This window comes from Xanthomonas sp. 1678 (genome assembly GCF_031455575.1).
In the GTDB taxonomy this organism is placed as follows: domain Bacteria; phylum Pseudomonadota; class Gammaproteobacteria; order Xanthomonadales; family Xanthomonadaceae; genus Xanthomonas_A.
In genome coordinates this window covers 1-57,455 of sequence record NZ_JAVDSZ010000018.1, presented here as the reverse complement: position 1 = coordinate 57,455, position 57,455 = coordinate 1, and the positions used below count along the sequence as shown (strand labels likewise).

The following is a 57,455-nucleotide window of genomic DNA, read 5'->3' as shown; positions in this document are numbered from 1 at the left end:
TCGGTGGCAATCGTCCCTGCCGGCGTATAAACAAAGCTGCTCGCATCGGCGCCGCCTGCGTGCGTGCTGGATATGGCGCGCCCTTTGTCATCGTATGCAAATGTGCTGAACCGCTGACCATCCTCTGCGGTGATACCGGTCAGGTGTCGCGGAAAGCGAGCATCTTCATAATGGTATGTGCGTTGTCCCCCATCTGGATACGTTACGGTGCTGAGTCGCCCGTTATCGTATGTATAGGAGGCTAGTAGAGAGCCTTGGGAACTCACCCCAGTAATCTGCGCGTCGCTCGATGTATCTGCATAAGCGAATTCGATAGCGCGTCCTTGAGCGGAAACGATTGACTGCAGCCTTCCATGCTGGTCATAGCTGTAGAAGAGCCGGCTTGCATCCTCGTTGTCACGCGAAACAAGGCGACCCGCTCCATCAAATGTGTAGACACCATCTTGGCGATACAGCTTCCAGTTGCTTCCGTCGGCCGTTATGCGCTCGCCACTTCCGTTAGCTGCCAGATATTCACCACTGATCGGCATAAAAAGAGTTACATAACCACTTCCTTCGATGACTCCGAAATACGGGGAAGCTATGGAAAGATGGATCTGGTGAGAGTCCGACCAGCCCAATCCCCAGCGTCCCGATGTCGCTACGACACCGGAATGGTAATGCCGCTCCAGCTCGATCCAGCCGAGGTCGATGTCTTTTTCTGTCTCATATTTGTCGCCGGTCTTTACATCGCACGGGTTTCCGAAAAGTCCTGACGGGCTTTTGGTGCCGCGAGTACATTCCATTTGAGTGGTGACTACAGTCGCAGTAAATTCCTCATTTATGCAAGCGTTCTGGTCAACTTCCCAGGTCATATACGGATTCGGGCAAATCGAAATCCTCATGATCTGAGCTTCACTAGATTCTACGGTGCAACTTCCATCCAAATCATTAAACTGCGGATAAGTGTAGTAGTACTCTGCGACTTCCATGCCTTCAAAGTCTGGGGAATACGGGCCCCATTCGCTCGTACGCAAGAATGTTGCCGATGCGCATGGCGGGCTACCTCCTTGATTGAGTGCTCCAATAGATTCGCTAATTAGTTCCTCTTCCGTGTCGGCACTTTGCCCGTTGATTCCGAAATACTGGAGTGTTCTCTCCTTTTTTCCCATCCAATAAACTATTGAAATTTTGCCGTCTGCAGAGAGCGAAGTCGATTTAATCTCGGTTACATACTGGTAGGCATCGGGCGCATTTGCAGGTCCCGGAATGGCTCGGATCGCTGCTTCGGCCTGCTGCTGGGTCTCGTAAGTTCCAACTAATGTGCCATCGCTTTTGTCCACGCGAAAGGTTTGATTGGCTTCCTGCCCAATCGCCAACAAAGGTAGCCAAGCAAAAAGCATGAAAGTAGCAACCGCTATTCGTGGCCACCTCGATTTCAACATATGGAAGAGACCAAACGCCGAGCAATTTTTGTTCTTGTACGCCATGACTCTTCCTTGGTCAGTTGATTTCGATTGGCTACTAGTTACGATCGATATCTTTAACAGATGTCCGTAAAGCACTTCCAGGCCACAAGAACAAGATGCCGCTTGACGACCCTCGGCTCTCTTAGATGACTCCACAGCGTTTCGCGCATACCCGCGACAGAGTGTGTACCGACTCGATATCCGTTTCTATGACAGCCCTTGCAGCTACCCCGCCCAGAATCCATTTGGTCCAACACTCGAAACACAAGCTACAAGACATCAGCGGGCGATGAAATTGCCCGTGCCATGTTTTGTGATGCATCTCTCCTCGCACATCCAGGACTGGCAGGGCATGTCCGGGCGGTACGCGAGTTGGCCCGGCGCACCGTGTGCTACAGCGCCGAACGGCATCTTGATAGTCAGGATGAAGACTTGGCCGGCTCCCACCCTCCGGCCATCCCCCCATCGCCACCACATCCGACAATCGCGACACACTTCGCCAGCTAAGCTTGTCAATCGCACGCCACCGCAGTCCAGCACCCATGCCCGAACTCCCCGAAGTAGAAACCACCCGGCGCGGCCTGGAACCGCATCTGCTGGGGCGTCGCATCCATGGCGTGATCCTGCGGCGGCCTGACCTGCGCTGGCCGATTCCACCGGAAGTGGCGCAGCAGTTACCCGGGCAGCGCATCGACGGCATCCGCCGTCGTGCCAAGTACCTGTTGATGGACACCGCGGCCGGCAGTGCGCTGCTGCACCTGGGCATGTCCGGCAGCCTGCGGGTGCTGCCTGGGGATACACCGCCGCGGGCGCACGACCATGTCGACATCAGCCTGGAAGACGGGCGCGTGCTGCGCTTCAACGATCCGCGCCGGTTCGGCTGTTTGCTGTGGCAGGCGCCGGGCCAGACCCACCCGCTGCTCGAGGAGCTGGGGCCGGAGCCGCTGTCGCCGGAATTCGACGGGGATTACCTGTTTCGGCGTAGCCGTGGCCGGAGTGCGCCGGTAAAGACGTTCTTGATGGACCAACGCATCGTGGTCGGGGTCGGGAACATCTATGCCGCCGAAAGCCTGTTCCAGGCAGGAATCAGTCCGCTGCGCGAGGCCGGGGAGGTCTCGCGGGCGCGCTATGCGCGCCTGGCCGAGGCGGCCAAGGCGATCCTCGACTACGCCATCGAGCGCGGCGGCACGACCCTGCGCGATTTCATCAGCCCGGATGGTGCGCCTGGTTACTTCGAGCAGGAACTGGCGGTCTACGGCCGCGAGGGCGAGGCCTGCAAGCGTTGCGGGCGACCGCTGCGCCACGCCAGCATCGGCCAGCGCGCCAGCGTCTGGTGCGGGAGCTGCCAGCGCTGACGGACGGCGGCCGCTGGCCGCCGGCGCGCGCTATAGTCCGCGCGACTCCCGGCCGGAGGAGAGACCGCCGTGGTAGAGACCGCACCCGAGATCACCGTGTGGCTGGATGCCGCGCGCGGCGGCGACCGCGAGGCGCTCGACCGCGTGCTCAGCACGCTCTACCAGGAACTGCACAGCATGGCCCGGCGCCAGCTGGCCGGGCAGCAGGGCCAGACCTTGGATGCGACCTCGCTGGTCCACGAGTCCTATCTGAAGCTGCTCGGCTCGCACGGCATGGCCCGTTTCGATGGCCGCGGGCATTTCTTCGCCTACGCCGCCTCGGCGATGCGCAGCGTGGTGGTCGACTACGCGCGCAACCGCTTGACCCGCAAGCGCGGCGGCGACCTCAAGCGCGTCGCCGAGATTCCCGAGGACAGCGGCGGGGTGCGCCTGGACGAGGACCTGCTGGCGCTGGACGTGGCGCTGGACCGGCTGCAGGCGCTCGACGAGCGCCTGGCCAAGGTGGTGGAGCTGCGCTATTTCGCCGGCCTGTCGGAACAGGAGATCGCCGATCTGATGCAGCGCTCCGAACGCAGCATCCGCCGCGACTGGCAGAAGGCGCGCATCTTCCTGCTGGCGGCGATGCAGGATCACTAGCAACCAACCGGAGCACCGCATGGACGCGCTGCAGTGGCAACGCCTGTCGCCGTTGCTCGACGAACTACTGGAGCTGACCCCGGAGGCGCGCGCGGCGCGGCTGGTGCAGCTGCACGCGCACGATCCGGCCACCGCCGACGAGCTGGTGCGGATGCTGGCGCTGGACGCGGCCGGCTCGGATCTGCTCAGCGAGCCACTGCTGGCCACCGCCATGGACTCCCTGCGCGCCGGTAGTCGGATCGGGCCATACGCGCTGGAGCGCCTGCTTGGCGAGGGCGGCATGGGCCAGGTCTGGCTGGCACAGCGCGCCGACGGGCTGTACCAGCGCCAGGTGGCGCTGAAGCTGCTGCGCCCCGGCTATGCCGACGCCGCGCTGCGCCAGCGCTTCACCCGCGAACGCGAGATCCTGGCGCGGCTGGAGCATCCGCACCTGGCACGGCTGCTCGACGCCGGCATCGCCGACGACGGACGCCCGTACCTGGCGCTGGCCTACGTCGAAGGCGAGCCGCTCACCGACTATTGCCAGCGCCTGCACCTGTCGGTGGGCGCGCGGCTGCGGCTGTTCCTGCAGGTATGCGAGGTGGTCAGCCACGCGCACGCCAACCTGATCGTGCATCGCGACCTGAAGCCGTCGAACATCCTGGTCAACGCCGCCGGCGAAGTGCGGTTGCTCGACTTCGGCATCGCCAAGCTGCTCGACACCGAGGCCGAGACCGCGGCCGACCCGCACCCGCGTACCGAGATACGCGCCTTCACCCTGCACTACGCGGCGCCGGAGCAGGTGCGCGGCGAGCCGATCACCACGCTGACCGACGTGTATTCGCTGGGCGTGGTGCTGTACGAACTGCTCACCGACCAGAAGCCCTACCGCCTGTGCCGCAGCAGCGATGCCGAATGGGAGCGCGCGATCCTGGCGGTGGAGGCGCCGCGGCCGTCGGCGGCGGTGGTGCGCGCCGCGCAGCAGGGGCAACGCGATCCGGTCGAGGCGCGGCGCCTGGCCTGGCGGCTGCGCGGCGACCTGGACAACATCCTGCTCAAGGCGCTGCAGAAGCCGCTGCCGCAACGCTATTCCTCGGCCGAGGCGCTGGCCCAGGACCTGCGCCGCTACCTGCAGGGCCGGCCGGTGCAGGCGCGATCGCGGGGCATGGCCTACCGCCTTCAGAAATACCTGCAGCGGCACTGCTGGAGCGTGGTGTTCGGCAGCGTGACCGCCGCCGCGTTGCTCGGCGCCGTGGGCGTGGCGCTGTGGCAAGTGCGCGAGGCGCACCGCGAGACGGTGCGCGCGCAGGCCATGCAGGATTTCGTGATCGGCCTGTTCGACCGCGCCGGCAACGCGCAGCGCGGCGACGGCTTCGACCTGCGCGGCCTGCTCGCCAGCGGCGAACAGCGCGGCGAGCGCGAACTGCTGCGGCAGCCGCTGGCGCGCGCCGAACTGCAGGGCGTGATCGCGCGCCTGCGCATCGGCCTGGGCGACTACCGCGAAGCGCTGGTGCTGTTGCAGCGGCAGCGCGCGCTGCTGGCCACCCAGGACGACGTGCCGCTGGCCCTGCGCCTGGAAGCGGCGGCCCAGCATGGGCGCGCGCTGCGTCTGTTGAGCCGCTCGCAGGAATGCGTGGCGGCGCTGCAGCCATTGGCGGCGCAGGCGCAGCAGGCGCAGGTGCAGCTGCCGTTGCAGGCTGCAGGGTTCTTCTCGCAACTGGGGCGTTGCCGGCGCGTGCTCGGCGAACGCGCGCCGGCACGCGTCTGGTTCGAGCGCGCGCTGGCGCTGCACCGCGACGTGCTCAAGGATCCGGCCGGCATCGTCGAGAGCATGACCGACATCGCCTCGATGGACAGCGATATCGGCCACACCGATGCCGCGATCGCCGGCTATCTGCAGGCCCTGGCCCTGCTCGACCGCCAGGCCGGCCCGCGGCATCCGCTCAGCGTCAACCTGCTGCGCAGCCTGGCCGTGGCCTACCGCGACCGCGGCGACGTCGACCAGGCCGAGCAGGCGGTGAACGCGGCGCTGGTGTTGTCGCGCAGCGCGAACGGGGACCGCCATCCGGTCAGCCTGGGCCTGCGGCGGCTGCGCGCGGCGGTGATGATCGACCAGGGGCGTCTGGACGTCGCCGAGCGCGAATTGCACGCGGCGCACGCGCTGACCGTGGAACGGCTGGGGCCTACGCACCGCGACACCGGCATGAGCTGGAATTCGCTGGCGATGCTGGAACTGGAGCGCGGCCAGGATGCGCAGGCGATCGCCGGCATGGCCCGCTCGGTCGCGATCCTGCGCGCGCCCGACAGCCAGGCATTGCTGCCGTACATGCTGCTCAACCAGGGCCTGGCGCTGTCGACTGCGGGCCGCTACCGCGATGCGCTGGCGCCGCTCTACGAAGCGCGTGCACGCTGGATCGCGCAGCTGGGCCAAAACAACCCGGCGGTCGGCGACAGCGAGCGGTTGATCGCCGAGGCGCGCGCCGCGCTCGGCGAACCGCGGCAGGCCGACGCGCTGCTGGCGCAGGCGCTGCGCCGTACCGAGAGCGGCTACGGCCCAAGCCATCCGCGGACCCGCGCGGTGCGCGTGGCCTGGGCGCGCAACCTGGGCCGGCTCGGCCGCGACGCGCAGGCGTTGCAGGAACTGGAGGCACAGGCGCGGCTGGGCGGTGAGGGCATCGAGAGCCGCAAGCTGCGCTGGCGCGCCCGCGCCTATGCCGCCGAGCTCCATTGCCATCATCGCAACGATGCAGGCACCGGGCGCGCCGCACTGCAGGCGCTGCAGCGCGAACTGGCGCAGGCGCAGCCGCAGGGCGGCACGCTGGCGTACGAGGTGGAGGGGCTGCGTGCGGCCTGCGGCGGTCCGCCCGCATTGACCGCCGCGCGCTGAGGCCGGCGGGGAAGCAGTGAAAAGCCAGCGCTTTTGAGTCGGATGCTGCTGCGCTGGTGGCGACTTCGGAAATCTCCGGTCAGCCGTCGTCGATGGCTGTCCCGGTCACGCCCGTCGCGACTGAAGTCGCTCGCACACCTGTCACCGGCGCCGTACAGCCGCCACAATCGCGGTTCCTTCCTCGAGAGCGGGACCGCCATGCGAGCCGACAAGCAGAATGGATGGTGGCGGCCGTGCGCGGTCGCGCTCGCGCTGCTCGGCGCATCTGCGTCCGGCGTGGCCGCGCCACCGGCAACGCCGCCCGGCGCCAGCGCGCCGGCGCCGTGGGTCATGGACAACGGCGTGATCCGGCTCACGGTCACGCCGACCCTGGGCGGGCGCGTGCTGGGCTTCCAGCGCAGCGGTGGGCCGAACCTGATCAAGGTCGGCGAAGCGGTGCAGCGCCAGCCGCTGCCGGCCGTCAGCGCGGCGGCCAACGACATCCCCTATTTCGGCCACGACGTCTGGGTCGGCCCGCAAAGTGCCTGGTGGCAGCACCAGGACGCCAATCCGGCGCGCCGCGCCGCGCATGCGAACTGGCCGCCGGATCCGTACCTGAGCTTCGCCACCACCACCGTTACCGAGCGCTCCTCGCGCCGTCTTCGGCTGCGCGGCGTGGACAGTCCGGTCAGCGGCGTGCGCTTGCACAAGACTTTCGCGCTGTCGCCGCAGCACGCCGACAGCGTGGTGCTGCAGGTCCAGGCGCAGAACGTGCGCAAGACCGCAGTGGCCTGGGATCTGTGGTTCAACACCCGGGTGCCGTCGTCCACGCGGGTCCTGGTGCCGGTCGCCGCCGCCGCCGATATCCGCGTGCAGCCCAGCGATGGCGCCGGCTACGCGCCGCCGCAGTACGCGCTGCAGGACGGGATGATGGCGCTGGCTGCCGCGCCGCCTGGCAGCGCTGGGCAGCGCGGCAAGCTTTTGCTGCAGCCGTCGGCGGGCTGGATCGCCGCCTTCGCCGGCGGCCAGGCCTGGGTGATCCGCTTCGCCCACCAACCGCGCGAGCGTATCCATTCCGAACAGGGCCAGGTCGAGTTCTACCTGGATGCGTCGGCAGCGGATCCGGGCGGCGGCCTGCTCGAAATCGAAGTGCACGCGCCGTACCGGACCCTGGCGCCGGGCCAGAACATGCAGGCCGAGGAGCAATGGACGTTGCTGGACTACGCCGGCGGCGACGACCCGGCGCAGCAGCGCAGCTTCCTGTGCCAACACGCCGCGGCGCTGGCGTTGAACGGAGCCTGCGCGGCGCCCTAGGGCGTCTCATCAATTCCCAAGCAGCTCGCGCCGCTCTTGTGCGTCGCGAGGCAAGCACGAGTGAAAGGCGTGGAGGATGGTTCCGCCCGGCGATGACGTAGCGCCGAGGGCGCACGAGAGCGGCCGGGCGGGTTGGGCCTGTCAGGCCGGCAGCGGCGCTGCGCGGGCCCGTCAGGTGCGGCAGCGGCTGGCGACCTGACAGACCCAACGCGACCTGCTCGTGAATCGATGACACGCCCCAACTCTCGCGTTTAACGCCGCTTGTCTATGATGGAGCCCCTTTCCGCTTCGATCCGGCCCATGCAACGACGCGATTTCCTCAAGAACGCCGCCGCCGCCTTCGCCGCCATGGGCTTGCCCGCGATGCCGATGCTCGGCCAGGCCGCCCCCGCGGTCGGCCTGCGCCGCCTGGGCAAGCCGCAGCCTTTCGACTACGCCTGGCTCAAGGGCCACGCCCGGGCCATGGCCCAGGCGCCGTACCAGAGCCACAAGCGGGTGCTGCCGGGACCGTTGGAAGCGCTGAACTGGGACCAGTACCAGTCGATCCGCTACCGCCAGGACCATGCGCTGTGGGCGGTCGACAAGGGGCCGAAGTTCCAGGCCAAGTTCTTCCACCTGGGCCTGTACTTCAAGACGCCGGTGCACATGTTCGACCTGGTCGACGGGCAGGCGCAGGAACTGGCCTACGACGGCGCCGCGTTCGACTACGGCAAGAGCGGTCTGCAGGGCAAGCACCTGCCCAAGGAACTGGGTTTCGCCGGCTTCCGCCTCAACACCAAGCAGGACACCGACCGCGATTTCGCCGCGTTCCTCGGCGCCAGCTATTTCCGTGCGGTGGGCAAGGAAGGCCAGTACGGCCAGTCCGCGCGCGGACTGGCGATCGATACCGGCACCGGCGGGCCGGAGGAGTTCCCGGACTTCATCGCCTACTGGCTGGAGCAGCCCAAGGCCGGCTCGGATACCGTGGTGGTGTACGCGCTGCTGGACTCGCCGAGCGTGGCCGGCGCGTACCGCTTCGCGATCACCAACGGCGACGTGCTGCTGATGGACATCGACAGCGCGCTATACCCGCGCAAGACCATCGAGCGGCTGGGCCTGGGACCGTGCACCAGCATGTACCAGGTCGGCGAGAACGATCGCCGCATGGACTGGGACTGGCGCCCGGAGATCCACGACACCGACGGCCTGGCGATGTGGACCGGCGGCGGCGAATGGATCTGGCGGCCGCTGTGCAATCCGCCGCAGCTGCGCTTCAACATGTTCGTCGACGAGAACCCGCGCGGTTTCGGCCTGCTGCAACGCGACCGCAATTTCGACCACTACCACGACGACGGCGTGTACTACGAGAAGCGTCCGTGCCTGTGGGTGGAGCCGAAGCAGGGCTGGGGCAAGGGCTCGGTGCAGCTGGTGGAGATTCCCACCGTCGACGAGACCTTCGACAACATCGTCGCGTTCTGGAATCCGCAGGACAAACCGCAGCCCGGGCAGGAACTGCTGTTCGGCTATCGCCTGTACTGGGGTGCGCAGCCGCCGGCCGCCTCGCCGCTGGCGCATTGCGTGGCGACCCGCACCGGTCTGGGCGGCGTGGTCGGGCAGAAGCGCAACCACTTCTCCTGGCGCTTCGCGGTGGACTTCGTCGGCGGCGAGCTGGCCAAGCTCGGCAAGGATAAGGACGCCAAGGTCGAGGCGGTGCTGCAGCTGAGCCGCGGCAGCACCGAGATCGTCTCGGCACGGCCGCTGCACGAGCTCTCCGGCTACCGCGCGATGTTCGACGTGGTGCCGCCGGACGAGGGCACGCAGCAGATCGACATCCGCCTGTTCCTGCGCGCCGGCGGCAAGCCGCTGACCGAAACCTGGCTGTACCAGTGGACGCCGCCGCCGGCGGCCGAGCGCAAGCTGTATTGAGTGCGGACGGGCGCTGCCGCGGCATGCGCGGCAGCGCTTGGCGGCTGCGGTTTTGCGTCGCCTGGATCCATGCGCATTGCCCGCGATGGTGCGCTGCTTACGGGCAGCGGATCGGACGCATCTCAGGATTTGGGCCCGACGTTTTCGCGGTTTGAGCAGTGGCCGGCTTCGCTCGTCGCGGCTGAAGCCGCTCCTACAAAGGGCTCGCGGCGAACATGCCGAGTGCACTGTAGGAGGGACTTCAGTTCCGACACTTTCGCGCCGCTGCACAGTGGCCGGCTTCGCTCGTCGCGGCTGAAGCCGCTCCTACAGGAGGCGCGCGGACAACGTGCTGGGTGCACTGTGGGAGGGACTTCAGTCCCGACGCTTCAGCAACGCCGCGCACGGAGCGGCGCCGTCGGGGCGCCTCAAGGCTTGGCCGGCTCCTGCGGCTTCGGCGCGGTTTCCTGGGTGATGTCCTCGACATCGCCGATATCCACGCGGCCGGGCGTGCGTCCATCCCAGACCCGATCCTGCAGCTTCCAGTACGCCGCCGGTTCCCAGAACTCCTTGGCGTAGAACACTTCCGGATCGATGCTGCCGCCGCGCGGGCCGTTGATCTGCACGCCGGAGGCGCCGGAGTAGCCGAGCATGCTGCCGGTGCTGCGTTTGGCTTCGCGGCGCAGCACTGCTTCCTGGCGCGGCTTGGCCACAGCATCGCCATACGTGGCCAGCATCTTCTTGTCCTGCTTGATCGCGCGCTGCCGCTCTTCGGGCGTCAGCTGCTCCCAATACTCCATCTTGCGCGTCTTGAACGCGTCGTAGCCGCGCTCGGAGGCCAGCGCCATCCACAGGAACCCCATCGCGCGATCCTGCGCTCCGCCCTGGCCTTCCCAGTACATTTCGCCCAGTCGCGCCTGCGACGGCTTGTCGGCATAGCGCGCGGCGAGCTGGTAGTTCTTCTTGGCCTCGGCGAACTCGCCCTTCTTGTCGGCGCGAATCCCGGCGCGACGGTAGAACAGGTCCAGGTGCGCCTCGAGGAAGCCGTCGGTCATCACCTGCGCGGGAATGTCCTCGAACGTACGCGCATTGTCGGCGGCGGTGGCCGTGCCGGGCAGCGCCAACAGAACCGCCATGGCCAGGGCGGTGCAACCGCCGACGGCATATCCCTTGAACTGATGCATAGAACTCTTCCCATGAGTGCGATCGCCGCCGATTCTAGACGTGCGCGGCGGCGGCGATCCATAGACTGATGGCCTATGCGGCGCGTGCCCTGCATGCGTCGTCAATCGCCGTTCATGATCGGCGCAGCCGCAGCCTGCAGCCGTGCCGAAGCCGCGGATGTACGCACCAAGTCAGTGCATCGCTCACGGCGGCTGCCGCCTACGCATGCTGCCAATGCGCGCGACCGGTGGCGATCGCCGTACCGGCCAACGCCTTGTCGCTAACCCGAGCGCAGAAGGCTAAATCGGCAACGCGATCTGCAGCGGATCGATGCGGCCTTCGCCGCGCATGATCTTCTTGAATTCGGCGCGGCTCACCGAGACGTAGCGCTCGTTGCCGCCGATCTCCACCTGCGGACCGTCCTGCACGGCATGGCCGTCGGCGTCCACGCGCACGGTCATGGTCGCCTTGCTGCCGGTGTGGCAGATGGTCTTGATCTCCTGCAGCTCGTCGGCCCAGGCCAGCAGGTACTGGCTGCCCTCGAACAGCTCGCCGCGGAAATCGGTACGCAGGCCGTAGCACAGCACCGGGATGCGCAGCCGGTCGACCACCTCGCTGAGCTGCCAGACCTGCGCGCGGCTGAGGAACTGCGCCTCGTCCACCAGCACGCAATGCAGCGCGCCGTCGCGGGCGATGTCGTCCTGCAGCAGCGCCAGCAGGTCGGTGTCCGGGACGAAGGTGTTGCCATCGGCGCGCAGGCCGATGCGCGAGGCGACCACGCCGCTGCCGTCGCGGTGGTCCAGGCGCGGGGTCAGGATCGCGGTGCGCATGCCGCGCTCGCGATAGTTGTGCGCCGACTGCAGCAGCGTCGTGGTCTTGCCGGCGTTCATCGCCGAATAGTAGAAATACAGTTTCGCCATGCTGCGATTCTAGCGCGGCGGCCGGCCCCGCCGCAGGCCGGCCGCGCCGGGAAAACCCGTTCAGCGCCGGCGCGCCCGCACCGGCATCGCCGCCCGCCGGCGCCCGTTACAATGCGCGGCCCAGGGAAGTCTTCATGCACGGTCTCAATCCCCCCCAACGCGCCGCGGTGCTGCATTGCGAAGGCCCGTTGCTGGTGCTGGCCGGCGCCGGCAGCGGCAAGACCCGCGTGATCGTGGAAAAGATCGCGCACCTGATCGCCACCGGCCGCTACCCGGCCAAGCGCATCGCCGCGATCACCTTCACCAACAAGTCGGCCAAGGAAATGCGCGAGCGCGTGGCCAAGCGCATCCGCGGCGATGCCGCCGACGGCCTCACCATCTGCACCTTCCACGCGCTGGGACTGAAGTTCCTGCAGATCGAGCACGCTGCGGTCGGCCTCAAGCGCGGCTTCTCGATCTTCGACGCCGACGATGCCGCCGCGCAGATCAAGGACCTGATGCACGGCGCCAAGCCCGATGCGATCGACGATGCCAAGAACCTGATCTCGCGCGCCAAGAACGCCGGGCTGTCGCCGGAGCAGGCGATGGCCGCGGCGCGCAGCAACCGCGAGCAGGAAGCGGCCAGCCTGTACGAGCGCTACCAGGCGCGGCTGAGCACGTTCAACGCGGTGGACTTCGACGACCTGATCCGCCTGCCGGTGCAGGTGCTGGAGGAGAACGAGGACATCGTCATGGCCTGGCGCGAGCGCATCGGCTACCTGCTGGTGGACGAGAGCCAGGACACCAACGACGCGCAGTACCGGCTGCTGAAGATGCTGGCCGGCCCGCGCGGCAACTTCACCTGCGTGGGCGACGACGACCAGAGCATCTACGCCTGGCGCGGCGCCAACCCGGAAAACCTGATGCAGATGGGCCGCGACTATCCGGCGCTGCAGATCGTCAAGCTGGAGCAGAACTACCGCTGCTCCAACCGCGTGCTGCGCGCGGCCAATGCGCTGATCGCGCACAACCCGCACGAACACCTGAAGACCCTGTGGAGCGATCAGGCCGACGGCGAGCGCATCCGCGTGTGGGAATGCCGCGACAGCGAGCACGAGGCGGAGAAGGTCGCCGCCGAGATCGCCTACCTGGGTGCCGCCAAGCAAGCGCCGTGGAGCGATTTCTGCATCCTGTTCCGCGGCAATTTCCAGTCGCGGCCGCTGGAAAAGGCCTTGCAGATCGCCGGCGTGCCGTACCACATCACCGGCGGCACCGCGTTCCTGGAGCGGCAGGAAGTGAAGGACGTGCTGTCGTGGCTGCGGCTGTTGGTCAATCCCGACGACGATGCCGCGTTCCTGCGTGCGGTGCAGGCGCCCAAGCGCGAAGTCGGCGCGACCTCGCTGGCCAAGCTGGCGGAACTGGCTTCGGCCAAGCATCTGCCGATGTCGCGCGCGGCCGAGTCGATGGGCGCGCTGCAGCAGCTGCCGCCGCGCGCGGCCAACGGCCTGAGCGATTTCGTCGACGTCCTGCACGAGTTGCGCACCGCCTCGCTGACCCTGTCCTCGGCCGACGTGGTACGCCAGCTCGCCGAGCAGTCGGGTCTGATCCGCGAGCTGCGCAGCCAGTGCAAGGACGAAACCACCTTCCAGCGCCGCCGCGGCAACCTGGAAGAACTGGCCAAGTGGTTCGAGGGCGGCCCGCGCGGCGCCACCGTCGGCGACCTGGCCGCGCAGCTGGCGCTGCTGTCGCGCAACGACAAGGACGACGGCGGCAACCAGGTGCGGATGATGACCATGCACGCGTCCAAGGGCCTGGAGTTCCGCTACGTGTTCATCGTCGGCTGCGAGGACGGCGTGCTGCCGCACGAGGTCAGCCTGGAAGAGGGTAACCTGCAGGAAGAGCGGCGGCTGCTGTACGTGGGCATCACCCGCGCCAAGGAACAGCTGTGGATGAGCTACAGCAAGCTGACCCGCAAGTTCGGCGAACACATCCGGCTCAAGCCCAGCCGCTTCTTCGACGAGATCCCGGCCGAGGAGATGCAGCGCGACGGCGCCGACCCCGTGGCCGACGCCGAGCGCAAGAAGGAGCGCGCCAATGCGGGGCTGGCGGCGATCCAGGCGTTGTTTGATTGAAGGTGGGGATTGGGGAGTGGGGATTCGTAAAGGCGGTTGTGCGTGGTGCCGCGGTTGGCGGGTTCTGATGTAGCGCGGGTATATGCTGGAGTTCCCTTCTCCCTGCGGGAGAAGGTGCCCCGAAGGGGCGGATGGGGGTACGGGCAAAGCATCGTGCACTCAAACTCCGCGAGACGCTTCGCGCCGTACCCTCACCCCAACCCCTCTCCCGAGGGGAGAGGGGCTCAAAACAGGTGCTTGTACATGGCCGGCCGAGTGCACTGTAGGAGGGGCTTCAGCCCCGACGCTTTTTTCTCAGCACGACGGGGATTGCAGCTTCGCGCGTCGCGACTGAAGTCGCTCCCACAAAAAAGAAGAGGCTGCTTTCGCAGCCTCTACATGTACTGTCCGCAGCCCTGCTTACGACGACAGATGCTCGATCGCGGCGACGCTGCCCAGGCGATCGCCCAGGCGCTTGAGCAGGGCCAGGCGGTTGCCGCGGATCGCCGGGTCGTCGACGTTGACCATCACCCCGTCGAAGAACGCATCCACCTGCGGCCGCAGCCGCGCCAGGAAATTCAGCACGGTGACGTAGTCGTGCTGGCGCAGCGCTCCGTCGGTTTCCACGATCGCCGCTTCCACCGCTTCGGCCAGTGCGCTTTCGGCCGGCTCGCGCAGCAGCGTCGGGTCGATCTGCGCCGGAATCGCGCCCTCGGCCTTGCGCAGGATGTTGCGGATGCGCTTGTTGGCCGCAGCCAGCGCCTCGGCTTCCGGAAGTGTGGCGAAGATGCCGATCGCGTCGATGCGGCGGTCGAAGTCGTACAGCGATCCGTGGGTGGCGGTCGCGGCTGAAGCCGTTCCTACAGAAGCCGCGCTTCCTTCAGCCCCGACCGAGAACAAGGCGGCCACCGCGTTGAAATGCGTTGCCGGCACGCCCTTGTCGGTGTAGTAGCCGCGCAGGCGGTCGAGGATGAAGTCGAAAAGAGCATCAAGTTCGCTGCTCGAAAATTCTGAACTTCCTTCCTGAGATAGCTCGAGTTTTACGCCCTTTTTCGCGGCCACAAGGGCCGCTTGAGTTTTCTGCTCCGCCAGCGTAGCCGCAATGTCTTTGTTTACTTCGGCATAAGCGATGAAAAGCAAATGCCTTAGATCCACATCAAACCCACTCTCAATCACCGTCCGCGCCAACCCCAGCGCATTGCGCCGCAGCGCGAACGGGTCCTTGTTGCCGGTCGGCTTCAAGCCCGCGGCAAACCCACCGGCCAGCGTGTCCAGGCGCTCGGCAATGGCCAGCACCTTGCCCAGCGGCGACAGCGCGATGTCATCGCCCGCGAAGCGCGGCTGGTAGGCCTCGTCGATCGCCAGGGCGATCTCGCCCGGCTCGCCGGCGGCCTTGGCGTAGTGGCGCCCGGCGATGCCCTGCAGTTCGGGGAACTCGTTGACCATGCGCGACTGCAGGTCGTTCTTGCTCAATTCGGCGGCGCGGCGCGCCTGCGCCGCGTCCACGCCGACCAGCGGCGCGATCGCCTCGGCCAGCGCGGCCACGCGCAGCACCTTGTCGGCGATGCTGCCGAGCTTGGCCTGGTAGGTCACGCTTGCCAGGCCTGCGCCCATCGCGACCAGGCCCTGCTTGAGGTCCTCGTCGAAGAAGAACTTGGCGTCGGCGAAGCGCGGGCGGATCACCCGCTCGTAGCCCTTGGCCACTTCGGCCACGTCGCGCGAGACGATGTTGGCGATGCCGATGAAGTGCTCGGTCAGGCGTCCGCCGTCGTCGAGCACCGGGAAGAATTTCTGGTTGCTCTCCATCGTCTCGATCAGCGCTTCCTGCGGCACTGCCAGGAACGCCTGTTCGAAATGGCACAGCACCGCCGACGGCCATTCGACCAGGTTCACCACCTGCTCCAGGTTGTCGTCGGAGATGCGCGCGCTGCCGCCGGCCTGGCGCGCGGCCTGCTCGACCTCGGCGACGATGCGCGCGCGGCGCGCGTCCGGATCCACCAGCACCTGCGCGGTCTGCAGTGCGGCTACGTAGTCGCCCGGCTGGGCCAGCGTGACCGGTGCGTCGTGCAGGAAGCGGTGGCCGCGGCTGATGCGGTCGGCCTGCACGCCGAACAGCTGCACCGGCACCACCTCGCTGCCGAACAGCAGCACCAGCCAGTGCACCGGCCGCGCGAATCCGTAGTCGTGGTCGCCCCAGCGCATCGGTTTGGGGATCGGCATCGCCGCGATCGCCTCGCACAGGATCTCCGGCAGCAGCGCGGTCGTCTGCGCGCCCGGGGTCACCGCGCGGTGCACGAAACGTTCGCCCTTGGCGTCGCTGGTGCGCTCCAGCGCGGTCCAGTCGATGCCGGCCTTGGCGGCGAAGCCGGCCAGCGCCTTGGTCGGCTGGCCGTCGGCGTCCAGGGCGATGTTGAGATAGGGGCCGAGCACTTCCGAACGCTGCTCCGGCTGTTCGGCGGCCACGCCCGGCAGCAGCACCGCCAGCCGGCGCGGGGTGGACAGCGGCTTGGCGTCGCCGCGCTCGACCGCGATGCCGCGCTTCTCCAGCCCGGCGATCACCCCGTCGAACAAGGCCTGCGCCAGGCCCGGCAGCGCCTTGACCGGCAGTTCCTCGGTACCCAGTTCGATCAGCAGGGGATGTAGTGCGCTCATGTGTCGGACCTTGCTAGCGGTTCCCTTCTCCCTGCGGGAGAAGGTGCCCCGAAGGGGCGGATGAGGGTACGGGCGGAGCTCTGGGAAATTCAGGTCTGCAGGGCTTCGCCCCGGACCCTCACCCCAACCCCTCTCCCGGAGGGAGAGGGGCTTTACAGCCTCAGCGCTTCACGCCGGGGAAGCCCAGCTTCTCGCGTTGCGCGTGATAGGCCTTGGCCACCGCCTGCGCCAGCGCGCGCACGCGCAGGATGTAGCGCTGGCGTTCGGTCACCGAGATCGCGCGGCGCGCGTCGAGCAGGTTGAAGGCGTGGCTGGCCTTGGTCACCTGCTCGTAGGCCGGCAGCGGCAGGCCCAGCTCGACCAGCCGCTGCGCTTCGCGCTCGCAGGCGTCGAAGCGATGGAACAGCTCGGCCACGTCGGCATGCTCGAAGTTGTACGCGCTCTGCTCCACCTCGTTCTGGTGGTAGACGTCGCCGTAGGTCACCGGCGTGCCGTCCGGGCCGTAGGTCCACACCAGGTCGTAGACGTTGTCGCAGTTCTGCAGGTACATGCACAACCGCTCCAGGCCGTAGGTGATCTCGCCCAGCACCGGCTTGCATTCCAGGCCGCCGGCCTGCTGGAAGTAGGTGAACTGGGTGACCTCCATGCCGTTGAGCCACACCTCCCAGCCCAGGCCCCAGGCGCCGAGCGTCGGCGATTCCCAGTTGTCCTCGACGAAGCGCAGGTCGTGCACCAGCGGGTCGATGCCCAGCGCCTTGAGCGAATCCAGGTACAGCTGCTGGATGTTGTCAGGGTTCGGCTTCATCGCCACCTGGTACTGGTAGTAGCGCTGCAGGCGGTTCGGGTTCTCGCCGTAGCGGCCGTCGGTGGGGCGGCGGCAGGGCTGCACGTAGGCCGCGTTCCACGGCTCCGGCCCGAGCGCGCGCAGGAACGTGGCCGGATGGAAGGTGCCGGCGCCCACTTCCAGGTCCAGCGGTTGGATCAGCACGCAGCCGTGCTGCGCCCAGAACTGGTTGAGGGTCTGGATCAGACCCTGGAACGTGATCGGAACGGACCGGGAGACGGGCATGCAGCAAAGGCCGGCAAAAGGGGTGCGCTAGTATAGCGACCGACTTGCGGGGACTTCCGCGCACCGGACCTGACCATGGATTCGCGACCTGCCGCGCAGCCGCCCGCCGTGCCTGTACCCGCTGCCGTGTCGCTGCCGCCCGGGCGCCTGAGTTTCGAGCGCGTGGCCGCTGCGTTGCTCGCCGACGGCCTGGTCGCGCCGGCCGAGCGCGGCCGCATGCAGTTCTCGGCGCAGTCCGCGCGCACCGTCAGCGACGTGCATCCGCTGGTGCTGCTGTCCAACCTGAAACTGGCTGCGACCCGTCCGCCCGGCAGCGAGCTGGGCCTGGAGCGGCTGACCGAGTGGCTGGCGCAGCGCTGCGGCCTGCGCTACCTGCGCATCGACCCGACCCGGGTCGACGTGGCCGCGGTCACCGCCGTGGTCTCGCACGCCTACGCGCGCCGCCACCGCATCCTGCCGCTGGCGCTGGACGCCGAGCGCGTGCTGGTGGCGACCAGCGAGCCGCTGGCGCTGGACTGGCTGGCCGACGTGCAGCACCTGGCGCGGCGCCGGATCGAGATCGCGGTGGTCAACCCGCTGGACCTGCACCGCTACACGATGGAGTTCTTCGGCGTGACCCGTTCGGTGCGCGGCGCCAAGGACGGGCGCAACGAGCAGAGCAGCGGCCTGCCCAGCTTCGAGCAGCTGGTGGAACTGGGCCGCGGCGGCGACGTCAATGCCGACGACCACCACATCGTGCACATCGTCGACTGGCTGCTGCAGTACGCCTACGAGCAGCGCGCCAGCGACATCCACCTGGAGCCGCGGCGCGAGGCCGGGCGCATGCGCTTCCGCATCGACGGCGTGCTGCACAAGGTGCTGGAAGTGCCGCCGGCGGTGATGACTGCCATCGTCAGCCGGATCAAGGTGCTCGGGCGCATGGACCTGGCCGAGCGCCGGCGCCCGCAGGACGGGCGCATCAAGACCCGCTCGCCGGGCGGACGCGAGACCGAGATGCGCCTGTCGACGATGCCCACCGCGTTCGGCGAGAAGTGCGTGATGCGCATCTTCGACCCGGACGCGGCGTTCAAGAGCGTGGACCAGCTCGGCTTCAGCGCGCAGGAGGCGGCCGGCTGGTCGGCGCTGGTCGAGCGCCCGCACGGCATCGTGCTGGTCACCGGCCCGACCGGCTCGGGCAAGACCACCACGCTGTACTCCACGCTCAAGCGCCTGGCCACCCCCGACGTGAACGTGTGCAGCGTCGAGGACCCGATCGAGATGATCGCGCCGGAGTTCAACCAGATGCAGGTGCAGACCAACATCGACCTGGACTTCGCCAGCGGCGTGCGCACCCTGCTGCGGCAGGACCCGGACATCATCATGATCGGCGAGATCCGCGACCTGGAAACCGCGCAGATGGCGGTGCAGGCCTCGCTGACCGGGCACCTGGTGCTGTCCACCCTGCACACCAACGACGCGCCCTCGGCGATCACCCGCCTGCTCGACCTGGGCGTGCCGCACTACCTGGTCGCCTCCACGCTCAACGGCGTGCTGGCGCAGCGCCTGGTGCGCACCCTGTGCACGCACTGCAAGCGCCCGCACACGCTCAGCGAGATCGAATGGGACGCGCTGCGCGAGCCGGGCGAAGCGCTGCCGGACGACGTGCAGGTGCACGCCCCGGTCGGCTGCCTGGAATGCCGCCGCACCGGCTACCTAGGCCGGGTCGGCCTGTACGAACTGCTGCCGGTGACGCCGCGCCTGCGCGCGCTGATCCGCGCCGACATGGACCTGGCCGGCTTCAGCCGCGCCGCGCAGGCCGAAGGCGTGCGCAGCCTGCGCCGCGCCGGCCTGGAAAAGGTCGCCGCCGGGCTGACCACCATCGAGGAAGTGCTGTCGGTGCTGCCGCCGCGCGAGTAGGCGGCGCCTATCCCGGGATCACCGCGGTCGCGAACGGCGAGAGTACCTGCCAGCCCAGCGCCCGGTAGAGCGCACGGCCTTCGTCGGTGGCGACCAGGATCTGCTGATCCGGCGCGCGGCATGCCGATCCCAGCGCCTGCATCAGACAGCGGCCCAGGCCGCGGCGGCGGTGTGCCGGCGCGACGGCGATGCGGTCGTAGACGAACACGCCCGCCGCGGCGATCGCGTAGCCGCTGGCGGCGACATCGCCGCCGCACAGGATCGCCACGGTCCAGACCGGGCCTTGCGCCGACCGTTCCATGCGATAGCCGGCCGGCAAGGTACAGCAAGGCGGCGCCGCCGACCGGCTCTGCATCACCCAGCGCATGGGCTGCAGCTGCCAACGCGGCGGCAGGTGTTCGGCCAATTGCCGCGCGCTGCCGCACAACTTCAGGAACAAGCGCGGTTGCTCGATCCGCGCGGCCAATGCGGCCAGCCCCGCAACCGGTTCGGCGAAGACGTAGCGCATGCGTTCCTGCGCCTGGCCGGTATCCACTCGCAGCCCGCCATGATCGGGCACCGGCAGGGGCAGTTCGCGCCCTACCGAGCGCGCATGCAGCCAGGCCTGGATGAGCGGCAGGTCGATCGCAGAGGATGAAATGGCCATGGCGCCGCAGCAGTCGATGCGCTCCGATGATAGCGCCGGACGCGGCGAGGCTTGAAAAGCGCCTGCCGATGCTGTCTAAATCGGGTCATGCCGCTGGGATCCTACCGTCCGTCCGCCGCGCCCTTCCTGATCCTCGAGACCGGTGAGCCGGTGGCGACGATGCGGCGCTATGGGCGCTTCCCGCACTGGATCCGCGTCGCCGCCGGCCTGGCCGAGCGCGACACCGTGGTCGCCAATGTCGCGGCCGGCGCCGCGCTGCCCGCGCGCGCAGGCTTCGCCGGGATCATCGTCACCGGCTCGGCCGCCTTCGTCACCGACCGCGCCGACTGGAGCGAGCGCTCGGCCGACTGGCTGCGCGAGGCCGCTCACGACGGCACGCCGCTGCTGGGCATCTGCTACGGCCACCAGCTGCTGGCGCATGCGCTGGGCGGGGAGGTCGCCTACAACCCGGCCGGGCGCGAATCGGGCACCGTGCATATCGACCTGCACCCACCGGCGTTCGACGATCCGCTGTTCGCCGGCCTGCCCGAACGCTTCCCGGCCCACGCCACGCACCTGCAGACGGTGCTGCGCGCGCCGGCCGGCGCCACCGTGCTGGCGCGCTCGGCGCAGGACCAGTGCCACGCCTTCCGCTGGGGCGAGGCGGCCTGGGGCGTGCAGTTCCACCCGGAATTCGCCACCCATCACATGCGCGGCTACGTGCACGCCCGCGCCGACTGTCTACGCAGCGCCGGCCGCTGCGCCCGTACCATCGCCCGCGAGGTCAGCGCCGCGCCGCTGGCGCGCAAGCTGCTGCGGCGCTTCGTTCAGCACGCGCGCGGCCAGCAACCCGCCGGCGGCCAGGTAAAACCGCGATAATCTGTGCAGGCGCCGCGTCGTACGGCGCCCCCCACTTCGGATTGGCAATGATCGAGATTCGCAAGCTGCCGGCCTCGGCCGGCGCGGAATGGCTGTTGAGCGGGATCGCGCTGCTGCGCCGCGCGCCGCTGGCGCTGGGCCTGTTGGGGGTGATCTGGGGCCTGGCGGCGCTGCTGGCGTTGCTGATGGGCGCGCTGAGCCCGACCCTGGGCATGCTGGCGCAATTGCTGCTGGGCCTGGCCGGGCCTTTGCTGTTCGGCGGGCTGGTGTGGGCGGTACGCGAAGTGGACCAGGGCCGCACCGCGCAGCCGGCGCACCTGCTGCAGGGCGTGCACGACGGCCGCGCGCCGAGTCTGCTGGTGGCGCTGCTGCCGCAGGTGGTGGTCGGCCTGGCGCTGGGCGCCCTGGCCCTGGTAGTGGTCGGCCAGAGCGGCTGGGAGCAGCTGGCGACGGTGATGACCAAGCTCAACGAACTCGGTCAGTCCAGCGCCCAGCCGGATCCGGCGCAGGTCGAGCAGCTGGTGGCGACGCTGCCGGCGATGCGCATCCTGCTGTGGCTGCTGCTGGTGTTCGTCGGCTTCGTGGCGGTGACCCTGACCCTGTTCGTGCTCGCCCCGCAGGTGATGTTCGACGGCCGCGGCGGCCTGGCGGCGATGCGCAACAGCCTGCGCGCCTGCCTGCACAACCTGCCGGCGATGCTGGTGTTCTTCATCCTGGCCTTCATCGCGATGTTCGCGCTGTATTTCGCCCTGGTGCTGGTGATCCTGCTGGTACAGGCGCTGGCCGGGCCGACGATCGCGGCCCTGGTTGCGCAGCTGCTGCTGATGGCGCTGGCGATGCCGGCGCTGGCCGGCGCGGTGTACGCGGCGTGGAAGCAGATGTTCGTGCACGCCGGCGATACCGCGCCGGCGGTGCCGCCGCCGCCTTCCAATGTGTTTGTGGCCTGAGCAGCCGGGACTTGGGACTCGGGATCGGGGACTCGGAAAAGCGGGGCTCCCGCTCCCTGTAGGAGCGACTTCAGTCGCGACGGGCTTTACCGGAACTGCTTGGTCACGGCAGACGCACTGACGCTAGGCAGCGCCAAGCGGGAAATCCGCTAGTCGCGGACTTCCACTTCCGGCGGCTTCCTGGTCACCGCCGCCGCGGCGATGATGCCCAGTTCGTACAGCAGGCACATCGGGATCGCCAGCATCAGCTGCGAGACCACGTCCGGCGGGGTCAGCACCGCGGCCAGCACGAAGATGCCGACCACCGCGTAGCCACGGCCTTCGCGCAGCTGCTGCGGGGTCACCCAGCCGAGCAGGGCCAGGATCACCAGCGCCACCGGCAGTTCGAAGCTGGCGCCGAAGGCGAAGAAGATCGCCAGCACGAAATCCAGGTACGCGCCGGCGTCGGGGGTGAGCTGGATGATGTCCGGCTTGAACGTGGTCAGGAAGTGGAACACCGCCGGCAGCACCAGGAAATAGGCGAAGGCGCAGCCAACGTAGAACAGCAGCACCGCCGAGGCCAGCAGCGGCAGCGCCAGGCGCTTCTCGCGCTGGTACAGGCCCGGGGCGACGAAGGCCCAGGCCTGGTACAGCAGCCACGGCACGGCGATGAACACGCCCACGAAGAAGGTCAGCTTGAGCGGGGCGAACACCGCGCCGGCCGGGTGGGTGGCGATCACGCTCTGGCCGATCGGCAGCTGCGCGAGCATCGGCGCGGCCAGCCAGGTGTAGATGGGCTTGGAGAAGGGCAGCAATGCCAGCACCACCACGCCCAGGCCGAGCAGCGCGCGCACCAGGCGCGCGCGCAATTCGACCAGGTGTTCGATCAGGCTGCTTTCGGCTTCCGGATTCATCGCGGCGCCTCAGGAGTGCCGTTGGGCGGTGTGGCGCCGGGTGCCGGTGCGGCGGGCGCAGCGTCGTGCGGGGCCGGCCGCGGCTCGGTGGAGGCGTGCGTGGGCGCAGCGGGCTGCGGCGCCGCGGACGGTTCCGCAGCGGCGGGCACGCCAGCCGGCGCCAGCTGCTCCACCGGCTGCGCCGGGGCCTGCGGTTCGGCGGATGCGGCGTCGGCGAGCGGCTCCGGTCCGGTCGGGTCGATCTCGCGGCGCAGCGCCTCGGTCTCGCGCTGCAGCTGCTGGCCGCCGTCGCGCAACTGCGATTCGGCCTGGCGCAGCGAGGCCTGCACGTCCTGCAGGCTGCGCTTGAGTTCTTCCGCTTCCAGTTCGCGCTCCAGTTCCTGCTTCACCGAGTCCCACTGCGCGCGCGCGCGGCGCACCCACAGCCCGGCGAAGCGCGCGGCCTTGGGCAGCCGTTCCGGGCCGAGCACCACCAGCGCCACCACAGCGATCAGCAGCAGTTCGCTGAATCCGATATCGAACACGCCAGCGGCTTCCGATCAGCGCGCGTCGCGGTCGCGTTCGGCCTGGGTCTCGCGGGACTGTTCGCTGCGCGACTCGTCGCCGAGCTGGCCGGCGGGCTTGTCTTCGTCGCGCATGCCTTTCTTGAATTCCTTGACCGCACTGCCGAGATCCTTGGCGCCGCTGGTCAGCCGCTTGGTGCCGAACACCAGCAGCACGATCACCAGCACCACAAGCCAGTGCCAGATGCTAAAACCGCCCATGATCCGCTCGCAGAGAAGTCGTAAGGAACGCGCAGGATAACGCACCGCGCCGCAGTGCGTTCGGTGCGGCGCGCCGAAGGCGTGTCAACGCATTTCCGGAGTGGGCTGTGCCGCTGTGGCGCGTGCACGCGGCAAGGAACAGGGTGAGACGTGGACCGCTGTCCACACCTGGCGCTGACGCGGCGGCCGGCGCATGCCGCCGCCCTGCGGATTGCGGGCCTGGCGGGCCGTAATCGACCGGCCAGTCAGGTACTGCGCCACGCGGCACCGGACGACGGTCTGCCAGGCTGTCACGGCCTATTCGGGAATGAATGGGCGCCTAGCGATTGCCGTCGAGCGATTCGGTGCGGATCTCGCCTTCGGATACCGGCTGGAAGCCACCCTGCGGCGGCGGCGTCTGCGGCGGCGCCTGCAAGGGCGCGGTGCTGGCGCCGTCGGCGGGTTCGGCACCAGTCGCTGGCGCGGCCTGCGCCGAGGGCTGCGGCCGCGGCGGCGGAGCGCTGGCGGTGCGGGCGGCGCCGCCGTCGGTGCCGCGGTTCTGCCGCGCCGCGTAGGTGGCTTCCTCGAGCTTGTCGCGGAACGCGACCACGTCGTTGGACGGCAGGCTGGTGGTGCGGCCTTCGAAGATCATGCGCGGGGTGGTGTTGCTGCCGTACACGTTGAGGTCGGCGGCATCGTCGATCTGCAGCGCGGCGCCGTCCAGCGCCACGCCGGCGAACAGGCCGCGCGCGCGCGACCACGACCAGATCTCGGCCTTGAGCTGGCCGTCGGTGGCGGCCGAGGCGTTGCGCCCGACCGGGCCGGCGGCGACGCCGGCATCGGCGCCGAGGGTGAACTTGCCGTTGACGATGTTGTCCAGGCTGCGGTCGTTGCGGAACACCAGCACCACGTCGGAGGACTGCACGCCGACCTGGAAGCCGATGCTGCCGCCGGTGAGCTTGACGAACACGGGGTTGGACCAGGTGCCGTCGGGACGCTTGACCGACATCAGGCCGTGGCCGCGGCGCCCGCCGATGACCAGGCCGGCCTTGAGCGTGTCCGGGATCACCACAATCGCGCGGCCCTCGTCGAGCAGCTTGTCGGGGATGGACTGCTCCGGGATCTCCTGGATGTCGCTCAGCACGCGCAGCGCATTGCGCGCGCGCTCGTCTTCTTCCGGGCCGGCCACGGCATGGCCGACGAACAGCGTGGTGCTCAACAACAGGGCGATGCGCGGCAGGCGAGGCATGGCGGGCTTCCGAAATAGGTCCGCAGCAAGATACTGCAAGTCCTTGAACTTAGTCACAGCGCAATGAATCGGCAATGAGCGATGGCGCTGCGCGTGCGGGCATGCCGATCGTTGCGATAGACACGATCGCAACGCGCGCGACGGGCGCCTCTGCCACAATGCATGCATGTCCGACACACCCGATACCGCCGTGCTGGTGGTGAACCTAGGCACGCCCGAGGCGCCGACCGCGCCTGCGGTCGCCCGCTACCTGGCCGAATTCCTCGGCGATAAACGCGTGGTGGCGATTCCCAAGCTGTTCTGGTGGCCGCTGCTGAACTGGATCATCCTGCCGCGCCGCTCGCCGCGCTCGGCGGAGAAGTACGCCCTGGTGTGGCTGCCGGAAGGCTCGCCGCTGGCGGTGTACACGCGGCGCCTGGCCGAGGGCATGCAGCGCGAGCTGCCCGACCACCGCGTGGCCTGGGCGATGCGCTACGGCACGCCGGCGCTGGCGCCGGCCCTGGACGCGCTGCGCGACGGCGGCGTGCGCCGGATCGTGGTGTTGCCGCTGTACCCGCAGTATTCGACCACCACCACCGCCTCGATCGAGGACGTGGTGCAGGCCTGGCAGGCGCGCAATCCGCAGCTGCCGGTGACCCTGATCGAGGACTATCCGACCGACCCGGGCTGGGTCGAAGCGGTCGCCGACAGCGTGCGCGCGCACTGGGCGCAGCACGGCCGCGGCGAGACCCTGTTCTTCTCCTTCCATGGCCTGCCCCAGCGCGTGGCCAACAACGGCGACCCGTACCCGCAGCGTTGCGAGGCCAGCGCGCAGGCAATCGCCGCGGCGCTGGGCCTGGACGCCGGCGAGTGGCAGCTCGGCTACCAGTCGCGCTTCGGCGCCGAGCGCTGGCTGCAGCCCTACGCCGAGCCGAGCCTGTGGCAATTGGCCGAGCAGGGCACCAAGCGGGTCGACGTGATCTGCCCGGGCTTCGCTACCGACTGCCTGGAAACGCTGGAGGAAGTGGCCATGGGCTTCGTCGAGACCTGCGCCGCGCGCGGCATGCAGGTGCGTTACATCCCCTGTCTCAACGACGCCCCGGCGCACGCACGCGCGCTGGCGCAGCTGGCCGCGCGCGCCGCATGACATTGCGTCCGTTCGCCTGCCCGTCGCGGGTGGGCATGCTGGCCGGGCTGCGCAGCGGCGATCCGCAGGGCCCCAAGGTGCTGGCGCTGCACGGCTGGCTGGACAATGCCGCCAGCTTCGTGCCGCTGAGCGCGCAGCTGCCGCAGCTGGACCTGGTGATGCTGGACCTGCCCGGCCACGGCCACAGCGACCCGCTGCCGGCCGGCGCCGACTACCTGCTGACCGGCGCGCTGCATCCGCTGCTGGACGCGGCCGACGCGCTGGGCTGGGAACGTTTCGCGGTGATCGGCCATTCGATGGGTGCGGCGATCGCCAGCACCCTGGCCGCGGCGGTGCCGCAGCGGGTCGCCAAGCTGGTCGCGATCGAGATGCTCGGCGGCCTGGCCGAGACCGTGGAGGGCACGCTGGAGCGGCTGCGCGACAGCGTCGACGCGACGCGTCGCGCGAACACCGCGCCGCTGCGCGTGTTCCCCGACCTGGCCGCGCCGGTGCGCGCGCGGATGCAGGCCAACCAGCTCAGCGAGCCGGCGGCGCGCCTGCTGGTGGAGCGCGGGGTGCGGCCGGTGGAGGGCGGCTACGTCTGGCGCAGCGACCGGCGCCTGACCCTGCCCACCGCGGTGCGGTTGAGCGAGGCGCAGGTGCAGGCGCTGCTGGCCGGCATCGAGTGCCCGACGCAGGTGATCTACGCCGATCCGGCGCAACCGTACTTCCCCGAGCAGCTGCGGCGCGAGCGCGCGGCGCGGCTGCGCCACGGCCGCGTGCACGTGCTGCCGGGCACCCACCACCTGCACATGGAACAGCCGGCCGCGGTGGCGGCGCTGCTGCGCGACTTCCTCTGAGCCGCCGGCCTGCGCCGCCCGGATGGGCTCCCAGCGCTGAATGACGAACCTGCACAATCTCCGTGAAGCTTGTGTGTAGAAAAGATTTCGCTTAAGTTCCCGCCACGCCTGCCGACAAAACAGGCATAGACGCGATACGTCTTGCGTACGCGGCCCGATCCCGGCGTCCTGACATGCCGGCGTAGTGCCGCTCGGACCGTATCGCTCGCTGGCGCCGGAGGCCGCGCCAGGTGTGAGGTAGGCGGGGAGAGGGGGCCTGCCGGGCGCTGCGCATGGAGTTCTTCTTCCGCAGCGCTGAGGCGAAATCCGCCGATCCGACCCGTTGCTGCATCGCCGACGCCGCTGCGTCGCATCGAGACGACACCCACTCCGAACAGGTTTGCCGGATCAGCCCGGCGGCATCGCGCTGTCGGCCGACTGCCCGGTCGGCGAATGGCTGGCTACATCTGCAGGCCGGCGTTGCCGGCATCCGCGCGCGCTGCAGTCCTGCCCGGTGAGCGACTCGATGAGGTCGCCGTTGCCGCTATCGGGCGTTGGGCTGATGCTGATGACGGCGTGCGGGAGCGGCCCGGGTTGTCCAGGACCATCGTCGCGACCGGCGTCACTGAGGAATCCTGCTGCGACCAGAGTCGCAAACCCGCCTAGCTCAACAACCGCCGCATTTGCGCCTTCAGGCGCCGCCCGTGGGCGTGGAAATAGTCGCGCTCGGCGCGCCAGGCCGGGAACCGCGCTTCCACTTCGCGCCAGAACGCGGGCGAGTGGTTGGCCTGGAGCAGGTGGCACAGCTCGTGGACCAGCACGTACTCGAACGCCGACGGCCGCCCGAGCACCAGCGCCAGGTCCAGCGCCATCGAGCCGTCCGGCGCCAGCGAGCCCCATTGCGAGGACATCACCTTCAGCCGCACCCGCGCCGGCGCGCGCGGCAACGACGGCAGGTACCTGGGCAGCCAGCGGCCGACGTCGGCGCGCGCCTGCGCTTCGTAGAACTCGCGCAGCGCGCGCGCGATCGCCGCATCGCCGGCGCGCGCCGGCAGCTGCAGCAGTGCGCCCTCGGCATCGACCTGCAGGTGCGCGTAGCGGCCTTCGCTCCAGCGCAGCGGCAGACGCTCGCCGCGCAGCGGCAGCCAGCCGGGCACGCCGCGTTCGAGGCCCGGTTCGTTGTCTTCGTCCTGGTAGCGCGCCAGCTGCTCGCCGAGCCAGTGCCGGTGCTCGAGCAGGAAGCGCTCGCCGGACACCAGGCTGGCGCGCAGCGGCAGGGTCAGGCGCGCGCCGCGTTCGTCCACGCTTAGCTTGATCCGCCGCGCGCGCGGGTCGCGCACGCGCAGCACCTCGATCTCGCGCTCGTCCAACCGCAGGCGGACGAGGTCGCGTTCGACCGCCGCGGCAGGCGGCGCGATCAGGCGACGAAGGAAATCGGGCATGCGCACAGCATACCGCTCATGCGTGCGTGCACGGTGACAGCGTGCGCCGATCGCGCCGCATGCTTCAGCTGAATTCCGTCACGGGCGCCCCCGGAGCGTTCGGCAGTGGACCCGAGCAGCGCATGCCGCGGCCCCTGTAGGAGCGGCTTCAGCCGCGACGAACGAAGTCAGGAAGCCGGCCGGTTGGCAGCAGTCGGGACTGAAGTCCCTCCCACAGTGCACCCAGCCGGCATGCTGGGGCTCCCTTGTGGGAGCGACTTCAGTCGCGACGAGCGAAGTCAGGAAGTTGTCCGGCTTCGGTAGCTGCTGGTCGGGGCTGAAGCCCCTCCTACAGTGCACCTGACCAGCAGGCGCGGCTTGCGTAGGAGCGGCTTCAGCCGCGACGACCGCAGCCGGAAAATTGCTCGGCTCCGGCAGCAGTCGGGACTGAAGTTCCTCCCACAGTGCACCCGGCCGGCATGCTGGGGCTCCCTTGTGGGAGCGACTTCAGTCGCGACGAGGGGAGCCGCCAAATCGAGGCGGCCCGCTGCCGGCCTTGCCTCAGGCCTCTGCCTTGCTCAGCTTCAGCGCCTCTTCCAGCAGCAGGAACAGGCGCCGCACTTCGGCGCTCATCAGCGCGAAGCGGGCGTCCAGTTCGGCGCGCACGCCGTCCTGGTCGGCGTTCTCCAGTTGGTCCAGGGCGCCGTCGAGGAATTTCAGCTTGCGGATCACCAGGTCGTCGCCGAGCACGAAGGAGACGTGGTCGTCCAGGATCAGCGCCAGCTTGGTAACCTGCTTGCCGGCTTCCAGGTGCTTGTCGATCTCGTCGCAGCGCAGTTCCTGGTGCTGACACTTGACCACCGCGCCGCCTTCGATCGGATCCTTCATCTCGCATTCCTCGCCCAGGCTCAGGCCTTCGGGCAGGGGCTCGCCGGCGATCCAGCCGGTCAGGATCGAGCGCGGCGCCACTTCCGCGTTCAGCGGCAGCGCCGGGAAGCTGCCCAGCACGCCACGGATCTCGGACATCACGTTCTCGCCGCTCTTGCGGCTGGAGGTGTCCACCGCGACGTAGCCGTGCTGCAGGTCGAGCATCGCATCGGTGCGCGAGGTCTTGACGAAGGCGCGCGGCAGCAGCTCGTGGATCAGGTCGTCCTTGAGCCGCTTGCGCGCCTTGCCGCCGGGCCGGCGGCCTTCCTTCTCCTCGATCTCGGCGACCTTGCGCTCGAGCAGGTCGTTGACCACCGAACCGGGCAGGATCTTGTCCTCGCCGCCGACGGTCAGCCACAGGAACTCGGCGATGCGGTGCGACAGCACCTCGCGCTCGTCGCGGCCGAACGGGGAGATGAAGCCGCGCGAGCTCATTTCCAGCGGGCCGACCGGCTTGAGCTGCACCTCCGGCAGGAGCTTGTCGATCTCGGAGAAGTCGAGGGTGGTGGGGAAGCGGAACAGGGTCAGGTTGCGAAAGAACATCGAGCATCCAGCAGAAGGAAACGGAACGGCCCGGCGCCAGGCGCAGGGTGGGGCGGCGGGCATTGTCGCATCGCTCCCGCCCCGATACCGCAACGCGCGGTTCAGCGGCCGATGCGTCAGGCCCCGTCGTCCAGCGGCCAGCCGACGGCGGCCACGGCATCGGCGGCGCCGAGCGCGCGGAAATCGAACAGGGCCGGGTCGGCCAGCTGCGCCGGCTGCACGTTGCCCATGGCGCGCGCGATCTGCTCGATGCGGCCCGGATGCTCGCGGTCCCACTGCTGCAGCATCAGCCCGACCTGGCGCCGCTGCAGGTTGTCCTGGCTGCCGCACAGCGTGCACGGGATCAGCGGGAAGCCGCGCGCCTGCGCGTACTCGGCGATGTCGGCCTCGCGCACGTAGGCCAGCGGCCGGATCACCACGTGCTGGCCGTCGTCGCTGCGCAGCTTGGGCGCCATCGCCGCCAGCTTTGCGTGGAAGAACAGGTTCATGAAGAACGTGGCGACGAGGTCGTCGCGGTGGTGGCCCAGCGCGATCTTGCTGATGCCGTTCTCGGCGGCGTAGCGGTACAGCGCGCCACGGCGCAGCCGCGAGCACAGCGAACACATCGTCTTGCCCTCGGGCACCACGCGGCTGACCACCGAATAGGTGTCCTGCTCGATCACGTGCCAGGCCACGCCGAGCGCGCGCAGGTAGTTGGGCAGCACGTGCGCGGGGAAGCCGGGCTGTTTCTGGTCCAGGTTCACCGCCACCAGCTCGAACGGCACCGGTGCCTTGCGCTGCAACTGCAGCAGGATGTCCAGCAGGGTGTAGCTGTCCTTGCCGCCGGACAGGCACACCATCACCTTGTCGCCGGCCTCGATCATGCCGAAATCGGCGATCGCCTGGCCGACCTGCCGGCACAGGCGCTTGCCCAGCGCCGACGGCGTGCGCCGATCGCGCGGGGCGGGATCGGCAAGGGATTGCGTCAGGGGCAGGGGCGTGGATGGCATCGGCGCGCATTGTAGTCGGCGCGACCCGGGGCGCGTTGCAGTGGTAAGCATGCCCGCGCTCAGGAGGCGCTGCGCGCGATCCGACAACCGCACGGCACCGGGTGGCGCGCACGCGATGCGCACGGATGGCGCAGCGCAGCAAGCGTTTCGCCGGTGGGCTGGGTAAAGTCGGCCTGTCCCCCGGCTTGCGAACGCATCTGATGGCCCCCTCGGCTTCCCTCCGCAGCGAAGCTTTTTTTAGTGCGGTTTCTGGTAGCGCTACCATAACGTTGCGTCCGTCACGGTTCGCTCGCGGCAGCGGCCGTCGGTCGTCGTCCGGCATCGCCTGCGCTGGCGCCAGGCCGCGCCGCCACGGCGGGCAAGGTGCCTGCGCCATCTGTATCGAACATCCGCGCGTCGCCACTGGCGGTCACCAGCCGCGGCTGTGCGCACGGCCCCATCCATTCGCGGCCGCGTCGGCCGCCGTCTCGGCTGCCGGCATCGTGCCGGCCCGGCGGCGGCAACGCGCGTCCTCTTCTTCCTCCCACTGCACAGGACTCCATCTCCCATGAGCAACTCCGTCTACATCGGCGCCAAGGAACACTTCCCGGGCATCGGCCGCATCGCGTTCGAAGGCAAGGCCTCGGACAACCCGCTGGCGTTCAAGGTCTACGATGCGACCAAGCGCATCGGCGACAAGACCATGGCCGAGCACCTGCGCTTCGCGGTGGCGTACTGGCACAGCTTCTGCGGCAACGGCGCCGATCCGTTCGGGCCGGGCACGCGCGCCTATCCGTGGGACGCCGACAGCGATGCGCTGGGCCGCGCCGAAGCCAAGGCCGATGCGGCGTTCGAGTTCTTCACCAAGCTCGGCGTGCCGTACTACTGCTTCCACGACATCGACCTGGCGCCGGACGCGGACGACGTCGGCCAGTACCAGAAGAATCTGCAGCACATGGTCGGCGTCGCCAAGCAGCGCCAGGCCGACACCGGCATCAAGTTGCTGTGGGGCACGGCCAACCTGTTCTCGCACCCGCGCTACATGAACGGTGCGGCGACCAACCCGGACTTCAACGTGGTCGCGCGCGCGGCGGTGCAGGTCAAGGCCGCGCTGGATGCTACCGTCGAGCTGGGCGGCGAGAACTACGTGTTCTGGGGCGGCCGCGAAGGCTATGCCAGCCTGCACAACACGCAGATGAAGCGCGAGCAGGACAACATGGCGCGCTTTCTGACCATCGCCCGCGACTACGGCCGCAGCATCGGCTTCACCGGCAATTTCCTGATCGAGCCCAAGCCGATGGAGCCGATGAAGCACCAGTACGACTTCGACAGCGCCACGGTGATCGGCTTCCTGCGCCAGCATGGCCTGGACAAGGACTTCAAGCTCAACATCGAGGCCAACCACGCCACGCTGTCGGGCCACAGCTTCGAGCACGACCTGCAGGTGGCGTCCGATGCGGGCCTGCTCGGCAGCATCGACGCCAACCGCGGCAACCCGCAGAACGGCTGGGACACCGACCAGTTCCCGACCGACCTGTACGACACGGTCGGGGCGATGCTGGTGGTGCTGCGCCAGGGCGGGCTGGCGCCGGGCGGGCTGAACTTCGACGCCAAGGTGCGGCGCGAGTCGTCCGATCCGCAGGACCTGTTCCTGGCGCACATCGGCGGCATGGACGCGTTCGCGCGCGGGCTGGAGGTTGCGCATGCGCTGCTGACGTCCTCGCCGCTGGAGCAGTGGCGCGCCGAGCGCTACAGCAGCTTCGACAGCGGCGCCGGGGCGGCGTTCGCGGCCGGCAGCAGCACGCTGGCGGACCTGGCGGCGCACGCGGCCAAGGCCGGCGCGCCGCAGCAGGCCAGCGGCCGCCAGGAAGCCTACGAGAACCTGATCAACCAGTACCTGATCCGCTGATGCGGAGCAGGCCGACCGCCGCCGCGTCAGCGCCGCTCGGTGCGCGCGGTGGCCGGTGCGGCGACCGAATCGCGCTTGACCAGCTGATGAGCGAGCACATGATCGATCCTTGCCCGAGCCGTGTGTTCCTTGCTGCGGATGCTGCGCAGCAGGATGTCGATCGCTGCGTCGGCCATCGCCGCGATCGGCTGGCGGATGGTGGTCAGTTCCGGCCACACCGCGGTCGCGGCCGAGGTGTCGTCGAAGCCGACCACCGACAGGTCGCGCGGCACGTCCAGGCCGCGCCGGTGCGCGACCGAGATCGCCGCGGCGGCCATGTCGTCGTTGCTGGCGATGATCGCGCTGGGCCGCTGGCGCCGCGACAGCAGCTTCTCGGCGGCGTCCAGGCCGGAGCGGTAGGTGTAGTCGCCCGGCTGCAGCAGGTGCCGGTCCAGGCGCAGGCCGGCTTCGGCCAGAGCGGCCTGGAAACCTTCGAAACGGCGCGCGCTGGCCGACAGGTTGGAGCGGCCGGCGATGTAGCCGATGCGGGTATGGCCCTGCGCGATCAGGTAGGCGGTGATGTCCTTGCTGGCGTTGAACTCGTCCACGCGCACGCAGGCCACCCGGTCGCTGAAACGGTCGGAGGCGATAGCCACCACCGGCACCTTGGCACGCACCAGTTCGTGGATCGCGGCCTCCGATTCGCACAGCGGCGGCGGCAGGATCACCCCGGCCACGCCGCTCTTGGCCAGCTTGCGCGCGGCCTTGCGTTCGACTTCGGCGCCGAGGTCGTCCCAGTAGTCCACCACCACCTGGATCGAAGTGCGCGAGGCGGCGCGCAGCACGCCGACCAGCAGCTCGCCCAGGTAGGCGCCGCTGGGATTGCTGTAGATCAGCGCGACCCGCGTGCTCTGCGCGGCGGCCAGGGCGCTGGCCGCCAGGTTCGGCGTGTAGCCGAGCGTGTCGACTGCGCGCATGACCTGCTCGCGAGTGGTGTCGCGCACGTTGCCCTGGCCGTTGATCACCCGCGACACGGTCATCGGCGAGACCTTGGCGAGCGCGGCCACCTCGTCGATGGTCACGGCAAGGCTCTTGCGACGAACCGATTTCCTGACCTTCTCCAAGATGTGCCTCTTCGCTGGCTTGCGGGCGTGGATCTCGACCGGGGACGTCCTGCGCAAGCCCCGTGTGCGGCGGCGCCGCGGCACGGTGTGGATCCCGATGCGAGTGAGGCCTGCATGGTACCGGGAAGCCGGGTGGGCGGCGACCGCCGGCGGACGCCGGCGCCGTGCAGCGGGGCGCACGCATGAGCGCCATCGTCACGCCGCAGCGCGCGCAACCGCCGCAGCACCCCGCGCGCGGCGGATGGCTGCGCTGCGCCGTCCTGTGGCTGACGCTGCTGTTGCCGGCCGCCGCGGCGCAGGCCGAGGATGGCTACGACCTGTGGCTGCGCTACCAGCCGCTGCCCGAGGTGCAGGCCGCGCCGTGGCGCGCGGCGGCGACGCAACTGGTGGCCGGCGCCGACACGCCGCTGCAGGTGGCCGCGCGCGATGAGCTGCGCCGCGGCCTGGGCGGCCTGCTCGGCGCAGAACCGCCGCTTGCCGCCAGCGCTGACCGCGCCGGTGCGATCGTGCTTGGCACCCCGGCCACGCCGGCGATCGCGCGGCTTCGGCTGGACACGCGCGGCCTGGGCGAGGAGGGCTACCTGATCCGCAGCGTGGTGGTGGACGGCCGCCCCGCGACCGCGATCGTCGGCGGCGGCGAGCGCGGCGCGCTGTATGCGGCCTTCCGCTTCCTGCGCCTGCTGCAGACCGGGCAGGCGCCGGCGGCGCTCGCGTTGCGCGATGCGCCGCGGGTGAAGCTGCGCGTGCTCGACCACTGGGACAACCTGGACGGCGTGGTCGAACGCGGCTACGCAGGCGCCTCGCTGTGGGACTGGCAGAAGCTGCCCGGCTACGTGGATCCGCGCTACACCGACTACGCGCGCGCCAACGCCTCGATCGGCATCAACGGCGCGGTGCTGAACAACGTCAACGCCAACGCCTGGAGCCTGACCCCGGCGTACCTGGACAAGACCGCGGCGCTGGCTGCGGCGCTGCGTCCGTACGGCATCCGCGTGTATCTGAGCGCGCGCTTCAGCGCCCCGATCGAGATCGGCGGACTGGCCACCGCCGATCCGCTGGACCCGGCGGTGCGGCGCTGGTGGCGGGCCAAGGTCGACGAGATCTACGCGCGCATTCCCGATTTCGGTGGCTTCCTGGTCAAGGCCAATTCCGAAGGCCAGCCCGGTCCGCAGGACTACGGACGCAGCCACGCCGACGGCGCCAATATGCTGGCCGATGCGCTGGCGCCGCACCGCGGGGTGGTGATGTGGCGGGCCTTCGTCTACTCGCACGAGCAGCCGGACGACCGCGCCAAGCAGGCCTACAGCGAGTTCGTGCCGCTGGACGGCAAGTTCCGCGACAACGTGGTGGTGCAGGTCAAGAACGGCGCCATCGACTTCCAGCCGCGCGAGCCGTTCCATCCGCTGTTCGGGGCGATGCCGAAGACGCCGCTGATGCTGGAATTCCAGATCACCAAGGAGTACCTGGGCTTCGCCACGCACCTGGTCTACCTGGGCACGCTGTACCAGGAAACCCTGCAAGCGGATACGCAGCGCGGCAAGCGCGCGACGGTGGCGCGGGTGGTGGAGGGTGCGGTGGACAAGCACGCGCTCAGCGGCATTGCCGGGGTCGCCAACATCGGCGCCGACCGCACCTGGTCCGGCTCGATCTTCGACCAGGCCAACTGGTACGCGTTCGGGCGGCTGGCGTGGGATCCGCAGGGCGACGCGCAGGCGATCGCCGAGGACTGGGTGCGGATGACGTTCGGCAACGACCCGGCGCTGGTCGCACCGGTGGTCGGGATGATGATGGCTTCGCACCAGGCGGCGGTCGACTACATGACCCCGCTCGGCCTGCATCACCTGATGGGCCGCGGCCACCACTACGGCCCGGCGCCTTGGGATACGGGCAGCGCGCGGCCGGACTGGGATCCGGTGTACTACCACCGTGCCGACCGCGACGGCATCGGCTTCGACCGCAGCGCGACCGGCAGCAACGCGGTGGCGCAGTACGCGCCGCCGCTGGCGCGCCGCTTCGGCGATGTGCGCACGGTGCCGGAGGCCTATCTGCTGTGGTTCCACCACGTGCCGTGGGACCACCGCATGGCCTCGGGCCGGCCGCTGTGGGACGAACTGCTCGGCCGCTACGACCATGGTGTGGCCGAGGTGGCGCGAATGCGCGCGACCTGGGCAGGGTTGGCGCCGTACGTGGATGCGCAGCGCTATCGCCAGGTCGCCGATTTCCTGGCGATCCAGCAGCAGGAGGCGCAATGGTGGCGCGATGCCAGCATCGCCTATTGGCAAGAAGTGTCCGGGCGCGCGCTGCCGCCCGGCACCGCGCCACCGGCGCATCCGTTGCCGTACTACCAGGCATTGCGTTTTCCGTATGCACCGGGGAATCCGAAATGACATCGCACCGTTCGCTTGCCGCGCGCGCGCGCCGCCTGTTGCTGGCGGCGCTGTGCCTGCCCGCGTTCGCGCATGCCGGCGAGGCGCCGTTGTTGCATCCGCTGTTCCAGGACCACGCGGTGCTGCAGCGCGATGCGCCGATCCGCGTGTGGGGGCAGGCCGCGGCCGGCGAGACGGTGACCGTGCAGCTGGCGCAGCAGCGGGTGCAGGCGCGTGCCGACCGCCAGGGCCGCTGGCAGGCGCAGCTGGCGGCGCTGCCGGCTGGTGGGCCGTACACCTTGCAGGCCAGCACCGCGCGCGGCCGCACGCAGCGCGCCGACGACGTGCTGCTCGGCGACGTGTGGCTGTGCTCGGGCCAGTCGAACATGGAACTGTCGGTGCAACGTTCGCTGGATACGCGCAGCGAGATCGCCGATGCGCAGCAGCCGGCGATCCGCATGTTCAAGGTGCCGGCGCAGTCCAGCCCGACGCCGCAGGCGCAGTTCGGCGGCGCGGCCGCGTGGCAACCCACCACGCCGGAGACGGTCGGCGCGTTCTCCGCGGCCTGCTATTACTTCGCCCGCGAACTGCGCAAGAGCGTGGACGTGCCGATGGGACTGATCAACGCCTCCTGGGGCGGTTCGCAGATGCAGGCGTGGATCGGCGATGCGGCGCTGCGCAAGGTCGATGGCAACGCACCGGCGCTGGACGTGCTGGCGCGCTACGCCACCGATCCGCAGCAGGCGGCGCCGCGTTGGGGCAGGCTGTGGGAAGCGTGGTGGCGCGCGCACGGCAGCGGTGCGCCGTGGCAGCCGGACGACGCCGGTGGCGACTGGCGTGACGTCCCGGCGCTGGACGCCTGGGACGACTGGGGCGTGCCGCAGCTGGTCAATTTCAACGGCATGGTCTGGTACCGCAGCACGCTCACGCTGAGCGCCGAGCAGGCGAAACAGCAGGCGAAACAGCAGGCGACGCTGGCGCTGGGGCCTGTGGACGAACTCGACCAGACCTGGGTCAACGGCCAGGCGGTGGGCAGCAGCTACGGCGCCGACCAGCCGCGCAGCTACCGCCTGCCGCGCGGCGTGCTGCGCGCGGGCAAGAACACCATCGTGGTCAACGTGTACAACAGCTACCGCCGCGGCGGCCTGCTGGGCGGTGCGCAGGCGCAGCAGTTGCAACTGGGCGACGGCAGCCGGGTGGCGTTGGCCGGGTGGCAGTACCGCAGCGTGTCGCCGCAGCTGGGCACGCCGCCGCGCGCGCCGTGGTCCTCGGCCGCGGGCCTGACCACGCTGTACAACGGCATGATCGCGCCGCTGGGCCGGGTCGGCCTGCGCGGCGTGCTGTGGTACCAGGGCGAATCCAATACCGGCGACGCGGCGGGCTATCCGGCGCTGCTCGACGCCTGGCAGCGCGACTGGCGGCAGCGCTTCGGCGCGCAGTTGCCGCTGCTGCTGGTGCAGCTGGCCAACTACGGTGCGCCACCCACCCAGCCCGGCGACAGCGGCTGGGCGCAGCTGCGCGAGGCGCAACGGCGCTTCGTCGCCGCCGACCCGCATGCCGGCCTGGCGGTGGCCATCGACATCGGCGACCGCTACGACATCCATCCGGCCAACAAGCAGGAACTCGGCCGCCGCCTGGCGCGCGCGGCGCGGCACGTGGTCTATGGCGAGGCGTTGGCGCCGTCCGGGCCGGTGCCGCATGCGCTGCGCCGCGAGGGCGCGGCGCTGGTGGTCGATTTCGACGATGTCGATGGCGCCTTGCAGGCCTACAGCGCCGCCGCACCGATCGGTTTCGAACTGTGCGGCGCGGCGCCCGGCAGCTGCCGTTACGCGCAGGCCGAACTGCAAGGCCGCAGCGTGCGCCTGCCGGCACCCGCCGGCACCGCGCCCACCCGCGTGCGCTACTGCTGGGCCGACAGCCCGGTGTGCACGCTGTTCGATCGCGCCGGATTGCCGGCCGGTCCGTTCGAACTGTCCCTCCCGACCGCGGCCCGTGCGGCCGCGGCTTCTTCTCCCTGAGCGACCCGCGATGACCCAGACTTCCGACAGCGCTTCTTCCGCCCAAGGCTCGGCCCGCGATCGCGAGATCGTCGAGGCGCGGGTCATCGTCACCTGCCCGGGGCGCAATTTCGTCACCCTCAAGATCGTCACCCGCTCCGGCGTGTACGGCCTGGGCGACGCCACCCTCAATGGCCGCGAACTGGCGGTGGCGTCCTACCTGCAGGATCACGTGGTGCCGAACCTGATCGGCCGCGACGCCGGCCGCATCGAGGACATCTGGCAGTTCTTCTACCGCGGCGCGTACTGGCGGCGCGGACCGGTGACGATGACCGCGATCGCCGCGGTGGACGTGGCGCTGTGGGACATCCTCGGCAAGATGGCCGGCATGCCGCTGTACCAGCTGCTGGGCGGGCGTTCGCGCGAAGGCGCGCTGGTCTACGGCCACGCCAACGGCCGCGACATCGCCGAGACCAGCGAGGAAGTCGCCCGTTTCCGCGAACTCGGCTTCATCGCCATCCGCGCGCAGTGCGGCGTGCCCGGGATCAAGAAGACCTACGGCATCTCCAGCGGCGGAAAGCCCTACGAGCCGGCCGAGAGCGAACTGCCGACCGAGACCGTGTGGTCCACGCCGCGCTATCTCAGCGTGGTGCCCAAGCTGTTCGAGCGGCTGCGCGCCGACCATGGCGAGGAGATCGAACTGCTGCACGACGCGCATCATCGCCTGACCCCGATCGAGGCGGCGCGGCTGGCGCGCGACCTGGAACCGTACCGGCTGTTCTGGCTGGAAGACGCAACGCCCGCGGAAAACCAGCGCGCGTTCGAGACCATCCGCCAGCATTCTGTGACGCCGCTGGCGGTGGGCGAGGTGTTCAATTCGATCTGGGACTGCAAGCATTTGATCGAGCAGCAGCAGATCGACTACATCCGCACCACCATCGTGCACGCCGGCGGCATCACCCACGTGCGCCGCCTGGCCGACTTCGCCGCGCTGCACCAGGTACGCACCGGCTTCCACGGCGCCACCGACCTGTCGCCGGTGTGCATGGGCGCGGCGCTGCACTTCGATACCTGGGTGCCGAACTTCGGCATCCAGGAATACATGTTCCACTCCGACGAGGCCAACGCGGTGTTCCCGCACGACTACACGTTCCATGCCGGCCGCCTGCATTGCGGCGAGACGCCCGGGCATGGCGTGGACATCGACGAGGCCCTGGCCAAGCGCTACCCGTACGCGCCCAAGCAGCTGCCGGTCGCGCGGCTGGAAGACGGCGCGATGTGGGACTGGTGATGCGCATGCGCTGGGGACGCGCACTGGTTTTGGCGCTGCTGTGTGTCGTGGCGATGCAGACTGCATCGGCGCAGCGCGGGCAGGCCGCCAGCATTGCCGAATTCGATTGGTTCGAATACCGCGGCGACGATGCCGTGTTCGCTGAACCGCTGCCGCCTGGCCACTACCGCAATCCGGTGCTGGCCGGCTTCTATCCCGACCCCAGCGTCGTCCGCGCGGGTGATCGCTACTACCTGGTCAATTCCACCTTCGCCTATTTCCCGGCGATCCCGGTGTTCGAGAGCCGCGACCTGGTGCACTGGCGGCAGGTCGGCAACGTGGTCGAGCGCGCCGAGCAGCTGGATTACGAGGGCCTGCGCGTGTCGCGCGGCATGTTCGCCGCCAGCATCGCGCACCACCAGGGCCGCTTCTACGTGGTCGGCACCGCGGTGGACAGCGGCGGCAATTTCGTCGCCACCGCCGACGATCCGGCCGGGCCGTGGTCGGCGCTGCACTGGTTGCCGGACATCGACGGCATCGACCCGTCGCTGTTCTTCGACGACGACGGCACCGCCTACCTGCTCAACAACGGTCCGCCGGAAGGCACGCCGCTGTACGAAGGCCACCGCGCGATCTGGATGCAGCGCATCGACCTGGCGCGGATGCAACCAGTCGGTCCGCGCAAGGTGCTGGTCAACGGCGGCACCGACCTGGCCAGCAAGCCGATCTGGATCGAAGGCCCACACCTATACAAGCGCGATGGCTGGTACGTGCTGTCCTGCGCCGAAGGCGGCACCGGTCCGCAGCACTCGCAGGTGGCGCTGCGCAGCCGCACGCCATGGGGTCCGTACGTGCCGGCGCCGCACAATCCGATCCTGACCCAGCGCGACCTGCCCGCCGAGCGCGCCAACCCGATCAGCAACGCCGGCCATGCCGATCTGGTCGAAGGCCCCGATGGCAACTGGTGGGCGCTGTTCCTGGCCAGTCGCCCGTATGCGGGCGAGCGCTACAACACCGGCCGCGAGACCTTCCTGCTGCCGGTCACGTGGAATGACGGTTGGCCGTCGATCCTGCCCGCGGGGCAGCCGATTCCCTACGCCGCGCCGGGCCCGGCCGGACTGCGCGCCGATGCCGACGTCGCACCATTGAGCGGCAACTTCACCTGGCGCGACGGCTTCGATGCGCCGCAACGCGACCGCCGCTGGCTGCTGCTGCGCACGCCCAAGCGCGAGTGGCTGGACCTGCGCGCGCGTCCCGGCTGGCTGACCCTGCAGCCCGATACGCAAGGCCTGGACGGCAGCGGCAATCCTGCGTTCCTGGCCTACCGGCAGCAGCACATGCGCTTCGACGCCAGCACCGCCGTACAGATACCGGCGCAGCCGGGCGTGGTCGCGGGCCTGGCCGCATTCCAGAACGCCGATGCCTGGTACGTGCTCGGCGTGCGCCGCCGCGGCGCGCGCGCCGAAGTGTTCCTCGACAAGCGCGACGGCAAGCGCACCACCACCGTCGCGCGCAGCGCGGTCGATGCCAAGGGCGCGCTGCGCCTGAAGATCGCCGGCGACGGCGGCCGCTATGCCTTCGCCTACGCCGCCGATGGCCAGGACTGGCGTTGGCTGCGCCGCGACGACGACGCGGCGATGCTCAGCACCGCCGTGGCCGGCGGCTTCACCGGCGTCACCCTGGGGCCGTACGCCCGCCGCGAACCGGATCGATCCAAGGAGCAATGACCATGCACAACGGCACCGACCGTCGCCGCGCTGCGGCCCGCACCACCCTGGCGACGACCCTGTTGCTGGCCCTGGTTCCCGGCGTCGCCGGCGCGGCGCCCGCCAAGGCATCCGCACCGCCGCCGTACCTGGACACCCAGCGCAGTTTCGAACAGCGCGCCGCCGACCTCGTCGCGCGGATGACGCTGGAGGAAAAGGCCGCGCAGATGCAGAACGCCGCGCCGGCGATCCCGCGCCTGGGCGTGCCGGCCTACGACTGGTGGAACGAGGCGCTGCACGGCGTGGCCCGCGCCGGCGGCGCCACCGTGTTCCCGCAGGCGATCGGCATGGCGGCCACCTTCGATGTGCCGCTGATGCGCGAGGTCTCCACCGCGATCAGCGACGAAGCACGCGCCAAGCACCACCAGGCCCTGCGCCAAGACCAGCACGGCCGCTACCAGGGCCTGACGTTCTGGTCGCCGAACATCAACATCTTCCGCGACCCGCGCTGGGGCCGCGGCCAGGAAACCTACGGCGAGGACCCGTTCCTCACCGCGCGCATGGGCGTGACCTTCGTGCAGGGCCTGCAGGGCGACGGCGCGGATGCGCCGAAGAACGCGCAGGGCGAGACCTACCGCAAGCTCGATGCCACCGCCAAGCACTTCGCCGTGCACAGCGGCCCGGAGGCCGACCGCCACCACTTCGACGCGCACCCGTCGCAGCGCGACCTGCACGAGACCTACCTGCCGGCGTTCGAAGCGCTGGTCAAGGAAGCCCGCGTGGATTCGGTGATGGGCGCCTACAACCGCGTGTTCGGCGAATCGGCCAGCGCCAGCAAGTTCCTGCTGCGCGACGTGCTGCGCGAGCAGTGGGGCTTCGATGGCTATGTGGTGTCCGACTGCTGGGCGATCGTGGACATCTGGAAGAACCACAAGATCGTCGCCACCCGCGAGGAAGCCGCCGCGCTGGCGGTGAAGAACGGCACCGAGCTGGAATGCGGCGAGGAATATTCCACGCTGCCGGCCGCGGTGCGCAAGGGATTGATCAGCGAAGCCGAAGTCGACAAGGCGTTGCAGAAGCTGATGTACGCGCGCATGCGCCTGGGCATGTTCGATCCGCCGGGCCAGCTGCGCTGGGCGCAGATTCCCGCCTCGGTGAACCAGTCGCCCGAACACGACGCGCTGGCGCGGCGCACCGCGCGCGAATCGCTGGTGCTGCTGAAGAACGACGGCGTGCTGCCGTTGTCGCGTGCGAAGGTCAAGCGCATCGCCGTGGTCGGCCCCACCGCCGACGACACCATGGCGTTGCTCGGCAACTACTACGGCACGCCGGCCGCGCCGGTCACCGTGCTGCAGGGCATCCGCGAGGCCGCGCCCGACGCCGAGGTGCTCTATGCACGCGGCGCCGACCTAGTCGAAGGCCGCGACGACCCCAACGCCACGCCGCTGATCGAACCGCAGTACCTGCGCCCGTCCGCCGACTCCCCCGAGCGCGGCCTGCGCGGCGAATACTTCCGCAACCGCGACCTGTCCGGCACCCCGGCGCTGGTGCGCACCGATGCGCAGATCGGCTTCAAATGGGACCGCGGCTCGCCCACCGACAACCTGCTCGCGCGCGGCGAAGCCGGCCCGGACCAGGCCGTGCCGGCGGACAACTTCAGCATCCGCTGGAGCGGCAAGCTGGTGCCGCCGGCCACCGGCACCTACCACCTGGAAACCGCGGCCGACGACGGCGTGCGCCTGTACCTGGACGGCAAGCGCCTGATCGACCGCTGGAGCGCCAGCGACCGCCTGCACGCCGACGGCGTCGACGTGCGCCTGGAGGCCGGCCGCAGCTACGACCTGCGCCTGGAGTATTACGAAGGCGAGCGCGATGCAGGCGTGCGCCTGGCGTGGCGCCAGCCCGGCGCCAAGCCGCCGCTGCAGGACGCGCTGGACGCGGCCCGCCGCGCCGACGTGGTGGTGTTCGTCGGCGGCCTGACCGGCGACGTCGAAGGCGAGGAGATGAAGGTCAACTATCCCGGCTTCGCCGGCGGCGACCGCACCGACCTGCGCCTGCCCAAGCCGCAGCGCGAGCTGCTCGAAGCGCTGCACGGCACCGGCAAACCGGTGGTGGCGGTGCTGACCACCGGCTCGGCGCTGGCCATCGATTGGGCGCAGCAGCACGTGCCGGCGATCCTGCTGGCCTGGTACCCCGGCCAGCGCGGCGGCAGCGCCGTGGCCGACGTGCTGTTCGGCGACGCCAGCCCCGGCGGCCGCCTGCCGGTGACGTTCTACAAGGAGGACGAAAAGCTGCCGGCCTTCGACGACTACGCCATGCGCGGCCGCACCTACCGCTACTTCGCCGGCACCGCGCTGTACCCGTTCGGGCACGGCCTGGCGTACACGCAGTTCGCCTATTCCGACCTGCGCCTGGACCGCACCAAGCTGGCCGCCGACGGCCAGCTGCGCGCCACGCTCAAGGTGAAGAACACCGGCAAGCGTGCGGGTGACGAAGTGGTGCAGCTGTACCTGCAGCCGCTGTCGCCGCAGCGCGAGCGCGCGAGCAAGGAACTGCGCGGCTTCCAGCGCATCGCCCTGCAGCCCGGCGAAACCCGCGAAGTGAGTTTCGCCATCTCCCCGCAGACCGACCTGCGCATCTACGACGAAGCGCGCAAGTCCTACGTGGTGGACCCGGGCAACTACGAACTGCAGGTCGGCGCCTCCAGTGCCGACGTACGTGTACGCCAGCGCTTCAGCGTGCAGCCTTCGCCCGCGGCGGAGGCAACGCCGCGGCAGTGATCGCGATCGGTGGTGCGAGTCGTCACCGCTCGCACCACCGAAGGCGTGGCTGCAGATAGCCTCGAGCTTTCAGCCCTACGCACGTCACCGACCACGCACCAGACCCACGCGATCCCCTGTAGGAGCGGCTTCAGCCGCGACAGCCTCACCGGCCAACCCCCAGCCCACCTCAGCTCCCCTGTGGGAGGGACTTCAGTCCCGACGCCTTACCCACCAAACACCAGCTCACCTCAGCTCCCCTGTAGGAGCGGCTTCAGCCGCGACAGCCTTACCGACCAACCACCAGCGCGCCTCAGCTCCATGTGGGAGGGACTTCAGTCCCGACAGCCTTACCGACCAAGCCCCAGCTGGCCTTAGCTCCATTGTGGGAGGGACTTCAGTCCCGTCGGCTCTACCGACCAAACCCCAGCTCGCCTCAGCTCTATTGTGGGAGGGACTTCAGTCCCGACAGCCCTATCGACCAAGCCTCAGACCGAAAAATCCTCCTGGATCGCCCGTGACCGAACCACGCCTAACCGCCGCCACGCTCCCCAACCTGCCGCCATCCATCGCCCGTCCAACCTACGCTCTGGGCGCCGTGCGCATCGGCATCGTCCACCTCGGCGCCGGCGCCTTCCACCGCGCCCACCAGGCCGTCTACCTCGACGACCTGCTCGCAGACGAACCGGACTGGGCGATCAGCGCCGTCTCTCTGCACAGTCCCCACGTGCGCGACGCACTGCGCCCGCAGGACGGCCTCTACACCCTCGCCCTGCTCGACGAGCATCCCGAACTGCGCATCATCGGCGCCATCCGCGAAGTGCTGTGCGCGCAGGACGAACAGCCCGCCGTCCTCGCCCGCCTGGCGGATCCGGCGGTGCGCCTGGTCACCCTCACCGTCACCGAAAAAGGCTACTGCCTGGCCGGCGAACAGCTCGACTTCGCGCATCCGGACATCGTCCACGACCTGGCCACCCCGCACGCCCCGCGCAGCGCCATCGGTTACCTCGTCGCCGGGCTGCGCGCACGCCTGCGTCTGGGCCTGGCGCCGTACACCGTGCTCAGCTGCGACAACCTGCCCGACAACGGCGGCAAGCTGCGCCGCGCCGTGCTGCAGTTCGCGCATACCATCGATCCCGCGTTGGCCGCCTGGATCGAGACAGAAGCCGCGTTCCCGCGCTCGATGGTCGACAGCATCACCCCGGCCAGCGACGACGCCCTGCGCGAGCGCGTCGCCGCGCAACTCGGCTGCCAGGACGCCTGGCCGATCCAGCGCGAGCGCTACAGCCAATGGGTGATCGAAGACAACTTCTGCAACGGCCGCCCCGCCTTCGAGCGCGCCGGCGTCACCCTCAGCGACGACATCGCCGGCTACGATCGCGCCAAGCTGCGCCTGCTCAACGGCCCGCACTCCGCGCTGGCCTACCTCGGCGCCCTGCTCGACCTGGACACCGTCGCCGACGCCATGCGCCACCCGCAACTGGCTGCCTTCGTCGAAACCCTGATGCGCGAAGACATCGCACCGACGCTACAGCCAATGCCCGGCTTCGACCCGCAGCACTACACCGGCGCCATCCTCGCCCGCTTCCGCAACCCTGCCATCGCCCACCGCCTGGCGCAGATCGCCTGGGACGGCTCGCAGAAACTGCCGGTGCGCCTGCTCGGCACCATCGCCGACGCCCTGTCCGCCGGCCGCCGCATCGACCGCCTGTGCCTGCCGATCGCAGCGTGGATGCAGTTCGTGCGGCGGCAGGCGCGCGATGGTGTGGCGCTGGTGGATCCGATGAGCGAGGTGCTGGCAGAGATCGGACGTAGCGCGACTGGCGCAACGCGCCATGACGTGGATGCGTTCCTCGCGCTGGACACGGTGTTCGCGCCGCTGTCGGGGGATGCGCGTTTCGCCGAGGCGTTGCGCATCGCCTACGCCGCGCTAGGCGATGCTGGCGCGACGGGTGCGCAGCAAGCGCTCGCGCTCATGTAGTTGTTGTGGTTGCTCCCCACCGAGTCCAGCGACAGCGTCTGCAGTGCCGTAGACTTGCAGGGAATCCTACGGCGGGGCCATCGAACGGGCGCAGCGTCCCCCCCGGTCCATTTCAACGCAAGGACGCATATTCCATGGCACGATCGGACGGGACCAACGACGAGTACGACCGGCTGCAGCAGGATCTGATGCGCCAGCTGGATGCCATCGCGAACGATATCGATGCAGGCAGGCTGACGCTCGAGGAAGCGTCGGCGCGTTCCAATGCGCTCATCGAAGAGACGCAGGCCAAGAGTGCGCCGTTGCTCGCCTCACGCATCGGGCAACATCGGCGAACACAACGCAGGTCGCGCGTAATCGTCGTGATCGTGGTGCTGCTCTTCGTTGCCTATCTGGGCATCAAGACCTGGGCAAACCTGTCGGGCTAGGCGTTCGCTCGCGCGGCCGCCGCCGCCGGGTCGTTCGGTCTCCCATGAAGATCGAACCTGCAGCGGTACGTTTCCGCAACGCACGGCGCATCGCCATCAGCCGATGCGCATCGACAACTCCACATCCTCGGCGAACGGGATGGACAGGTAGCCCGCGTCGGGCGAGCGCACCTGCGCCAGATACTCGGGGCTGTAGTCGGCATTGTCGGCGACGATCAGCGCGCCGGGCCTGAGACGCGTTTCCAGCAGCGCCAGCACCTGCGGGTACAAGGCCTTGGCGCCGTCGAGCAGCAGCAGGTCGATGCTGTCGGGCAGGTCGCTGCGCAGCGTCTGCAAGGCATCGCCCTCACGGATCTCCACCAGGTCGGCAAGTCCGCCGGCGCGCAGGTTGTCGTGGGCGCGCAGTACCTTGGACGGCTCGAACTCGCTGCCGATCAGTTGTCCGCCGCCGTTGTCGCGCAGGGCCGCAGCCAGGTGCAGGGTGGAAATGCCGAACGAGGTGCCGAATTCGACGATCGTGCGTGCGCGGCAGCTGCGCGCCAGCATGTACAGCAGCACGCCGGTCTCGCGCGAGACGGCCAGCGGCAGGTCCTTCAGCTGGCTGTAGAACTCCACGTAGTCGGTCTTGCTGCGCATCAGGCGCTCCCGCTCCTCGGTCGGGATTTCGGCGAATGCGGACATCGCCGTCGCCGTCGTCGCAGCGGCCTCGTCGAACAGGCGGTCGAGCAGGGGGGCGAGCGGTGCAGTGGTCAGAGTGCTCATCAATAGTTGCCATTTTTGTGCGTCCGTCATCGGACCGGAATAGAATGCGACTGATCCGTCACATTCGCTATTCGCATTGGTCCGCCGCATGAGCGATCGTCAAAAAACCAGGATTTCCCCGAGAAAACAGCCGCAACAGGCGCGTTCCAACCTGCTCGTGGCGATCATCCTGGAAGCGGCAGCTCAGGTTTTGGCCAAGGAAGGGATGCAGCGCTTCACCACCGCGCGGGTGGCCGAGAAGGCCGGGGTGAGCATCGGCTCGCTGTACCAGTACTTCCCGAACAAGGCGGCGATCCTGTTCCGGCTGCAGAGCGACGAATGGCGGCAGACCAGCGACCTGCTGCGCGGCATCCTCGAGGATGCGCAGCGTCCGCCGCTGGAACGGCTGCGCCTGCTGGTGCATGCCTTCGTGCGCTCGGAATGCGAGGAGGCGCAGATGCGCACGGCGCTCGCCAGCGCCGCACCGCTGTACCGCGACGCGCCCGAGGCGCAGCAGGCGCGCGCCTCGGGAAAGCGGACGTTGCGACGCTTCATGCGCGAGGTCCTGCCCGATGCGCCCGCGGCGACCCGCACCCTGGCCGGCAACCTGATCAAGACGACGCTCGGGGCGGGGGCCAAGGAGTTCTCGGAAACGCCGCGTAGCGCCGCGCAGATCCGCGCCTATGCCGACGCAATGGCGGATATGTTCTGCGCTTACCTGCAACGGCTCGCGTCGCCTCCTGCGGCATAGCCGGGAATGGCCCACGGAAGCGGCTGCGAGCGCTGGTGCAGCACTGCCAGCGCACCGGGCTCTGTCCGCGTGGGCGGACACGCTTGGTCGAGGCATCCCGGACCGCATATGCTGCTTTAGCCGAAGACGTTCCCGATGATAGGCGGCAAGCGCTCGTGCCGATGTAGAGCGGCAGTGCTCGCCTTGCTGAAATACCACCATCAACGCAGGTAGCCCAATGTTCAAGAACCTCATCCCGAAGATCTTCTACGACAAGCTGCAGGACGGGCTCGACTTCTTCGTCGATGGCCTGGGCTTTGCCGTGCAGTACCAAGACGCCACGATGGCCGTCGTCGCCCGCGACGGCGCCAAGGCCTATCTGGTCGAGAATCCCGAGTGGGCGGCGAAGGATCGTCCGGAGCTCAGCATCGACACCGACGATGTCGATGCGATCTTCGCGGAAATGTCCGCACGCGTGCCTCATCTGTTACACCCGAATTGCAACACCGTCGCGCCCAGGCCCTGGGGGTCGCGCGAGTTCGCGATGCTGGACAAGACCACGGTATGCGTGAACTTTCGCGAGTGGCCGGCGGAAGGTTGAGCATGTTCGCCGCGGCCACGGCAGTCGCGTTGGCATGACGGCAAGGGTCAGGCAGCGCTGCAGCGCCTTCGGCGCAAAGCCGCGCGGTCACGGACCATCGCGATCGCGATGCCTCGCTACTGCGCCTTGGGCAATGTCGCGATCACCTTGATCTCGAACTGGAACCCGTACAGCCAGGTGACGCCCACGGCGGTCACGGTCGGATACGGCGCCTCGCCCCAATACGTGGGCAGAACCTTCCAGACCGTGTCGAACGTCGCTTCGGGATCCACCAGGAAGAAGGTGACATCGACCACGTCATCGAATGTGCAACCCGCCGCGGCGAGGATGGCGTTGAGGTTGTCGAACGCGCGCCGCACCTGCGCTTCCAGATCCGGCTCGGGCGAACCATCCTCGCGGCTGCCGACCTGTCCGGACACGAACAGCAAACCATTGGCGCGCACTGCCGGCGAATAGCGATTGCGCTCGTATAGAGCCTGTCGCCCCTGCGGAAAAACAACGTCGCGTGTTGTGGCCATCTGTCTTCTCTTCCTTGGCCCGCGCGGGCCAGTCATGACGATGGCCAGAAGGTACGCGCAGGATGCCGGCGGATAAACCGGCGCACCGCTGCATCACTGTTTGTAGAATCCAAACAATCCCAACCACACTGGAGCACGGATGGATCGGTTCGAGGCGATGCTGGCCTTCGCGCGGGTGGTCGAAACCGGCAGCTTCACCAAGGCGGCGGAGACCTTGCACGTCGGCAAGGCCAGCGTCACCCAAGCGGTGCAGCAGCTGGAAGCGCGCCTGCGCGTGAAGCTGCTCAACCGCACTACGCGCAAGGTCAACGCCACGCCCGATGGCGTTGCGTTCTACGAGCGTGTGGTCCAGCTGTTGGCGGATCTGGACGACGCCGAAACCAGCCTGTCCGGCGCCGCCGCCGCGCCACGCGGCCGGCTGCGAGTGGATGTGCCCAGCCCGCTGGCGCGCCTGATCCTGGTGCCGGCGCTACCCGCGTTCCACGCGCGCTATCCGGAGATCCAGCTCGATCTGGGGGTCAGCGATCGCCGCGTGGATCTGATCGGCGAGAACGTGGACTGCGTGGTGCGCGGCGGCGTTCCCAGCGAGCAATCGCTGAGCGCCCGGCGCATCGGCGAGCTGCAGGCCGGCGTGTTCGCCGCCCCCGCCTATCTGGATCGCGCCGGCATGCCGGCGCATCCGCGCGAACTGGAGGACACGCACCACCGCATCGTCGGCTTCACCGGCTCCGGTCGCGGCAGGAAGGTCATCGCCTATGACATGCAACGCGACGGCGAGCGGCTCAGCGTGCAAGGCCGCCACGTGCTGGCGGTGGACGACGGCAATGCCTATCTCGCCGCGGGATTGGCAGGCATGGGCGTGCTGTGGCTGCCGGACTACATGTCCAGGCCGCACGTGGCCAGTGGCGAACTGGTGCCGGTGTTCGCCGACTGGCGGCTGGAGCCGATGCCGCTGTACGTGGCGTTCCCGCCCAACCGCCATGTCAGCGCCAAGCTGCGCGTGTTCATCGAATGGATCGCGGCGCTGATGGCGGTGCATGCGCCTGTGCGGCATCCGCCGGAAGGGTGAAGAAGGTTGCGGTCGAGCTAAAAAGCTGGAGAACGCAAGAAGGAAGAGTGTGCGCCTGAGGTTGGATATTTCCTCTGGCCACGTTTTGTGATCTTCCTGCGGCTCAACGCTTGCCTGCCTCAGGTCCGCCGTTTGAACGCCGCTTTCAGCCCGAGGCACGCAAGGCCAATGACGCCAGCGAGCAGGCAAACGATATGAAGCTGATCGATGTCAACGACGCGATATAACGGGTTGCCCGACACCAGTGGCCACAGAGGCATGATGTCCGAATGCATGATGCCGTCAAGCACGATATGGGAGTAAGTCCCGGCGAACGCGCCCGACACTGCGGCAGTCCATGTGAGTGGCGGGTGGGGAATCCTGAGAAGTTTCAACACGGCTGAGCTGACGGGTTTGCCAGTGGCCGCCGCCAGGCTGCCGATGACCATGGCGCCGAACAGTGTGTGTGTAACGCCATGGAGGATCGGCTTGTTTTGCAGGATTCCAATCAGAGGCTCGATGTCCATGAGGACTTGCGAGCCGCCAAACACCATAAAGCTGAAATGGCGCCCTCCTGCGGCCTTGAAAGCCAGTCCTGGACCGAGATGTATGGGTGTGAAGGGCATTTCGGTCGCGAACCTAAGATGTGAGGTAAAACCGTATGCCGAGCTCGTGATCTCGGAAGGACTGTCTCATGATCCCATCCTGTGGTGAAGTCGCCTGCCTGCCGCTGTCGTGCCATCGAAGAAGGAATCGACGAGCATGGGTGTCCGAGCCGCTCCAAAGGCTAAGAACCAAGAACTGGGGTCAGAGTGCACTTCTAGGGGGACAAGACCTGGACAAAATTACACTCTGACCCCATTTTTAGCGGTGTTCGCCGACTGGCGGCTGGAGCCGATGCCGCTGTAAGTCGCGTTTCCGCCAAACCGGCATGTCAGCGCCAAGTTGCGCGTGTTCATCGAGTGGATCGCGGGGCTGATGGCGGTGCATGCGCCTGTGGGGGATTCGACGAAAGAGTGAGGGAGGTTGCGGTCTAGCGATGAAAGAGATCGGAGCTACTCTGACTGCGGTTAGCAATCGCGTAAAAAGACGGTTATGTCGCTGGACGTTGCGATGACGAAGCTGTTGCCTGTGTAGGAGAAGCCACATGCCCGCAACCCCAATTCCGTGCCAATCTTGTGGAAGATGGCGGGCCTGCCGTATTGCGCGCCATAGAGGGAGGAGGACGGGTCAATCAGAAAGATGTCTGTGAGCGGCCAGTCGAGTGACACCAACTCCACGTGCCAGCCATCGGCGGTAGCGATAGGCAACCCTCCGCCAAAGAAGCCGGACACGGGAACAATTTTCCCATGGAGCGGGCCGATGCCATCAGCCTCCAAGAACTGCTCATTCCCAAAGTACTCATCATAGTCTCGCGCCACCTTCCCGCCAGTACGGCAATCGATAACTCCGCGCCCCGCACCAGAAATGACGAGCAGAAGCTCTGAAGTGCGATCAAATCCGATTGAGAGTAGGCCGCCGACAGCAATGGTGGCCAATCGGCTCCAAGGGGGTGGTGGTGCCACTACATGCAACGCACGCAGCTGCTTTTTAAGAGGATCCAAGTGTGATGTTTGCATGGCGGCTAATGTTGGAGTCCAGCTGCGCCGAAAAGCGACCTCGGCTTGAATGAATTATTGGGCCTGTGAGCGACTAGTATTGGGCTCGTAGTGCTTTGCCAATCTGCTCAAGCGTTTCTGGAATCAGAGTGCACTTCTAGGGCGCAAGACCTGGACAAAATTACACTCTGACCCCATTTTACGCCAAGCGAGGGATATCCGACGGTCGATACCACCGTTGTGGCGCTGCCGACGCCGAACGTCGTGGTCGCAGCGTTCTACCTGAAGGGAATGCCACGCACGACACGCACCTACACTGTCGCCGCGGACGGCAAAACGATGCTCGAAACCGTTGTCTGGCTGAACATCAACGGCAAGCCTGAAATCACGACGAACCGTTTCAATCGTGTGGAATAGCCGATAACGGAGCAACCAACGGGGCCGGTAAATATCGTTTGAGCTAGATATTTTCTCTGGCCCCGTTGTTGGGATTATTATGAGCGGGTATTTACTCTGACCCCGGTTTACTAGACGACAGAACGACAAAATCAGTGCGAAGCGGTATCTCGACTTTACGCAACCGGTCTTTGACGACAACGATCACTGTCCAAGTGCCGGGGGGATCTGCAGGCTCCGCGATGTACTTTAAAGATGCGGTCGAAAGGTAGACGCCTTTCGGGTCACCAGGCAGATGTGCTTTGAAGCACGGCATGTCAAGTTCTCTCGTCGAGTCTGATCCGTCAGGACGGAGAACGATGAAGTCACACGCCACGTCTGTCATTGCGGACGCTTGATCTATCTTTGGATTCGCCAAGAACGTAAGAATGAATAGTTCACCGCCAGGCCCAACTTCTTTGGATTCCGAAAAGTGCGGAATGGTCTCAGGAGGCGTATCCCACTTATTTCTCCAATCCTTGTCAGGTGTGACTACGACAGTGGCACTGAATCCGTCGCGTGACTTGGTCGAGTCAGATTCGGAAACAGGTTTGCCTTGCATGTCAATCCAGCCACTCTGGGCGAAAGCGTAAGGCGGAACCAGCATCAGGGCAATCACGACGGCAAGGGGATGTTTCATAGTAAACTAACGTTTGAGTTCAGCGGCCGCCGGAGGCGGCCCGCTGGAACGATGGGTTGGGCGTCAGTGAGCGACTAAGATGCATTTGCTTTGATCAGGCTCTTTGTGAGTTTCGCCCACTCGCCAGAAAACTTGGCAAATGAGGCCAAAATTTCAAAAAACTCATTGGCATCTTCACCGCCGAACTTTTGCAGGTAGGCAATAGCGTTCTCGTCGTAGTGGTAGCCAAGCTTGTTTCGGTAGTCTTCGTATTTGTTGACACGATGGATCTGGTGAGTGCTTTTGAGCTGCTCGATTTCCCGGTTTACCGCCGAGAAGTCACATTGCTTGCTTGCGGCAATTTCTCTTAGGACTTTTGTCCCTGTTTTGCTGTACCAGTTTCTCGCTTCAAACAGCTTGGATGAAATGTCTGCTATCCAAAGCAGGCGAGCGACGCCTTCTCGCTCGCATTCTTCATATGCAATTACAAGGCGGCAGAAGTCGCAGTGAATGACTGCGGCCATTGCCCACGCGGTTTTCTGGTTCGCGGGAACGTGCGCGAACTTCTGATCGCTGAACGCATGCAAGGCTTTTTCGGCATTCCTTGATGCGCCGGCCAGAGCTTTCTGATTTAACTCAGTGCGCATTCGTTTCCCCTGACGCCCAACACCAGAATTAAGCCGCGCCGCGAAACGGGGTCGGCTTGAATGAATTGTTATGCCCCAATGCCGTAGTAAGCGCCTATGGCTTTCGCTAGAAGCCCACCGGCCGCGCTAATACTTACTTTCCAGCCTGCGCTGCCCGCCTTCGCGACCATCGAACCAATCCAGGCTCTTACTTTGGGGCCAAGCGACTTCTCGGAGGCATCGCCGCCGGTGGCATCTTCTTTGATGGCGACCTGAAGGGCTTGGATGTCAGGCTCCGCCACTTGGTGCTCGCGCAAGACGCGAACCAAGCTCTCCATATCGTTTTTTACCACGGAGTTCGTGACGTTCTGGATGCTTCCGCTGCCAACAACGATGGTGGTGTTGTCGCCAAACACGGAGTTGCGGAATAGATCACCTACGTGAGCTTCCTGAGCAAGTTGTTTCATGTCCTCTCGTCTGGCTTCTGCTGGAAGCCGATCGGATAGCTTCAACGCGAACTCAAGCAGTCTAGACCGCACTTCAGTGACTACCTGCAGCATGGCTCCCATAGAGGGCTTTCCCCATGCTCGCTCAACTTGGTAGCCATTGCCCAGCCCCTTATTTAGCAGGGGATAGAACTCCGGAGCTATGACAATGGACAGGTCCTTGTCCTCCTTGCACCATCCTTCGATGACAGAAATACTCTGATTCAGTCGTTTTTTATCGAGCTTCTCTCGAATAACTGGGTCTAAGTGCATTACAGGGAGCGGCTGTTCGCTTACACGGTATGCCCCGTTGCTTGCATTCCCCAAAATTGTGATCGGAACGATCCGATAGCTCGGTAGCTCGGCATCCTTGGCGTAACCTTTGAGCTCTGACTCTACCCAAAGTGCAAGATCCGCCTCACCCATTCGGTGAGCTAGGACTTGTGCCTTAAATAGAGCATTTTCGACACTCGGATCGGCCGAACTCAATAGATCGATGATTTCATCAACGAGCTGCATGAATGTTTCCTTGGGGCATAACGCCTGAGTTAAGCCGACCCGCGAAGCGGGTTCAGCTTGAACTGTTAGACCTCTGCTGGTTCTTTGCCGAAGTGGATATCTCTCGCCACGCGATCAATCTTAAATTGGGCCAGACCCGGATATGGATGTGCGGTACGCTCCTCGCCTCGATACTCGACACGATATGTCTTATAAGAGAAGTCCATAAGCGGGCCACTCTGAATCAACGTGGCGCCTTCAATTGATCTAAAGCTAGGCATAAGGCTGCCGCGGACCATTGAAATCACATAGTTGATGGAGCGTGTTAATTCCAGGATTAGGTCGCACACGAGCGCTACGTGGTAGTCGAATTCAATCCCAAGTTGCTTGTATCTCTCGGGATTCCACTCGGAAATCTTGTAGAACTTCTCCGTTTGGAGCGATGTTTCCCATCTAGGGACGGCATGCTCATTGAACGTTGTGCAGAAGTCTTGGGTCACGACCCTAAAGTTTAGGAATGCATCTTCAACATCTGCGTATCTGCCGGGCCAATGCCTAGATAGCAGCCAAGCCCGAATGTCTTCAAGGGCCTGGAAAAGCTCTCGATCTATGGATGGCTGACCATTGCAGAGTATCGAAGATGCCCGGTTTAACCAGTTGTCGAGATCTATACGGGATACCCAGCCGTCCACAACATCTGCGTAGAACTCATCATCACGCTGCTTTGCGGCATCGAATCCGAGCTGCGTACGAACCCATTCCTCGTGGGCTCTCTTGATTTCTGCCAGCTTTTCGACAGAGAATTCAATAGGCTGGTCATCAATCTGTTTGTGATGAATGTTGCAGAGCAAAATTAGATTCGCGTACTTGTCGCGCTGCTCGGGTGTGAGAGGCGAGTCGCCGCGTGGACCATCATTGCTAGAAGCGACTATGTGGCACGCTTCGCCAACGACAGACTCGTCGTCCGTCCCGCTCGCATCCATAACAAGCTCATTGCGACAAATCCCACAACGATTTGCGGCGCGACCCCAAAGCATCTTTTGCGTTTTTACGGTGATCGACATAGGTTGGTGAGATCTAACGCCTGAGTTAAGCCGCGTCGTGAAGCGGCGTCGGCTTGAATGAATTGTTAGGCCTCATGTCAGCGAAGACCGGAGCTGTTGCATGTACGACTCCTTGTCTGGCGGCAACTCTTTGAACGTAACATTGCTGACCCAATTTTCGCAGTTCGCAATAAGCACTTCTCGGTGATTTGAGAACGTGTAAGCACTAACAGATCCACCGAAAGCTTCAATTAAGTGGGATGCCAAGACAGTCTGAAAGTGCTTACTTAGCTCGTAGCCCGCTGGAACCGTAGGAAAGCATTCCGAAAGGAAAGTTGGGAAACAGATCCCACTAGGTCGTTGAGCCGCCTGCAAGTCACTCCGCACGTCTACCGTAGTCAGTAGTGGATCGCCAGTCCCGGGCCTGCTGTAGTGCCATGCGTACTCCCCTGCATAGGCCGAATCGATAGAGAACCACTTGTTACCTCTAATAGAACCTGACGCGACATCAATGCCATGATCGGTTGAGCGGCACCCGTGACTCAACGCTGTAGGGACTGAGACGATAGCCCAACTTCTCAGTTCGTTTAACAGCTTGTCCGACAGCGACATGGGAACTCCTAGGTGAGGCCTAACTACTATTCGACGACAATCTGGGTTGTAACAAAGGTGTCCATCCCCGCACTCGTTAGGCCAAATTGCCGTAGCGGCCTTGTCACACCAGCAGATTTCTCTGCAACAGGTGCGTAATCCCTGTGCCTAATCGCGGTGTTCTTCCCCGGTGTAATTAATGTGACGCTATCAGCATAATTAGACGGTCGCAAGCGGTCTTCCCATACCTCCGGTAGACACCTGATTCGTTTTCTCAACGGCTTCTGTTTCCGACGAAATTTTTGAAACGGTGCATGCCTGTTGACAGGGGCGAATGCCAAGTCGCATGATCGAATTGCTGCGGCACATTCCGCAGCCGGGATTGACAGCCTGAAACCACAAGGCGCACCAGCGCCCATTGCTCGATGTCGGCGCTTTTCTTTTGTCCGGCTTTCGGGATGGGTCGCGTGCTCGTCCTTTGGCGGGCGGTGTGCGGAGGCCGAAAGGTCTGCCGGTTCCTTGTGGCCGGTCTGTCAACCGCGCACCGTCCGCCACCTCGATTGACAGCGAGTCGGTGGATTCCTCAGCACACAAGGAGTCCGACATGCACCGTTTCAACAGAACCACCTTCACTCCCCCCAAGGCTGCTTCCGCGTCGCGTACAACCAAGCGCCGCGCTCGATCAGCCGACACGCTGGCCGCTGAGCACCCGGCGACCGTCGATGCCTCCCCATTCGCCACACCCGCCGCGTCGCGCCTGCGCTTCCGTGTGCCCGAGCGCTGCACGATGAGCTACCAGCACTACGACGTACGCCGCGCCGAGGATGTCGTCGGCTGTGCCGTGCCCAAGCTGCGCCTGTCCGGTCGCTGGTTGGAGCAGTATGGTTTTGCCGTAGGCGATGCATTGCGGGTCACGGTGGGGCGTGGGGTGTTGTTGATCAGCCGCGTGCCGGCTGCGGTTGGGCCATCGGCACGGGCTGCGGGGAAGAAGACGGCGCGGGCAACGCGCGCCGCTTCGCATCCGCTGCGATCCAAGGTCTGACGGCATTGGTGCGCGCACGTTCGTGTGGCGTGCGCCGCCGTGGCCACACCAGCGTCGCGTGAGGCGGTGCCTGGCGTGGTGTCGGTGGTCGGCTTTTGCTTCGATAGCGCCGGCCTCGATCCCGAGGTTCACTCGGCGTTTCCAAGATCGAAACGTCGCCCTGCTACCGTGCGCGCCAGGCAAGTGCCTGGCACTCAACAGGGAGCGAGCGTGAACGAGACCGATGCGTATGTCCTCGATTCAATCCGGAAGTGGGTCTGGTCCGGCTACTACTCGGAGGCCGAGATCCGCGAGGAGATGCTCGACGACATTCTGGAAGACGATTGCGACGAGCCGATGCTGCGCGCGGCGGTCGCCAGCCAGTGGCAGGCCAAGCAGCAGGCGGAGCAGGGCTGGCCGGCGCAGACCGATTGCGATCGCCTGGATGCGGTGTTCTATCGGTTGCATGAGGTCGGCATCTGCGCGCTGGCGAATGCCGGCTACACGATGTCCGATGGCCATACCGAGGTGACCGAGGCGGTGGCGCAGGCGCCGGAGGGCCACTACCACGGCTATTGTTTCTACCACGGGCAGGATGTGGAGTGCGCGGTGGATGGTGGTGGGTTGTTTATTGCGTTCGGGGATTTGCAGGGCGGGGCCGATGCGGATCTTGCGGTCGGGCGGCAGGTCGCTACGGCGTTGGTGGATGCGGGGTTTGTGTTGGCGTGGGATGGGACGTCGACGATGCGGATCGCGGTGCCTGGGTTTGTTTGGTTGCGGCGGTTTCGGGAATAGTTGGGAAATTTTTTAGGTCGTATAGGCGATGCAGGATGGCGCGCTTTCGTCAGGCGCGCTGGGCATTGTCGGTGAGGCGGGTCGCGGCTGAAGCCGCTTGTGTCTTAGGCAGGTCTATCGTTGAGGTGAGAGCGGAGTGCGGCAGGCCGCTAAGTCGCAGTGCCTCACGAGCACG

General features: G+C 67.3%; 48 protein-coding genes (1 of these 48 running past the window's edge). 26 read left to right on the top strand and 22 right to left on the bottom strand.

The genetic code is table 11. The annotated features are described in order from the left end of the window. Positions 1-1,469: the beginning of an RHS repeat-associated core domain-containing protein gene (locus tag J2Y70_RS21485; protein ID WP_309922357.1), read on the bottom strand. 3,100 nt of this gene lie to the left of the window's left edge; the window shows 1,469 of its 4,569 coding nt (coding positions 1-1,469); it begins with the start codon at positions 1,467-1,469; its stop codon lies off the left edge, out of view. 521 nt (positions 1,470-1,990) lie between these two features. On the opposite strand from J2Y70_RS21485, the gene mutM reads away from it, so the two are divergent. From mutM to J2Y70_RS21460, 5 genes are all read left to right on the top strand, one after another. Beyond that, positions 1,991-2,803, top strand: a complete 813-nt coding sequence (mutM, locus tag J2Y70_RS21480; RefSeq protein ID WP_309922354.1) for a bifunctional DNA-formamidopyrimidine glycosylase/DNA-(apurinic or apyrimidinic site) lyase — start codon at positions 1,991-1,993, stop codon at positions 2,801-2,803. A 69-nt stretch (positions 2,804-2,872) separates the two neighbouring features. Next, positions 2,873-3,439 (top strand): ECF-type sigma factor, encoded by a 567-nt coding sequence (locus J2Y70_RS21475; protein ID WP_309922351.1) that lies wholly within the window; start codon positions 2,873-2,875, stop codon positions 3,437-3,439. A 19-nt stretch (positions 3,440-3,458) separates the two neighbouring features. Beyond that, on the top strand, positions 3,459-6,305 hold the full coding sequence (locus J2Y70_RS21470) for a protein kinase (RefSeq protein WP_309922349.1): 2,847 nt from the start codon (positions 3,459-3,461) through the stop codon (positions 6,303-6,305). 330 nt (positions 6,306-6,635) lie between these two features. Then, on the top strand, positions 6,636-7,598 hold the full coding sequence (locus J2Y70_RS21465) for a DUF4380 domain-containing protein (protein WP_309922367.1): 963 nt from the start codon (positions 6,636-6,638) through the stop codon (positions 7,596-7,598). Positions 7,599-7,898: 300 nt separating this feature from the next. Further along, complete coding sequence (locus tag J2Y70_RS21460) at positions 7,899-9,503, top strand: glucan biosynthesis protein D (RefSeq protein WP_309922347.1); 1,605 nt, start codon at positions 7,899-7,901, stop codon at positions 9,501-9,503. Between the two features lie 407 nt (positions 9,504-9,910). On the opposite strand, the gene J2Y70_RS21455 is transcribed toward J2Y70_RS21460, so the two are convergent. Together J2Y70_RS21455 and J2Y70_RS21450 are read right to left on the bottom strand one after the other, a co-directional pair. After that, complete coding sequence (locus J2Y70_RS21455; protein ID WP_309922344.1) at positions 9,911-10,666, bottom strand: sel1 repeat family protein; 756 nt, start codon at positions 10,664-10,666, stop codon at positions 9,911-9,913. 279 nt (positions 10,667-10,945) lie between these two features. Beyond that, on the bottom strand, positions 10,946-11,566 hold the full coding sequence (locus J2Y70_RS21450; RefSeq protein WP_263396528.1) for a thymidine kinase: 621 nt from the start codon (positions 11,564-11,566) through the stop codon (positions 10,946-10,948). Positions 11,567-11,700: 134 nt separating this feature from the next. Here J2Y70_RS21450 and rep point away from each other — a divergent pair, with 134 nt between their 5' ends. Further along, entirely contained in the window at positions 11,701-13,677 is a 1,977-nt protein-coding gene (gene rep, locus J2Y70_RS21445; protein ID WP_309922339.1) for a DNA helicase Rep, read from the top strand. Positions 13,678-14,076: 399 nt separating this feature from the next. Here rep and glyS read toward each other — a convergent pair whose 3' ends face one another. Both glyS and glyQ read right to left on the bottom strand, forming a co-directional pair. Next, a complete protein-coding gene (gene glyS / locus J2Y70_RS21440; RefSeq protein WP_309922337.1) occupies positions 14,077-16,308 on the bottom strand; it encodes a glycine--tRNA ligase subunit beta in 2,232 nt (743 codons plus the stop codon). 160 nt (positions 16,309-16,468) lie between these two features. Next, entirely contained in the window at positions 16,469-17,377 is a 909-nt protein-coding gene (gene glyQ, locus J2Y70_RS21435) for a glycine--tRNA ligase subunit alpha (RefSeq protein WP_263396531.1), read from the bottom strand. 75 nt (positions 17,378-17,452) lie between these two features. Here glyQ and J2Y70_RS21430 point away from each other — a divergent pair, with 75 nt between their 5' ends. Further along, complete coding sequence (locus J2Y70_RS21430; RefSeq protein WP_309922333.1) at positions 17,453-19,273, top strand: GspE/PulE family protein; 1,821 nt, start codon at positions 17,453-17,455, stop codon at positions 19,271-19,273. A gap of 7 nt (positions 19,274-19,280) precedes the next feature. Here J2Y70_RS21430 and J2Y70_RS21425 read toward each other — a convergent pair whose 3' ends face one another. After that, complete coding sequence (locus J2Y70_RS21425) at positions 19,281-19,919, bottom strand: GNAT family N-acetyltransferase (protein WP_309922331.1); 639 nt, start codon at positions 19,917-19,919, stop codon at positions 19,281-19,283. Positions 19,920-20,006: 87 nt separating this feature from the next. Here J2Y70_RS21425 and J2Y70_RS21420 point away from each other — a divergent pair, with 87 nt between their 5' ends. Continuing rightward, complete coding sequence (locus J2Y70_RS21420; protein WP_309922329.1) at positions 20,007-20,777, top strand: glutamine amidotransferase; 771 nt, start codon at positions 20,007-20,009, stop codon at positions 20,775-20,777. 47 nt (positions 20,778-20,824) lie between these two features. After that, a complete protein-coding gene (locus J2Y70_RS21415) occupies positions 20,825-21,724 on the top strand; it encodes a BPSS1780 family membrane protein (protein ID WP_309922326.1) in 900 nt (299 codons plus the stop codon). 149 nt (positions 21,725-21,873) lie between these two features. On the opposite strand, the gene tatC is transcribed toward J2Y70_RS21415, so the two are convergent. The 4 genes from tatC to J2Y70_RS21395 form a co-directional block, all read right to left on the bottom strand. Beyond that, on the bottom strand, positions 21,874-22,617 hold the full coding sequence (gene tatC, locus J2Y70_RS21410; RefSeq protein ID WP_263396535.1) for a twin-arginine translocase subunit TatC: 744 nt from the start codon (positions 22,615-22,617) through the stop codon (positions 21,874-21,876). Next, positions 22,614-23,141 carry a Sec-independent protein translocase protein TatB gene (gene tatB / locus J2Y70_RS21405; protein WP_309922323.1) on the bottom strand — a complete coding sequence of 176 codons (528 nt, stop codon included), beginning with the start codon at positions 23,139-23,141 and terminating at the stop codon, positions 22,614-22,616. Before tatB ends, tatC begins: the two co-directional genes overlap by 4 nt. 15 nt (positions 23,142-23,156) lie before the next feature. After that, complete coding sequence (gene tatA, locus J2Y70_RS21400; RefSeq protein ID WP_263396537.1) at positions 23,157-23,381, bottom strand: Sec-independent protein translocase subunit TatA; 225 nt, start codon at positions 23,379-23,381, stop codon at positions 23,157-23,159. Positions 23,382-23,700: 319 nt separating this feature from the next. Beyond that, a complete protein-coding gene (locus J2Y70_RS21395) occupies positions 23,701-24,609 on the bottom strand; it encodes a YSC84-related protein (protein WP_309922318.1) in 909 nt (302 codons plus the stop codon). Positions 24,610-24,775: 166 nt separating this feature from the next. Here J2Y70_RS21395 and hemH point away from each other — a divergent pair, with 166 nt between their 5' ends. The 3 genes from hemH to J2Y70_RS21380 all read left to right on the top strand — a co-directional run bounded on the left by hemH (position 24,776) and on the right by J2Y70_RS21380 (position 27,071). Next, positions 24,776-25,735 (top strand): ferrochelatase, encoded by a 960-nt coding sequence (gene hemH, locus J2Y70_RS21390; RefSeq protein WP_309922314.1) that lies wholly within the window; start codon positions 24,776-24,778, stop codon positions 25,733-25,735. Then, a complete protein-coding gene (locus J2Y70_RS21385) occupies positions 25,732-26,574 on the top strand; it encodes an alpha/beta hydrolase (RefSeq protein WP_309922311.1) in 843 nt (280 codons plus the stop codon). The genes hemH and J2Y70_RS21385 overlap by 4 nt, the downstream gene beginning before the upstream one ends. 272 nt (positions 26,575-26,846) lie before the next feature. After that, positions 26,847-27,071 (top strand): hypothetical protein, encoded by a 225-nt coding sequence (locus J2Y70_RS21380; protein WP_309922307.1) that lies wholly within the window; start codon positions 26,847-26,849, stop codon positions 27,069-27,071. Between the two features lie 144 nt (positions 27,072-27,215). Here J2Y70_RS21380 and J2Y70_RS21375 read toward each other — a convergent pair whose 3' ends face one another. The 3 genes from J2Y70_RS21375 to ttcA all read right to left on the bottom strand — a co-directional run bounded on the left by J2Y70_RS21375 (position 27,216) and on the right by ttcA (position 30,433). Beyond that, entirely contained in the window at positions 27,216-27,995 is a 780-nt protein-coding gene (locus tag J2Y70_RS21375) for a SprT family zinc-dependent metalloprotease (protein ID WP_309922304.1), read from the bottom strand. Between the two features lie 540 nt (positions 27,996-28,535). Next, entirely contained in the window at positions 28,536-29,444 is a 909-nt protein-coding gene (locus J2Y70_RS21370) for a recombination-associated protein RdgC (RefSeq protein ID WP_263396542.1), read from the bottom strand. 116 nt (positions 29,445-29,560) lie between these two features. Further along, complete coding sequence (gene ttcA, locus J2Y70_RS21365) at positions 29,561-30,433, bottom strand: tRNA 2-thiocytidine(32) synthetase TtcA (RefSeq protein ID WP_309922299.1); 873 nt, start codon at positions 30,431-30,433, stop codon at positions 29,561-29,563. A gap of 547 nt (positions 30,434-30,980) precedes the next feature. Here ttcA and xylA point away from each other — a divergent pair. Next, a complete protein-coding gene (gene xylA, locus J2Y70_RS21360; protein WP_309922296.1) occupies positions 30,981-32,321 on the top strand; it encodes a xylose isomerase in 1,341 nt (446 codons plus the stop codon). Positions 32,322-32,347: 26 nt separating this feature from the next. Here xylA and J2Y70_RS21355 read toward each other — a convergent pair whose 3' ends face one another. After that, positions 32,348-33,424, bottom strand: a complete 1,077-nt coding sequence (locus J2Y70_RS21355) for a LacI family DNA-binding transcriptional regulator (RefSeq protein WP_309922293.1) — start codon at positions 33,422-33,424, stop codon at positions 32,348-32,350. Between the two features lie 182 nt (positions 33,425-33,606). On the opposite strand from J2Y70_RS21355, the gene J2Y70_RS21350 reads away from it, so the two are divergent. The 7 genes from J2Y70_RS21350 (at position 33,607) to J2Y70_RS21320 (ending at position 45,931) form a co-directional block, all read left to right on the top strand. Next, positions 33,607-35,811, top strand: a complete 2,205-nt coding sequence (locus tag J2Y70_RS21350) for an alpha-glucuronidase family glycosyl hydrolase (protein ID WP_309922291.1) — start codon at positions 33,607-33,609, stop codon at positions 35,809-35,811. Continuing rightward, complete coding sequence (locus J2Y70_RS21345; RefSeq protein ID WP_309922288.1) at positions 35,808-37,808, top strand: sialate O-acetylesterase; 2,001 nt, start codon at positions 35,808-35,810, stop codon at positions 37,806-37,808. Before J2Y70_RS21350 ends, J2Y70_RS21345 begins: the two co-directional genes overlap by 4 nt. Positions 37,809-37,818: 10 nt before the next feature. Next, positions 37,819-39,078, top strand: a complete 1,260-nt coding sequence (gene manD, locus J2Y70_RS21340; protein WP_309922286.1) for a D-mannonate dehydratase ManD — start codon at positions 37,819-37,821, stop codon at positions 39,076-39,078. A 53-nt stretch (positions 39,079-39,131) separates the two neighbouring features. Continuing rightward, complete coding sequence (locus J2Y70_RS21335) at positions 39,132-40,784, top strand: glycoside hydrolase family 43 protein (protein WP_309922283.1); 1,653 nt, start codon at positions 39,132-39,134, stop codon at positions 40,782-40,784. A 2-nt stretch (positions 40,785-40,786) separates the two neighbouring features. Further along, positions 40,787-43,543, top strand: a complete 2,757-nt coding sequence (locus J2Y70_RS21330; protein ID WP_309922280.1) for a glycoside hydrolase family 3 C-terminal domain-containing protein — start codon at positions 40,787-40,789, stop codon at positions 43,541-43,543. Positions 43,544-44,039: 496 nt separating this feature from the next. Next, the gene (locus J2Y70_RS21325) at positions 44,040-45,503 is read left to right on the top strand and encodes a mannitol dehydrogenase family protein (RefSeq protein ID WP_309922277.1); all 1,464 of its coding nucleotides are present in this window, start codon (positions 44,040-44,042) and stop codon (positions 45,501-45,503) included. A gap of 134 nt (positions 45,504-45,637) precedes the next feature. Continuing rightward, a complete protein-coding gene (locus tag J2Y70_RS21320; protein ID WP_309922274.1) occupies positions 45,638-45,931 on the top strand; it encodes a hypothetical protein in 294 nt (97 codons plus the stop codon). A 96-nt stretch (positions 45,932-46,027) separates the two neighbouring features. Here the strand turns inward: J2Y70_RS21320 and J2Y70_RS21315 are convergent, their stop codons facing one another. Further along, positions 46,028-46,693 (bottom strand): class I SAM-dependent methyltransferase, encoded by a 666-nt coding sequence (locus J2Y70_RS21315; protein WP_309922272.1) that lies wholly within the window; start codon positions 46,691-46,693, stop codon positions 46,028-46,030. A gap of 157 nt (positions 46,694-46,850) precedes the next feature. Between J2Y70_RS21315 and J2Y70_RS21310 the strand changes: the two genes are divergently transcribed. Both J2Y70_RS21310 and J2Y70_RS21305 read left to right on the top strand, forming a co-directional pair. Further along, positions 46,851-47,423, top strand: coding sequence for a TetR family transcriptional regulator (locus tag J2Y70_RS21310; protein WP_309922269.1), 573 nt, complete (start codon positions 46,851-46,853; stop codon positions 47,421-47,423). A 217-nt stretch (positions 47,424-47,640) separates the two neighbouring features. Then, the gene (locus J2Y70_RS21305) at positions 47,641-48,003 is read left to right on the top strand and encodes a hypothetical protein (RefSeq protein WP_309922266.1); all 363 of its coding nucleotides are present in this window, start codon (positions 47,641-47,643) and stop codon (positions 48,001-48,003) included. 116 nt (positions 48,004-48,119) lie between these two features. Here J2Y70_RS21305 and J2Y70_RS21300 read toward each other — a convergent pair whose 3' ends face one another. Next, the gene (locus J2Y70_RS21300; RefSeq protein ID WP_309922263.1) at positions 48,120-48,521 is read right to left on the bottom strand and encodes a RidA family protein; all 402 of its coding nucleotides are present in this window, start codon (positions 48,519-48,521) and stop codon (positions 48,120-48,122) included. A 139-nt stretch (positions 48,522-48,660) separates the two neighbouring features. Here J2Y70_RS21300 and J2Y70_RS21295 point away from each other — a divergent pair, with 139 nt between their 5' ends. Continuing rightward, on the top strand, positions 48,661-49,590 hold the full coding sequence (locus J2Y70_RS21295; RefSeq protein WP_309922260.1) for a LysR family transcriptional regulator: 930 nt from the start codon (positions 48,661-48,663) through the stop codon (positions 49,588-49,590). Between the two features lie 119 nt (positions 49,591-49,709). On the opposite strand, the gene J2Y70_RS21290 is transcribed toward J2Y70_RS21295, so the two are convergent. Further along, positions 49,710-50,195, bottom strand: coding sequence for a metal-dependent hydrolase (locus tag J2Y70_RS21290; RefSeq protein ID WP_309922258.1), 486 nt, complete (start codon positions 50,193-50,195; stop codon positions 49,710-49,712). A gap of 444 nt (positions 50,196-50,639) precedes the next feature. Beyond that, positions 50,640-51,107, bottom strand: coding sequence for a hypothetical protein (locus J2Y70_RS21285; RefSeq protein ID WP_309922255.1), 468 nt, complete (start codon positions 51,105-51,107; stop codon positions 50,640-50,642). Positions 51,108-51,407: 300 nt separating this feature from the next. Between J2Y70_RS21285 and J2Y70_RS21280 the strand changes: the two genes are divergently transcribed. Continuing rightward, a complete protein-coding gene (locus tag J2Y70_RS21280; protein WP_309922252.1) occupies positions 51,408-51,584 on the top strand; it encodes a hypothetical protein in 177 nt (58 codons plus the stop codon). Between the two features lie 91 nt (positions 51,585-51,675). Here the strand turns inward: J2Y70_RS21280 and J2Y70_RS21275 are convergent, their stop codons facing one another. The 4 genes from J2Y70_RS21275 to J2Y70_RS21260 form a co-directional block, all read right to left on the bottom strand. After that, positions 51,676-52,242 (bottom strand): hypothetical protein, encoded by a 567-nt coding sequence (locus J2Y70_RS21275; RefSeq protein ID WP_309922249.1) that lies wholly within the window; start codon positions 52,240-52,242, stop codon positions 51,676-51,678. A gap of 74 nt (positions 52,243-52,316) precedes the next feature. Beyond that, positions 52,317-52,868 (bottom strand): hypothetical protein, encoded by a 552-nt coding sequence (locus J2Y70_RS21270; protein ID WP_309922247.1) that lies wholly within the window; start codon positions 52,866-52,868, stop codon positions 52,317-52,319. 68 nt (positions 52,869-52,936) lie between these two features. Beyond that, the gene (locus tag J2Y70_RS21265; protein WP_309922244.1) at positions 52,937-53,851 is read right to left on the bottom strand and encodes a hypothetical protein; all 915 of its coding nucleotides are present in this window, start codon (positions 53,849-53,851) and stop codon (positions 52,937-52,939) included. 65 nt (positions 53,852-53,916) lie between these two features. Next, positions 53,917-54,813 (bottom strand): HNH endonuclease, encoded by an 897-nt coding sequence (locus J2Y70_RS21260; protein WP_309922242.1) that lies wholly within the window; start codon positions 54,811-54,813, stop codon positions 53,917-53,919. A 1,255-nt stretch (positions 54,814-56,068) separates the two neighbouring features. Between J2Y70_RS21260 and J2Y70_RS21255 the strand changes: the two genes are divergently transcribed. Next, entirely contained in the window at positions 56,069-56,506 is a 438-nt protein-coding gene (locus J2Y70_RS21255; protein ID WP_309922239.1) for a SymE family type I addiction module toxin, read from the top strand. A gap of 210 nt (positions 56,507-56,716) precedes the next feature. Beyond that, a complete protein-coding gene (locus J2Y70_RS21250; RefSeq protein WP_309922236.1) occupies positions 56,717-57,280 on the top strand; it encodes a hypothetical protein in 564 nt (187 codons plus the stop codon). Positions 57,281-57,455: the final 175 nt, after the last annotated feature.

Excerpts from the sequence above, each read along its gene's own strand:
- J2Y70_RS21295 (WP_309922260.1), top strand. The coding sequence starts at position 48,661 with ATGGATCGGTTCGAGGCGATGCTGGCCTTCGCGCGGGTGGTCGAAACC.
- J2Y70_RS21290 (WP_309922258.1), bottom strand. The coding sequence starts at position 50,195 with ATGCCCTTCACACCCATACATCTCGGTCCAGGACTGGCTTTCAAGGCC.
- J2Y70_RS21395 (WP_309922318.1), bottom strand. The coding sequence starts at position 24,609 with ATGCCTCGCCTGCCGCGCATCGCCCTGTTGTTGAGCACCACGCTGTTC.
- rep (WP_309922339.1), top strand. The coding sequence starts at position 11,701 with ATGCACGGTCTCAATCCCCCCCAACGCGCCGCGGTGCTGCATTGCGAA.
- J2Y70_RS21345 (WP_309922288.1), top strand. The coding sequence starts at position 35,808 with ATGACATCGCACCGTTCGCTTGCCGCGCGCGCGCGCCGCCTGTTGCTG.
- J2Y70_RS21465 (WP_309922367.1), top strand. The coding sequence starts at position 6,636 with ATGGACAACGGCGTGATCCGGCTCACGGTCACGCCGACCCTGGGCGGG.
- J2Y70_RS21375 (WP_309922304.1), bottom strand. The coding sequence starts at position 27,995 with ATGCCCGATTTCCTTCGTCGCCTGATCGCGCCGCCTGCCGCGGCGGTC.
- J2Y70_RS21315 (WP_309922272.1), bottom strand. The coding sequence starts at position 46,693 with ATGAGCACTCTGACCACTGCACCGCTCGCCCCCCTGCTCGACCGCCTG.
- J2Y70_RS21415 (WP_309922326.1), top strand. The coding sequence starts at position 20,825 with ATGATCGAGATTCGCAAGCTGCCGGCCTCGGCCGGCGCGGAATGGCTG.
- J2Y70_RS21430 (WP_309922333.1), top strand. The coding sequence starts at position 17,453 with ATGGATTCGCGACCTGCCGCGCAGCCGCCCGCCGTGCCTGTACCCGCT.
- J2Y70_RS21320 (WP_309922274.1), top strand. The coding sequence starts at position 45,638 with ATGGCACGATCGGACGGGACCAACGACGAGTACGACCGGCTGCAGCAG.
- J2Y70_RS21385 (WP_309922311.1), top strand. The coding sequence starts at position 25,732 with ATGACATTGCGTCCGTTCGCCTGCCCGTCGCGGGTGGGCATGCTGGCC.
- J2Y70_RS21335 (WP_309922283.1), top strand. The coding sequence starts at position 39,132 with ATGCAGACTGCATCGGCGCAGCGCGGGCAGGCCGCCAGCATTGCCGAA.
- J2Y70_RS21255 (WP_309922239.1), top strand. The coding sequence starts at position 56,069 with ATGCACCGTTTCAACAGAACCACCTTCACTCCCCCCAAGGCTGCTTCC.
- J2Y70_RS21275 (WP_309922249.1), bottom strand. The coding sequence starts at position 52,242 with ATGAAACATCCCCTTGCCGTCGTGATTGCCCTGATGCTGGTTCCGCCT.
- J2Y70_RS21260 (WP_309922242.1), bottom strand. The coding sequence starts at position 54,813 with ATGGATGCGAGCGGGACGGACGACGAGTCTGTCGTTGGCGAAGCGTGC.
- glyS (WP_309922337.1), bottom strand. The coding sequence starts at position 16,308 with ATGAGCGCACTACATCCCCTGCTGATCGAACTGGGTACCGAGGAACTG.
- J2Y70_RS21350 (WP_309922291.1), top strand. The coding sequence starts at position 33,607 with ATGAGCGCCATCGTCACGCCGCAGCGCGCGCAACCGCCGCAGCACCCC.
- mutM (WP_309922354.1), top strand. The coding sequence starts at position 1,991 with ATGCCCGAACTCCCCGAAGTAGAAACCACCCGGCGCGGCCTGGAACCG.
- xylA (WP_309922296.1), top strand. The coding sequence starts at position 30,981 with ATGAGCAACTCCGTCTACATCGGCGCCAAGGAACACTTCCCGGGCATC.
- hemH (WP_309922314.1), top strand. The coding sequence starts at position 24,776 with ATGTCCGACACACCCGATACCGCCGTGCTGGTGGTGAACCTAGGCACG.
- J2Y70_RS21330 (WP_309922280.1), top strand. The coding sequence starts at position 40,787 with ATGCACAACGGCACCGACCGTCGCCGCGCTGCGGCCCGCACCACCCTG.
- J2Y70_RS21380 (WP_309922307.1), top strand. The coding sequence starts at position 26,847 with ATGGAGTTCTTCTTCCGCAGCGCTGAGGCGAAATCCGCCGATCCGACC.
- J2Y70_RS21420 (WP_309922329.1), top strand. The coding sequence starts at position 20,007 with ATGCCGCTGGGATCCTACCGTCCGTCCGCCGCGCCCTTCCTGATCCTC.
- J2Y70_RS21270 (WP_309922247.1), bottom strand. The coding sequence starts at position 52,868 with ATGCGCACTGAGTTAAATCAGAAAGCTCTGGCCGGCGCATCAAGGAAT.
- J2Y70_RS21300 (WP_309922263.1), bottom strand. The coding sequence starts at position 48,521 with ATGGCCACAACACGCGACGTTGTTTTTCCGCAGGGGCGACAGGCTCTA.
- manD (WP_309922286.1), top strand. The coding sequence starts at position 37,819 with ATGACCCAGACTTCCGACAGCGCTTCTTCCGCCCAAGGCTCGGCCCGC.
- tatC (WP_263396535.1), bottom strand. The coding sequence starts at position 22,617 with ATGAATCCGGAAGCCGAAAGCAGCCTGATCGAACACCTGGTCGAATTG.
- J2Y70_RS21450 (WP_263396528.1), bottom strand. The coding sequence starts at position 11,566 with ATGGCGAAACTGTATTTCTACTATTCGGCGATGAACGCCGGCAAGACC.
- J2Y70_RS21425 (WP_309922331.1), bottom strand. The coding sequence starts at position 19,919 with ATGGCCATTTCATCCTCTGCGATCGACCTGCCGCTCATCCAGGCCTGG.
- J2Y70_RS21305 (WP_309922266.1), top strand. The coding sequence starts at position 47,641 with ATGTTCAAGAACCTCATCCCGAAGATCTTCTACGACAAGCTGCAGGAC.
- ttcA (WP_309922299.1), bottom strand. The coding sequence starts at position 30,433 with ATGCCATCCACGCCCCTGCCCCTGACGCAATCCCTTGCCGATCCCGCC.
- J2Y70_RS21455 (WP_309922344.1), bottom strand. The coding sequence starts at position 10,666 with ATGCATCAGTTCAAGGGATATGCCGTCGGCGGTTGCACCGCCCTGGCC.
- J2Y70_RS21470 (WP_309922349.1), top strand. The coding sequence starts at position 3,459 with ATGGACGCGCTGCAGTGGCAACGCCTGTCGCCGTTGCTCGACGAACTA.
- J2Y70_RS21370 (WP_263396542.1), bottom strand. The coding sequence starts at position 29,444 with ATGTTCTTTCGCAACCTGACCCTGTTCCGCTTCCCCACCACCCTCGAC.
- J2Y70_RS21265 (WP_309922244.1), bottom strand. The coding sequence starts at position 53,851 with ATGCAGCTCGTTGATGAAATCATCGATCTATTGAGTTCGGCCGATCCG.
- tatA (WP_263396537.1), bottom strand. The coding sequence starts at position 23,381 with ATGGGCGGTTTTAGCATCTGGCACTGGCTTGTGGTGCTGGTGATCGTG.
- J2Y70_RS21460 (WP_309922347.1), top strand. The coding sequence starts at position 7,899 with ATGCAACGACGCGATTTCCTCAAGAACGCCGCCGCCGCCTTCGCCGCC.
- glyQ (WP_263396531.1), bottom strand. The coding sequence starts at position 17,377 with ATGCCCGTCTCCCGGTCCGTTCCGATCACGTTCCAGGGTCTGATCCAG.